Origin of the sequence: Streptomyces johnsoniae (assembly GCF_031845565.1) — a bacterium.
In the GTDB taxonomy this organism is placed as follows: domain Bacteria; phylum Actinomycetota; class Actinomycetes; order Streptomycetales; family Streptomycetaceae; genus Streptomyces; species Streptomyces johnsoniae.
The window spans coordinates 1-55,516 of sequence record NZ_JAVREV010000028.1; the positions used below are offsets into that span (position 1 = coordinate 1).

Sequence of the window (55,516 nt, forward strand, 5' to 3'; positions counted from 1 at the left end):
CCTCGGTCGGCGCCTTGAACGCGCGGATGCGGCAGCCGGCCGGGTTGAAGTGCCCGACGACGTGCTTGACCGTGCCGCCCTTGCCCGAGGTGTCCATGCCTTGGAGAACGAGCAGCAGGCGGCGCCGAGCCCGGCCGCGAACTCGTCCAGCGCCTTGACGGCCGCGCGCTGGCTCGGCTGCGCCGGGTCGGGCACGTAGGTGTCGAAGCGCACTCCGTCGAAGCGCGGCGGCGGCACCAGGTCGGTCACCAGGCGCTCGGCCGGCACGCGCGGATCGCGGGCGGTGAGGGCGGCGGGGGCCGGGGCCGGCCCGCCGGGCCGCGGGGTGCTGCTCGTGGACACAATCTCCCAGTCTACGCGGCGGCCGGTGCCCCGGCCGCCGGGCCGGAAGCGCGCCCGTATGCCACACTGCGCCCCATGCGACGCCTGTTCCCCCCGACCGCAGACGGCACCGATGGCGAGTGGGACCTGCTCGAACTGGCCGACGCCTACGCCTATCCCGCGGACGGTCCGTGGCTGCGGGCCAACATGGTCTCCTCGGCGGATGGTGCCGCGCACCACGGCGGGCGTTCCAAGCCGCTCTCGGGACCGGCCGACATGCGGGTGTTCGGGGTGCTGCGCGCCCTGGCCGACGTGGTGATCGTCGGTGCCGAGACCGTGCGCGAGGAGCGCTACCGGCCCGCGCGCCGGCGCGAGGAGTTCGCCGAGCGCCGGCGCGCGGGCGGGCAGACGACCGTTCCCGCCATCGCGGTCGTCAGCGCGAGTCTGCACCTCGACTTCTCGCTGCCGCTGTTCACCGAGCCCGTCGTGCCCACGCTCGTGCTCACCGGTGCCGCGGCTCCCCGCGCCGGTCTCGCCGCCGCGGCGGAGGCGGGGGTGCAGGTGGTCACGGCGGGGGAGGGGTCGGGCGTCGACCCGCGGCGCCTCAAGCCGGAGCTGGCGGCCCGCGGTTTCACGCGGCTGCTGACCGAGGGCGGCCCGCGCCTGCTGGGGCAGCTGGCGTCGGCGGGTGTGGTCGACGAACTGTGTCTGACCACCTCGCCGCGGATCACGGTGGGCACCGCGCCCCGGGTGATGAGCGGCCCGGAGTCCGGTGTTCCGCAGGAGTTCGAGCTGACCGGCGTGCTGGAGGACTCCGGCTTTCTCCTCAGCCGGTACCGCAGGGTCCGACAATCTGCGGAATGACATGTTCCGCTTATCCTGGTGTGGGCAGCCTTAAAGGCGCAACGTCCCGTGCGCCTACGGGGAAGGATGGTTTCTGCCGGGGTACGCGGGACCCGGCCCGACGAAGGGCGTTCCGATGATCACGACCGTTCTCATGATCGAGAAACCCCTGGTGCCCACGGACGTCGAGCTCGTCACCACCCTGCACGAGGGAGAGCGGCAGACCTTCGTGGTCCTGATGCAGCCGCGGGGCGATCAGGACCGGCTGCTGCGCGCGCTGGACGACGTCGCGCTGGGCGAGCTGGGGGACGCGGTGCGGGAGGGCGAGGAGCCGGAGGGCGAGGATGCGTTCCGGTCGGCGAAACTGGCGCTCGACCACTCCGTGCAGGCACTGCGCGAGGCGGGGGCCGAGGCCGTCGGCCGGCTCATCGAGGACCACCCGCTCGAACTGCTGTCCTCCGTGGTGCGGGAGACCGGCGCGGACGAGGTCGTCGTGCTGACCGCCCCGCACTTCGTGGAGGAGCTGTTCCACCGCGACTGGGCCTCCCGGGCCAGGCACAAGGTGGGGGTCCCGGTCCTCAAGCTGTTCGCCCACGCGGAATGAACGCGTCGCCGCCCGGCCGGGACCGGAACGGGCGGCGCCGGGTGCAACAATCGGGAGGCCACGCCTCGACCAGGGAGACTTCACCATGACACCGGCGATCCCGCCCGCGATGGACCGGCCGCACTTCATCGGCATCGGGGGAGCGGGCATGTCGGGGATCGCCAAGATTCTGGCCGGCCGCGGCGCCCGCGTCGCGGGCAGCGACGCCCGGGAGTCCGGCACGGCCGCCGCGCTGCGCGCCCTCGGCGCGGAGGTGCACATCGGGCACGCCACCGGTCACCTGGCGGCGGACGCGAGCTGCGTGGTGGTCTCGAGCGCCATCCGCGCGGACAATCCGGAGCTGGCCGAGGCCGCCAGGCGCGGTATCCCGGCCGTGCACCGCTCCGAGGCGCTGGCCGCGCTGATGACCGGCCTGCGGACGGTCGCGGTGGCCGGGACGCACGGCAAGACCACGACCACCTCGATGCTCGCCGTGGCACTGACCCACCTCGGCCTGTCCCCGACCTACGCCATCGGCGGCGACCTGGACGTGCCCGGGTCGAACGCGGAGTCCGGCACGGGGGACTTGTTCATCGCCGAGGCCGACGAGAGCGACCGCAGCTTCCACCGCTACCGGCCCGAGGTCGCGGTGATCCTCAACGTCGAGCTGGACCACCACGCCAACTACGCCTCGATGGACGAGATCTACGAGTCCTTCGAGATCTTCGCCGACCGCGTCGAGCCGGGCGGCACGCTGGTCATCAACGCGGACCAGGAGGGCGCGCGCAAGCTCACCGCCACCCTCGCCGGGCGCCGCGGGCTGCGGATCGTGACCTACGGCGATGCGTCTGACGCGGACTTCCGCGTGGTCCGCATCGTCCCCGACCGCCTGACCAGCGACGTCACCGTCGCGTTCGACGGCGGGGAGCTGACGTTCCGGGTCGCCGTGCCGGGCCGGCACTACGCGCACAACGCGGTCGCCGCACTGGCCGCCGGCGTGGCCGCGGGCGTGCCCGCGCCCGCACTGGCGCGCGCGCTCGGCGCGTACACCGGCGTGCGTCGCCGGCTCCAGCCCAAGGGCGAGGCGAACGGGGTGCTGGTGATCGACTCCTATGCGCACCACCCCACGGAGATGGCCGCCGACCTGGCGGCGATCCGCGGTGGTGCGGCCGGGGGGCGGGTGCTCGTCGTCTTCCAGCCGCACCTGTTCAGCCGCACGAAGGAGCTGGCGGACGAGATGGGCGCGGCACTCGCGCGGGCCGACGCCTGCCTGGTCCTCGACATCTATCCGGCGCGCGAGGACCCCATCCCCGGGGTGACGAGTGCGCTCATCGTGGCTGCGGCCCGCACGCGGGGGGCCGAGGTTCTCGCGGTGGCGGAGCAGGACGCCGTGCCCGGTGCCGTCGCGGGAATCGCGCGGCCGGGTGATCTCGTTCTCACCATGGGCGCGGGCGACGTCACCGAGCTCGGCCCGAAGATCCTCGCCCGGCTCGCCGGGTGAAGGAGGAGACAAGGAGCAAAGCCATGGCATACAAGGTCGAGAAGACGGACGAGCAGTGGCGCGACCAGCTGAGCGACGAGGAGTACCGCGTCCTGCGGCAGGCGGGCACCGAGCCGGCGTTCACGGGTGAGTACACCGACACCAAGACCGTCGGCGTGTACAACTGCCGGGCCTGCGGTACCGAGCTGTTCCGCTCCGACGAGAAGTTCGAGTCGCACTGCGGCTGGCCCTCGTTCTTCGACCCGGCCGGTACCGACGCCGTCGAGACCAGGACCGACAACTCCCTGCCGGGCCGCCCGCGGACCGAGGTGCTCTGCGCGACCTGCGGCTCGCACCTCGGCCACGTCTTCGCGGGCGAGGGCTACGACACCCCCACCGACCTGCGGTACTGCATCAACTCCATCGCCATCAGCCTGGCCCCCGCGGACCAGGGCTCCTGACCTGGCCGTGGCCGGCCCACCGGGCCGGCCACGCCCTCGCGCCGCCCGGCGCACAAAAGCAGTGGAGGACCGCGGGGGGCGCGCATCAGGATGGCGCGCATGTGGAGCACACTCCCGGCGTTCCTCGGCGCCTGCCTGCTGATCGCCATGTCTCCCGGCCCCAGCACGGTGCTGATCATCCGCAATGCGCTGCGCAGCCGCAGGGCGGGCATGCTCACCGTGCTGGGGAACGAGAGCGGCGTCTTCCTGTGGGGAATCTTCGCCGCGTTCGGCCTGACCGCCGTGCTCGACGCCTCGGAGATCGCCTACGACGTGCTGCGTGCGGTCGGCGCCGTCGTGCTCCTCGGCTTCGGCGTCCAGACCCTGCGCGCGGCCCGCCGTACGGGCCGCGCCGGGCTCGCGGACGCGATCCCCGACAAGGCCGCGGCGGGCGGGGTGCGCGACTACCGGGCCGGGCTGCTGCTGAACCTGGCCAACCCCAAGGCCAGCATCTTCGCCCTGGCCTTCCTGCCGCAGTTCGTGCCGCAGTCGGTGCCCGAGGGCGCCCCGCACCTGACGGCGATGGTGGCCCTGGCCGCGCTGTGGGCCGTGTTCGAGGTCGGCTACTACGCCCTCTACGTCTGGGGCGTGGACCGGATGCGCGCCCTGCTCTCCCGGCCGGGCGCGCGCCGGCGCCTGGAGCAGGTCTCCGGCGGCGTGCTGATCCTGCTCGGCATCAGGCTCGCCGTCGAGTCCTGACCGCCCCGCGCCCGGCGGCTCAGCCCTCGCCGAACAGACCGGTGTACTCGGCGTGCAGCGGCTCCCAGCCGTGCGCGCGGGCCTCCTCACCGACCGCGCGCGGCAGGTCGAGCCCGTCCAGCACGCCGGTGAGCGCGGCCAGGCAGAGGTGCCAGCCGGCCGCGTAGCTGGGGGCCTGGGGCCGGTCGGCGAAGGTGTGGACGAAGCGCAGCAGCGTGCCGCCGCCGGTCGGCGTCAGCTCGAAGCGCAGCTCGTCCTCGTCCCAGGTGAACACGAGCAGCCGCGGTGGCTGGACCGTGCGGACCTCGCCGCGCGGTGCCTGCTCCTCCCCGGGGCTCTCGGGCAGCTCGACCGGTCCCGGCGTGTCGAGGTCGCGGTCCGGCACGAAGGGCGCCCACCGGGGGATCTGGCCGGCCTCGGTGATCGCGGCCCACACCTCCTCGACGGGATGGGCGAATTCGCGGTCGAGGCTGAGGGACCAGCGGCCGTCGGCGGCCCGGCCGAGCGCGCCCTGAACCGGTTGCTGGGGGAGTGAGTCCGTCATGGTGCCTTCCTGGTGCCCTGGGCGCCGGGACGCGCCGCGCCCCGTACCGTTCCTTGCTGTTCCGTACCGTTCCGTGCCGTCAGCGGTCGGCCTCCGCGCCGCCCGCATCCGTCTCTGTCTCCGTCTCGGTCTCGGTCTCGGTCGCCGTCTCGCGGTGCGCCCTTCGGCGGTCGAGGTGCTCCTCCAGCGCGTCGAAGTGCAGGACCCACCGCTCCCGGTAGGGCCGCAGCCACTCCTCGACGTCGCGCAGCGGCATATCGGTCAGCCGGTAGACGCGCCGCCGGCCCTCCACACCGGCCTCGACCAGGCCCGCCTCGCGCAGCACCCGCAGGTGCTTCGAGACGTTCGGCTGGGAGAGGCCGAGGGCCCGGACGATCTCGCCCACGTCCCTGGGGGCCTGCCGCAGCAGGTCCAGGATGCGCCGGCGCGTGTCGTCCGCGAGTACCGCGAATCCGTCCACCACCCGAGTATCACTCTTCAGGCATATAACCGCAAGCGCATATGACCGGCTACTCCGCGCGCGCCAGGACGGCCGCGGACTCCGGCGGCAGGTCGAGACGGCCACCGGGACCCGGCGGCGCGCAGCGGTGCGTCGCGGCAAGCAGTTCGAAGCCGCCGGGACCGAGGTCCGCGGTGGCGGGGGCGTCCCGCGAGAAGTTCAGCGCCACCGTCAGCGGGCCGCTGTGCACCACCAGCCAGCCCGCGGCCTCGTCGAACGCCGCCGCCACGTCCGCGAGCCGCAGCCCGGCCGGCAGACGCTCGCGCCGGATGGCGATCAGGCTCCGGTGCCACTCCAGCCGCGCCGCCTCGCCGGGCCGCTCCGGGTGCACGGCCTGCCACGCGCGTTCCGGGTCCTCGGGCCACGGCAGGCAGGAACGTTCCCGCGTCGCCGGGTCCTGCGGATCGGGAATGTCGCCGGCCGCCCAGCCGTGCGCCTCGAACTCCCGGCGGCGGCCGGTCCGCACCGCCTCCGCGAGCGCCGGGTCCCGGTGGTCGGTGAAGTACTGCCAGGGGCTGGTCGCCCCCCACTCCTCGCCCATGAACAGCATCGGCGTGAACGGCCCGCACAGCACGAGCGCCGCGGCCAGCGCGGAACGGTCCTCGCCCGCCAGCGACGTCAACCGGTCACCCAGCGCCCGGTTCCCGATCTGATCGTGCGTCTGCGCGTAGCCCACCAGCCGGTGCGCCGGCGTCGCGGCCCGGTCCAGCGGCCGCCCGTGACTGCGGCCCCTGAACGCCGAATACCCGCCGGCGTGGAAGAAGCCGCCGGTCACGGTGGCCGCGAGCGCGGCCAGCGGGGCCCGCGCGAAGTCCGCGTAGTAGCCCTGCGCCTCCCCCGTCAGCGCGGTGTGCAGCGCGTGGTGGAAGTCGTCGTTCCACTGCCCGTGCAGTCCGAGGCCGCCCGCCTCGCGCGGCGCCGTGGTGCGCGGATCGTTCCGGTCGGACTCGGCGATCAGGAACAGCGGCCTGCCGCTCTCCGCGGCCAGCGCGTCGACCGCCGCGGACAGCTGGGCCAGCATGTGCTCGGCCCGGTCGTCGGCCAGCTCGTGAACCGCGTCGAGCCGCAGCCCGTCCAGCCGGTAGTCGCGCAGGAACGCCAGCGCGCTGCCGATGAAGTACGCGCGCACCTCGTCGGAGCCCGGCGCGTCCAGATTGACGGCGGAACCCCACGGCGTGTGGTGCCGGTCGGTGAAGTACGGGCCGAACTCGGGCAGCCGGTTGCCCGAGGGGCCCAGGTGGTTGTGCACCACGTCGAGGACGACCCCGAGGCCGTGCCCGTGTGCCGTGTCGACGAAGCGCTGGAGCCCCTCCGGGCCGCCGTACGGCTCGTGCACCCCCCAGGGCGCCACCCCGTCGTAACCCCAGCCGTGCAGCCCGGGGAACGGGTTCACCGGCATCAGTTCGACGTGGGTGATACCGAGCGCGGCGAGGTGGCCGAGCCGCGCCGCCGCCGCGTCGAACGTGCCCTCGCGCGTGAACGTCCCGACGTGCAGCTCGTACAGCACGGCGCCGTCGAGGCCGCGCCCGGGCCACGGCTGCCGCCACTCGAACGTGTCCTGGTCGGTCACCGCGCCCGGCCGCTCCGGCCCGTCCGGCAGCCGCCGGGCGCGGGGGTCGGGCAGCACCTCCCCGTCGTCGAGCGCGAAGCCGTAACGGTCGCCGGGCCGCGCCTCCGCCTCGACCCGCCACCAGCCCTCCCGTGCCTCGTGCGGCTCTGGGGCCATGGCGATGGGCCGGCCTGACAGCTGGAGCGTGACGCGCCGGGCCCGCGGGGCCCAAACCTCGAAGAGCATGGACACCATGCTCCGTGCCGGGGCGGCGGAATGGCCAGACCGCCGCCCCGGCGTGTGGTTACGGCGCGGACATGCAGAACCTGATCTGCGTCACCGGATAGCCCGCCCGGGTGAACGCCGCCGCCATCGGGGCGTTCCCCAGGTCCGTGGCCGCTTCGATTCTTTCGGCGCCCTCGGCCGCCAGCGCGTGCGTGCACTCCGCCAGCAGGTCGTAGCCGTAGCCGTGACCGCGCTGCTCAGGCACGACGCCGACGAAGCCGACCACAGGCGACACCTGGTTGCGCGCCGGGACCTCGATGCCGACGAGGTCACCGCCAGGCGTCCAGGCCAGCCGCCACCAGTCGCGCGGCGAGGGACACCAGTGGAAGAAGTCCAGCTCGTCCTGCGCCGCCAACGCGATGCCGCCCCGTTCCACCGCGCGCTGCGCGTGCGCGTCCAGGGTGCTGCTGTGCACACGCCGCAGCACCTCCAGGATCACCGCGTCGTCCGGCTCGGGCCGGAACTCAAGCCGCCCCGGGCGCTCCGGCAGTCCGCGGGCGGGCGTCCACGTATAGCGGTAACGCTCGACCAGCGGCCGGTAACCGGCCTCCCGGGCGGCGTCGATCCGTGCCTCCGCCGCCGCGCCCACGGCCGGGTCGGCCCGCCACTCCGGCGGCAGGATCAGCTCGAAGTCCGCACGCAGCGGCGTTTGCCGGAGCAGTTGCACGGCGGCGGCCCGGTCGGTGAAGTCGAACCAGTCCAGCGCGATCGGCGCCGCGTCCTCGGGCCCGCCCCAGAACGCGGCCCGCGCGACGACCTCGCCGCCGCGCAGCGCGACCCACGTCCACTCGGGCCGGTAGGCACCGCCCGACCGAAGCGTCCCGTACCCGTCGTGCGGGGGACCGAGCAGCGGACGGCCGACGAGCCCGGGGGTGGGCAGGGAGGTGAAAACCTCGCGCGCCTCGTCCTCGGCGAGCGCGCGAATGACCAGATCAGTGGTCATGAGAGTCCTTCCGGAAGCGTGGCACGCCTCCGGTCAGCCCGGAAAACGCCCGGCGGAGGGGCGGCGGAAGCGCGCACGGGTGAAAACACCTGTCGTGATGTCGGACATGACGCGCCTCCTTCCTCAACTCATGGGCGTGCGCACACAGTAGGTCGTCGGCGTCGCCCGTGTCCACCGCTGCGCGCCTGGACAGGCGCGCAGCGCGTCGCGAGAATTCCGGTATGACGTTCGTGGAGCACAGCGCCTTTCCGCCGCGTATATCGGACGCGGACCGGGAGCGCGCGCTCGACGTGCTCCGCGAAAGCATGGTCGAGGGGCGGGTGTCGCAGGACACCTTCCTGCGCCGCGTCGAGCTGATCATGGCGGCCCGGCTGCCGACCGACCTGTCCGCGGTGCTCCGCGATCTGCCGGACCGCGCGCCCGCCGCCGCGCCGCGGACCGGCTGGGTGGCCGACTCGTTCACCAGGCTCGTGACGTTCCCCGGGCGGATGCGGCTGGCCTGGGAGTCGCGCCGGCTGCCGGAGCTGGTGCTGCCCGCCCGCGGTCGCGGCCCGCTGCTGATCGGCCGCGTGCCCGGTTCCGGGCTCAGGCTCAACGACGCGAGCGTCTCGCGGCAGCACGCCGTGCTGACCGGCGCCGGTCAGGGCTGGCTGCTGCGCGATCTGGGCTCGGCCAACGGCACGTGGGTCAACGGGCGCCGGGTCGCGGACAGCGCGCCGGTCGGCCCGGGGGACCATGTGAGGTTCGGCGCCGTGGCGTTCCGCCTGGCGGCCCTCACCGAGGGCCCCTACGGCGCCTGAACGTTTCGCCGGGCGCGGGGCCCGCGGTGGGCGCGCGTCGCGCGGGAAGCCGGTCTGCCGCCCTGGCGGGGGCTGGGAGGTGGGGCGGCAGACCGGAGTTCCGGTGGGGCCGGGTGGGCTCAGCCCAGCAGCAGGCCGTTCACGGACCGCACGACCGAGGCGACGACGGGCGAGACCTCACCCGGGGCGCCGTGCCCGGCGTGGGCGTCGTGCCCGGTGTGCGTGCTCAACTCCTCGCTCACGTGCGGGGCGTTCTCGGACTCGAACGCCTCGGCCGCCGCCTCCGACTCCGCGATCCCGGCGTCGGTGACGCCCGGGACGGTGACTTCGCCGTTGCCGCCGTTGAAGTCGACGTCGGCGCAGCTGTAGAAGGTTTCCTGGCTGTCGGAGCGTTCCCAGACGGTGTAGATGATGTGGCGGCCGGTTTTGCCGGTGGGGAGTTGGGATTCCCAGTAGTACTCGGATTCCGCGTTGCCGACGTTGCCGCGGTAGGGCGGGTCGGTTTCGGAGTGGAAGGGTTCGTCTTCGATGTCGGCCCAGGTGAGTGGCTGGGTGGGGTCCCAGCTGTCCTCGGTGACGTATTGGTGGAAGGTGCCGGGGTGGTGGGCCCAGGGGTTGTAGGTGAACTCGTAGGTGTCGCCCGCGGTCACGTTGGTGTAGGGCCAGTCGGCGTGTGGCAGGTCGAAGCCGGAGAAGTCGTTCACCGTCGCGGCGCCGCTGCACAGCTGTCCGTCGGGGATGAAGCCTTCGGTCCGGCCGCCGCCGTTGGACTGGAGCACGGAGAACCAGTTGTAGAAGGCGTTGGCGCCGCCGGCCTCAAGTGCCGCCTGGCAGGCGGGGTTCGTGGGGTTCACCGCGCCGGTGCTGTCGAGGCTGTACTTCCAGCACAGGTAGGTGCGGCTCCCGGGGTCCATCGGTGCGCCGTGCGCGGATGCGGTGCCACCGGTGAACACCACCGTGGCCATGGCCGGCAGGGCGGCCAGCGCGGTCAGCAGTCCCGTCCTGCGCAGCCACGCGCGGCTCTCTGCTCGGTCTCTCATCGCGTTGCGTCCCTTCGCCGTGATGAGGTGGGGGAAACCAGGAGCATGGGAGCGCTCCCAATTTTGGACCGTAGCGCCGGGAAACTCCTCCTGTAAAGGGTCGTGACGTGACGGGCTGCCCGGGCCCGTCCGGTGTCACGCGTCCGGTCCCGGCCGCCGCGCGGGCGGCGGCCGGGACCGTTCCGGCGGGGTCGTGTCAGGACGCGCCGCAGCTGATCGCCGCACTCGCCGGCGGCGGGGTGCCGAGCGAGGTGTAGCCGAACGAGGTGGACGCGCCCGGCGCCAGGGAGCCGTTCCACGCGACGTTGTCGACCATGATGTGGTCACCGTGGGCCGTCCAGGCGCCGTTCCAGACGCTCTGGATCTCGTTCCCGCCCGGCTGGCTCCACGACGCGGTCCAGTTGCTGATCGGCGCGTCGCTGTTGTTGGTGACCGTGACCTCCGCCTGGAAGCCGCCGTTCCAACTGCTCACCGTGCCGAGGCTCGCCGCGCAGAAGCCGTCCCCGGGGCCCGGGTCCGGATCGGGGCCGGGGTCCGGGTCCGGGTTGCCGCTGTCGCCCGGGACGGTGACTTCGCCGTTGCCGCCGTTGAAGTCGACGTCGGCGCAGCTGTAGAAGGTTTCCTGGCTGTCGGAGCGTTCCCAGACGGTGTAGATGATGTGGCGGCCGGTTTTGCCGGTGGGGAGTTGGGATTCCCAGTAGTACTCGGATTCCGCGTTGCCGACGTTGCCGCGGTAGGGCGGGTCGGTTTCGGAGTGGAAGGGTTCGTCTTCGATGTCGGCCCAGGTGAGTGGCTGGGTGGGGTCCCAGCTGTCCTCGGTGACGTATTGGTGGAAGGTGCCGGGGTGGTGGGCCCAGGGGTTGTAGGTGAACTCGTAGGTGTCGCCCGCGGTCACGTTGGTGTAGGGCCAGTCGGCGTGTGGCAGGTCGAAGCCGGAGAAGTCGTAGACCGTGGCGCCGCCGCTGCACAGCTGTCCGTCGGGGATGAAGCCTTCGGTCCGGCCGCCGCCGTTGGACTGGAGCACGGCGAACCAGTTGTAGAAGCCGTTCGCCCCGCTCTCCTGGAGCGCGGCCCGGCAGGCGGGGTTGCTCGGGTCGATCGCACCGCTCTGGTTGACGCTGTACTTCCAGCACAGGTAGGTGCGGCTCCCGGGGTCCATCGGTGCGCCGTGCGCGGATGCGGTGCCACCGGTGAACATCACCAGGCAGAGCGCGGGCAGCGCGGCGAGGAGGGTCAGCAGGGCCGGTCTTCTCAAGTGCGGGCGGGGGGTTGGCCGTTCTCTCATCGTGTTGCGTCCCTTTCGCCGTGATCTGGGTGGGAGCGCTCCCAGGTGCCGTGACCGTAGCGGCGGGCGACGGTGCTGTAAAGAGAAGGCGCAGGAGATGTGCGCACATGCGGTGAACGGGTGAAGTCCGCCCGCCCCGCCCGCCCTTGCCATGACCGGGAAGCGGCGCGGCCGCCTCGGCCGGTGTCAGGATGCCGCGCGAGCGCGGAGGGCGGACCGCCGCCGCCCCGGCGCGTGCCCGAGTGTCAGATGGAGCTGCCGCTTTCCTGGGGAGAGAGGCGGGGGCCCGGGGCCGCATCGGTGGGCGGGGCCAGTCCGGCCTCCCGCAGCACCCGGTCCACGGTGTCCGCCAGGGCACTCGACTCGGCGACCACCGTTTCGACACCACCGGGCAACAGGTCGAGCGGCCGGTACCAGTCCCGCATCTCCGCCTCGCCGTACTCCGCTGCCTGCGGCTTCGTGGTGTGGCGGCGGAGTGTTTCGTCGAACGACACATCGAGGTAGAAGTGGTGCGTCCGCCCCCGGTGGTCCCGTCGCAGTGCTTCGAGCATCGACCCGTAGTGCGCCGCGTACAGGATGCCTTCGACCACGACGTGGTAGTGGTGATCAAGCGCGTAGCGGGCGACGGTGTCGATGAGACCGATGTTCGCGCCCTCGGGAGTGTCCCTCTCGCGGAGCACGACACGCCGGAGATTGTCCTGACCGACCAGGGCGATGCCTCGTCCGTACCGTGCGCGCACCTCGGCGGCGACCGCGGACTTCCCCGCGGCGGAGTTGCCGCGGAGCACGATCAGCCGAGTCGTCGCCGAACCCACCATCATTCGCGGGACCCTACCCGCATCGCCGTCCGCGGGCGCGTGCTCCGGAGTGCCGGGCTCAGTCCTCCCGCACCAGCAGCGCCACCGGTTCCGGGGCCAGGAGCTGGGACAGCCGCGCCCGCCCGTGCACCGTCCGGCCGCTGCGCAGCTCCCGCCACGTTCCCGGCGGCAGCGGCAGCCGGGTGTCCTCCCAGCCGCCCGTGTGGTCGAGGCGCCGGGAGAGCCGGGTGACCGCCGTGATCGCCCGGCCGCTGCGCACGAACGCCAGGCAGTGCCCGGCCGCCGCGCCCTCGGCGGCCAGCGGCTGGTAGTCGGCCAGTTCGCCGAACCACTCCGGGTTGTCGCGCCGCAGCCGCAGCGCCGTGGCGGTCAGCCGCAGCTTCTCCGTGGCCAGGTCGTAGCCGGTCGTCGACGCGTCGCCGAGCGCCGCCAGTTGCGCGATCGGCAGCTGGGGGAGCCGGCGGTTGTCCGGGTCGACCAGCGCCAGGTAGTGCCGTTCGCTGCCGCGGTAGACGTCGGGCACCCCCGGCATGGTCAGATGCAGCAGCGCGGAGCCCAGGATGTTGGCCCGGATCTGCGGTGCCAGCTCGCGCGCGAACTCGGTGAGCGGATACAGCGGGGGCCCGCACGGACCCGCGAGCACGAACCGTTCGACCGCCGCCTCGTACGCCGGCTCCTGCTCGGTCCAGCTCGTGTGCAGCCCGGTCTCCCTGACCGTCTTCAGCATCGCGGCGAGCAGCCGTTCCCGATCGGGGAAACCCAGGGCGAACGCGGTCTGCCACGTGGCCCACGCCACGTGCGGGTCCGGGGCCCGCACTCCGGCCCTCGCGGTCGACTCGGTCAGCCTGGTGACGAGTTCCGACCATCCGCGCGGATGTTCGCTCAACGCGCTGACGGTGGCTCTGACATCGCCGCTGCGCTTGGTGTCGTGCGTCGACAGAACGGTCCCGGTCAGCGGCCAGTCGCGTTGCAGCCGCGCGCAGAACGAGTGGAACGCGTCGGGCGGCAGCGCGGGCTGCCCCGGGTCGCCGCCGACCTCGGCGGCGGAGAGCAGCGGGGCGTACCGGTAGCAGGCGGTGTCCTCCACCGCCTTGGCCCGCAGCGCGGAGGAGACCTGCGCGAAGCGCACCCGGAAGTCCGTCAGGCCCTCGCCCTCCCCGAACCGCCCCAGCGCCAGCTCCCTGACCGTGTCCACCGCCGCCGCCTCGGCCGCGACGGGGAACATCGCCCGCGCCCCGTCCGCCGCCGTCACCAGCATCGCCTCGTCGACCGGCGAGGGCGGCGCGTCCGCCGTCACATACGGCCGGTACACCGGCAGCCGCACCAGCAGCTCCGTCAGCGCGGAGCGCAGCGCCCACGGCGCGTGGTCCCGCAGCCGCAGCTCGGGCACCCGCGCGCACAACGCCACCGCGGTGCGCGTCAGCCGTTCGCTCTCGGCCGCCAGCTCGTGACTGATCATCTTGTACGCGGCCCGCCGCGTCGTCGGCGTCCACTCGCCGCCCAGATCCGGCGGGGCGCCGGTGAACGCCCGGTAGTGCTCGGTGAGTTCGGCGCAGCCTTCCGGGTCGGTGAACATCGCGTCGATGTGCCGCAGCGCGTCGTACCCGGTGGTGCCCGCGATGGGCCAGCTCGCCGGCAGCTGCTCGCCGGGGCCGAGGATCTTCTCCGCCACGATCCAGGCGCCGCCGCTGCGCCGGTGCAGCCGCCCCAGGTAGCCGCCCGGATCGGCCAGGCCGTCCGGGTGGTCGACGCGCAGCCCGTCAAGGACTCCCTCGTCCAGCAGCCGCAGCACGACCGCGTGGGTCGCCTCGAACACCTCCGGGTCCTCCACGCGCACCCCGATCAGCTCGGAGATGGCGAAGAAGCGGCGGTAGTTCACCTCGGTCCTGCCAAGCCGCCACCACGCGAGGCGGTAGTGCTGGGAGTCGAGCAGCTCGGGCAGCGGCAGTTCCTCGGTGCCGGGCCGCAGCGGGAACGTGCGGTCGGCGTACCGCAGCACGCCGTCCGCCACGGAGAGCCGGTCCAGCTCCTCGCCGAGCGGCCCGCCGAGCACGGGCAGCAGCACCCGGCCGCCACCGGCCGCCCAGTCGATGTCGAACCAGCCCGCGCGCGCCGCCCCGGGACCGTCCCGCAGCACCTCCCACAGCGGCCCGTTCAGCTCCGCGCGCACCGGCACCGCCATGTGGTTGGGCACGATGTCGACGATCAGCCCCAGGCCCTCCGCGCGCGCCGCCGCCGACAGCCGCCGCAGACCCTCCTCGCCGCCCAGCTCCCCCCGCACCCGCGTGTGGTCGGTCACGTCGTAGCCGTGCCCCGAGCCGGGCACCGCCTCAAGCACGGGCGACAAGTGGAGGTGGGAAATGCCCAGATCGGCCACGTAGGGCACGATCTCGGTCGCCGCCGCGAACGGGAAATCCGGCTCCAGCTGGAGCCGGTAGGTAGACGTGGGCGTGTGGCGCGCTGGCGTCATGGAAACCCTCTGCCCCGACGGCCGTGCGGACAAGCGCAGTTGATTCCCGACTGTGCTGCACGTGCGGCGGGTGCCGCAGTAGGCTTCCTTGATCCATCAGTGGGGCGGAAGGCGGTGCAGGCGGTGAGCTCTTCGGGGCTGGAGCTGCCCTCGGGAAACGGGGGTGAGACCGCCGAGGCCCAGCCGGGGGCGGTGCCGGTGCCGCGCCCCGTGGAAATCGGGGCCGACCTGGAGTGGAGCGCCCAGGACTGGTCGGAGGTCCGCACCCGCGTGGAACGGGCGGGCCGTGCGTACGTCTGGCTGAACCTGGTGGAGCAGCGGCTGCGGTCCGTGGTGGCCGCGGTGCTGCGTCCGGTGTACGAGCCGGTGCACGGCGAGGAGTGGGAAGTCGCCGCCGCCGGGCCGACCGGGCAGGAGTGGGTGCAGCGGGCCGCGGCCCTCCGCGAGGTCAGCCGCCGCAAGGGGCATCTGATCGATCCTGCCGATGACACGGTGCTCGCCTTCCTCACCCTTCCGCAACTGCGTGAACTCATGGTGCAGCACTGGCCGTGCTTTGCGCCGTATTTGGACAACAGGCGCGAGGTCGAGCTGACTCTCGACGAGCTGGAGGTGGCGCGCAGCGCCGTCAACCGCAACCGCGGCATGAGCCGGGCCGTGCTGGAGCAGGCGGAACGGGGCTGCGCCCGGCTGCTGCGGCTGCTCGACTCCGGGGCGCCGCCGTCCGCGGGGCGGCTGCCCGCGGACGCCGTGGAGCACCTGGTGGGTGACCGGTTCACGGATGTGGCGGGCGTCCACCCCGACCGCGTCAGGCTCCAGCGGCAGCTGCCGGCCGAGGAACTGTTCGGCGGCGCACGGCGCCTGGACGCGGTCGGTATAGGGCTCGGGCTGCTGGTGCAGAACTATCCGGGGCGGCGCCTGGTGCGCCTGGCGGAGTCGGGCTGCCGGATGCGGCTGCTGTTCCTCAACCCGGCGAGCGGCGCCATGCGCCGCCGCGAACGCGAACTCGGCCTCAAACGCGGCGAGCTGGGCCGCTCGGTCGAGACGAACATTCTCCATATGCGCCGCGTCCGCGGGCGGGTCCGCGATCCGCAGGCGTTCGACATCCACGTCTTCGACGACACCCCCAGGTTCAGCGCCTACTTCGTGGACGCCGACGAGCCCGACGGGGTTGCGGTCGTGCAGTCATATCTTCGGCGCAGTCGTGGCATGGAGACCCCCGCCCTGGTGCTGCGCCGCGCCGGGCGGGAGATAGTGCAACGCGACGACCCCGCCGCCGACGGCGAGCTGAGTCTGTACGAGACCTACCGCGAGGAATTCGAGTACGCCTGGGAGAACTCCCGCCCGGTGTCCTGATGCCCGCCCGCTCACCGCACGGGCGGGGCGGCCGCCGTGTGGCGCAGCAGGTCGGGGCAGCACGCGGCCAGGGTGGCCATGGCCGCGACGGTCAGCAGCCCGCCGCCGCTGATCGCCCAGGCCGTGCCGAACGCCGCGCCCGCCGGGCCGTGCACGAGGTGGGCCACCCACGGCCCGCCCGCCGACACGACCGTCACCAGCCCCTGCAGACGGCCCCGCACCTCGTCCGTGACCGCGGCCTGGAGCACGGTCGTGCGGAAGACGCTCAGCAGCATGAGTGCCGCGCCGCCCACCACCAGGCAGCACAGCGCGAGCCACAGCCGGTGCGTGAGCCCGAACGCCGCGACCGCACCGCCCCAGACGCACACGGCCACGGTGATCACCAGACCGTGCCTGCGCAGGCCGGTGAACGCGCCGGAGCACGCCCCCGCGAGGACCGCGCCGAGCGGCACGGCGGCGCTGAGCAGCCCCAACGCCATCCCGCCGCCCGCCGGATCGCCGAACGTCTCCTGCGAGAGCTGCGGCAGCAGCGCGGCGGGATTGCCCAGCACCATGGCCACGAGATCGGCGAGCAGGACCACGAGCAGCAGCCGCTGCCCCGCCAGGTACCGCAGGCCGCCGGCGATCCCCCCGTCCGCCCGCGCGTCGGGCAGCGCCGCCGGCGGCAGTGGCGGCAGCAGCGCCACGGCCCTGAGCATCACGCACAGCGCCGCCGCGTCCAGCAGGTACAGCGGCGCCACGCCCGTCACCGGCAGCAGGGCGCCCGCGAGCAGCGGCCCCACCACAGGACCCGCCCACCGGACCATCGCGTCCAGCGCGTTGGCCGCGGGCAGCCGTTCGGCGGGCACCAGCCGCGGCACGACCGCGCCGCGCGCCGCCATGTTCGCGCCGAGGCAGCCCTGCAACAGCCCGAGCAGCACGAACAGCGCCGCCACCGAGCCGAGCCCGGCCGCGGCCTGGGCCCACAGCAGCACGCACACCAGCGCGATGCCGCCGTTCGTCACCAGCAGCAGGCGGCGCCGGTCCACCGCGTCGGCCAGCACACCGCCCCACAGCGCGGCGGCGGTCAGCGGGCCGAGGGCCGCCACCGCGGACAGGCCGACCCACGCGGACGAGCCGGTGAGGTCGTAGATCTGGAGGGGCACGGCGACGGCCGTGCAGCTCGCCCCGACCGCCGTCACGGCCCCCGAGGCCCACAGCCGGCGGAACGCGGCGATCCGCAGCGGCCTCAGATCCATCCCTCGCACGCCCATGGCAGCCTGGACGCACGGCCGGGCGCCGCCGGTTGCGGCGCGCCCCGGTGTTCCCGGGGCGGCTGCCGCGGCGATTCCGCTCTCGGCGAATCTGCTGACGGCAGGCCCGCCTTCCCCGCGCCGCGTCCCGCGGGCAGCATTCGCGGTATGAGCACTCGGACACTGCTGATCCTCGGGGGAACCGGATTCGTCGGCCGCGCCGCCGCCGAGGAGGCGCTGGCGCGCGGCTGGCACGTCACTGTGCTCAACCGGGGGCGCGCCGCCCCGCCGCCCGGCGTCCGCGCGCTGCGCGGGGACCGCACGGCGGACGGCGGGCTCGCGGCACTGGCCGAGGGGGAGTGGGACCACGTCCTCGACACCTGGAGCGACGCGCCCGTGGCCGTGCGGGACGCCGCCCGGCTGCTCGCCGGACGGGCCCGCCACTACACCTACATCTCCAGCCGTTCCGTGTACGCCTTCCCCATGGCCGCGGGCGCGGCCGAGGACGCGCCGGTCATCGACGCCTCGCCCGACGCGGAGGCGACCGAGTACGCGGCGGACAAGCGCGGCGGCGAGCTGGCCGCCACGGCGGAGTTCGGCGCCGACCGCACCCTGCTCGTCCGCTGCGGCATCATCCTCGGCCCGTACGAGGACGTCGGCCGCCTGCCGTGGTGGCTGACGCGCATCGCCCGCGGCGGCCGGGTGCTCGCCCCCGGCCCGCGCGACCTGCCGCTCCAGTACGTCGACGCGCGCGACCTCGCCGCCTGGGCCCTCGACGCGGCGGACGCCGGGCTGAGCGGCCCCTACGACCTGGTCAGCCCGCCGGGCCACACCACCATGGGCCGGCTCCTGGACACCTGCGTCCGCGTGACCGGCTCCACGGCGCGGCTCTGCTGGACCGATCCGGAAACGGTGCTCGCCGCCGGTGTCATCCCGTGGACGCAGCTGCCGGTGTGGCTGCCGCCTGGGGAGGTCCACGACGCGCTGCACGGCTCCGATGTCGGCAAGGCCCTGGCCGCGGGCCTGCGGTGCCGACCGGTCACCGAGACCGTCGAGGCCACCTGGGCCTGGCTCACCGGCCTCCCTGACGGCGTTCCCGGCCGCCCGGAACGCTCCCCGGTCGGCCTTGACCCGGAAACCGAGGCCAGGGTTCTGGGCCCGGCGTGACCGCGCGGGACGCGGTCACGGTGTGCCGGGCGGGGTGACCGGCAGGCCGGCGCGGCGCCAGCTCTGGAAGCCGCCGTCGAGGTCCGTCGCGCGGTGCAGCCCGATCGCCCGCAGCGAGGCCGCCGCGAGCGAGGACGCGTAGCCCTCGTCGCAGAAGACGATCCACCGCACGTCCCGGTCGGCCGCTTCGGGTACCGACGCGCCGCTGGCCGGGTCGCAGCGCCACTCCAGGTGGTTCCGTTCGATGATCAGCGCGCCCGGGATCGTGCCGGACGCGGCGCGCTGGAACTCCGGGCGGGTGTCGACCAGTACGGCGCCGGACCGCACGGCGTCGTGCGCCTGCCGCGGGCCGAGCCGGTCCAGCGCGCCGCGCACCGCGGCCAGGTGGCCGCCGATCGTCAAGGTCCCTGCTTCGCTTGCCGCTTCGTCCACTGCCTCGTCCACTGCCTCGCTCCGTTCCTGTTGCCGGCCGGTCAATCCGTGATGGTGTCGGTGCGGACCACGGCCAGCCGCCCGTCCGCCTCCCGCCGGTAGTAGGTCTGGGTGGTCAGCGCGGGCGCGTAGGCGTGGATGCTCACGGCGGGCCGCTCGTCCGCGTTCGTCACCTGGTGGACGTACCCGGGCCCGAAGGCACGCACGTCCCCGGTGCCGAGCCGCCGCCCGCCGTCGGCGGGCGCGGGGAAGGCGTGCTCGGTGAGCGTGCCCGCCACGACGCCGAACGAGCCGGCTGAGCCGCCGTGGTCGTGGATCTCGGTGCCCTGGCCGGGCAGCCAGGTCAGCAGCCACACCTCGTAGGCGTCCGTCCGCTCAAGCCGCCGGTAGCTGCGGTCCGGGGCGGTGAAGCGCACCAGTGGGCGCCACAGACCGGTCCTGGCGGCGAAACGGCGGACGGTGCGGGCGAGTTGTGCGGAGGGGATGGCGGCAGGGGCCGACGCGGACATGAGAGACCTCGCGGAAGGGTGTCGGGGCGAACGGGAACGGCGGAGAACGCCGCGCCCGCGGCAGACACCGGGCGAGCGCGGCCGTCAGGGACGACCGCGGCGACACAGCGCGCTGGCCACGCGGACGAGGTCCACGTGCTCTCGGGAGAAGAAGCGCTTGCTGGTCGGCACGGGGTCAGAGTGACAGCGTGTTCGTCCAACGGTCAAGCCGGCGGCGGAAATACCTTGACGGTCACGTGCACTACTGGCATGCTCACCTATCGTGAGCCAGGCTGACTTCCTTGTCGTGCGTCTGCACGTCGACCTCCGACGGCAGGCCAGCGCCATCTGTGCCGCCGGTCGCTGACCGCGCCAGCCGACTTCGCCGCTCCCGCATTTCCCTTTCGTCTCTCCCTTGCGCAGGGTCCGCACGCAGTGCTGCGTGGCGCCGTGCCGCGGGGTGAATTCGGCTGCCCACCCATGCATCTCCCAGCTCGGCGCTCAGGGCTCGGCTCAGGGCCCAGGGCTCAGAAAGGCAGCAGCATGACCACCACCGATTCCGACCTGCGCAGGATCGGCGGACGGATCGGCCCCGAATTCGTCGGCGTCGACCACAAGGCGGTCTTCTTCCGTGGCCAGGACCTCGACGACGCAGAGCATCACACCCCTGCCGCCGCGGCCCGAACCGCGACCACAGATAGGAGCCGATCCATGCGGCACCTCACCGCTCTCCCCGCTCTCCCCGACCTCCCCGACCTGTCCGACGTGACGGTGACCCTCGTCCCGCGGGGCGCCGACGGCACGGACGGCACGGACAGCACCGTTCCGCTCGTCGGCTACCTCGTACTGGCCCCGGCCGGCACCCAGTTGACGCAGCTCACCGAACTGCTGGCCGCCGCACCGGCACCCGCACCCCGCCCCGCGCCCGCGGAAGCCGGCATCACGGTGGACCCCGAGGAGCGCACCGCGGCGGTCGACGGCCGGCCGCTGGCCCTGACCTACCTCGAATTCGAGCTGCTGGCCCACCTGGTGGGCCATCCGCACCGGGTGTACACCCGCGAGCAGCTGGTGGCCACCATCTGGGGCTACGGCCCGGTGGGGGACCAGCGAACGGTCGACGTGCACGTGGCACGGCTGCGCCGCAAGCTGGGCGCGGCCCACCGCGAGCGGATCGTGACGGTGCGCCGGGTGGGCTACAAGTACGTGCCCGCCGCCTGATCAGCCGGCGAGCAGGCGGTCGGCGCGCGGCGCGCCGGCCGCCGCCGCCCAGCGGCGCAGCACGAGCGCGGCCAGCTCGGGCGCGTCCCCGAGCACCGGGGCGACGAGGTCGGCGCCGGCCGCGCGGGCTCCGGCCAGGATGCGGTCGGGCAGCCGTCCCGGCGCGATCACGAACGGCGCCACGGCCACCCGGCGGATGCCGTCCGCGCGCAGCGCGCGGACGGCATCCGCCGTCGTGGGCGGGGCCGCGGAGGCGAACGCGGTCCGCACCGCGCACCGGCCGGACGCCAGCCGCCAGTGCCGGGCGAGGCGGCCGACCGCGGCCAGGGCGCCCGGGTCGGAGGAGCCGGCCGAGGCGAGCACGACGCCGGTCTCCCGCCACTGGGCCGGCGAGAGACCGGCCGAGGACCCGGCCAGCCGCCGTTCCAGCGCGCCGAGCAACAGCGGGTCAGGACCGGGGACATCGGCCTGCCGGACGGCGAGTCCCGGCAGCCGCGCCTCCTGCGCGGCGAGGACGGCCGGGATATCGGTTCTGGCGTGGAACGCGTGGGAGAGCAGCAGCGGAACGGCGACCACGTCCCGTTCGCCCTCCGTGTGGAGCCGCGCGAGCACCTGGTCCACGCCCGGCACGGTGAAGTCGAGAAAACCCGTCTCCACCCGCAGTCCCGGCGCGCGGCGGCGGACCCGCGCGGTCAGCGCGGCGATGGTCGCCGCGTGCCGCGGGTCGCGGCTGCCGTGGGCGACCAGGAGCAGCACCGGGCGGCCGCGGCCCGCGGGCGCCCGGCACGCGGCCTCAGGCGACACGGGCCAGGAGCCCGCGGCTGCGCAACACCCGGCGCTCGAGCGGGGAGAAGAACAGCAGGTCGATCGCGACGCCGACCACCAGGATCAGGATGATCGTGGCGAGCACACCCGACATGTTCTGCATGGTCCTGAAGCCCTCCATCAGCTGGCCGAGACCGGTGCCCAGGCTCGGCGACTGCACGATCAGCTCGGCCGCCATCAGCGAACGCCAGGAGAACGCCCAGCCCTGCTTCAGCCCGGCCAGGTAGCCGGGCAGCGCGGCGGGGAGCAGCACGTGCCGGACGCTGGTCAGTCCGCGGGCGCCGAGCATCCGCCCGGCCCGCAGGTACAGCGGCGGGATCTGGTCGACGCCCGAGACGATGCCGTTGGCGATGGACGGCACGGCGCCGAGCAGGACCACCGCGTAGATGGTGCCGTTGGTGAGGCCGAACCAGATGATGGCCGCCGGCACCCACGCGATCGAGGGCAGCGACTGGAGGCCGGTCAGCACCGGGCCGATGGCCGCCCTGACCAGCTTCACGCGGGCCACGACCAGGCCGAGCGGCGTGCCGACGGTCACGGCGATGAGGAAGCCGAGGATGCCGCGCGAGACGCTGGTCCAGATGTACTCGAACAGCGTGCCCTGCCGCCACATCTCGGCGAACTCGTCGCCCACGTCGAGCGGGCTCGGCAGCAGGTAGTCCGGCTGGACGTCGGCGACGTACACCAGCTGCCAGATCGCGAGCACCAGGCCGATCGCGACGATCGGCGGCAGGACCTTCGTCACCAGAATCCGGCCGACCGGCAGGCGTTCGGCCGCCTCCTTGGTCTCCAGCGCGTCGAGTCCCGCTTCGAGACCGGCCAGGTCGGTGGTGCCGGTCCGCCCCGGCTGTGTCTCACTGCTGGCCATGGCGGCGGATCTCCTCCCGGAGTCGTTCGGTGATCTCCACGGACAGCGCGGAGACCTCGGCGTCCTCGATGCGGCGCGGCTGGTCGATGCCGACCCGCCACTCGTGGACGATGCGTCCTGGCCGGGAGGACAGCAGGATGACGCGCTGGGCCAGCCGCACCGCCTCCCGCACGTTGTGCGTGACGAACAGCACGGACACCCCGGTCTCGTTCCAGATGCGGGTCAGCTCCTCGTGCAGCACGTCCCGCGTGATCGCGTCCAGCGCGGCGAACGGCTCGTCCATCAGCAGCAGCCGGCTGTCCTGGGCGAGGGCCCTGGCCAGCGCGACGCGCTGCCGCATGCCGCCGGACAGCTCGTGCACGCGTTTGCCGTACGCGCCCGTCAGCCGCACCAGCGTGAGCAGCCGTTCGGCCTCGGGCCCGCGCTCGTTCTTCGGAACGCCGCGCAGCCGCAGCGCCAGCTCGATGTTTCGGCCCGCGGTCAGCCACGGGAAGAGCGCGTGCTCCTGGAACATCAGCGCCGGGCGCCCGCCGGGGACCGCGATGGTCCCGGCGGACGCCGCGTCGAGCCCGGCGGTCAGGTTGAGCAGGGTCGACTTGCCGCAGCCGGAGGCGCCGATGAGGGTGACGAACTCGCCGGGGGCGACGTCGAGACTGATGTCGTCCAGGACGAGCTGCTGCTTGCCGGGCCGGCCGAAGGACTTGGATACGTGGTCCAGGCGCACGGCGAACTCGGTCTCGGTGCCGCCGTCGCTGCCGGGCTTGTCGAGGGCGAGGGCCATCGGGTCACCTCCTGAGGTGGGTGGGGCGGGGCCGTCACTCGACGCCGAGACCGGCGTCGTCGGTGACCTCCGGCAGCCCTTCCTCGGCCAGCACGCGGTTGAGGAGGGACAGGTCGTAGATGCCCGTGAGGTCCGTGTCCTCCAGCAGCCCGGCGTCGGTCGCATGCTCCGCGCCCGCCTGGAGCGTGGCGGCCAGCGGGTCGTTCAGGAACTCGACGTGCGCGAACGCCGGGTCGAGCACCTCGGCGGGCAGCTCGCTGCCGCCTGGCAGCGCCGCCAGCTCCGCGTTGAACTGCGCCTTCGCGTCCTCGGGGTGCTCGTTGATCCAGGCGTTGGTGCGCACCACGCCCCGCACGATGGCCTCGACCACGTCCTCGTGCTCGGCCAGGAAGTCCTGCGAGGCGATGACGTGGGTGACGACGTACTGGCCGTTCTCCCACAGCTCGCCCTCGTCGATCAGCGTCTCGGCGCCGCGGCTGACGAGATTGGCCGCGGTGGGCTCGGGGACCCAGGCGCCGTCGATGTCGCCGCCGTCGAACGCCGCGGGGATCTCGGAGTTGGGGATGCGGTAGACCTCCACGTCGCCCGTGCCGTCCTGCGGGTTGACCTCGAAGCCCTCGTCGGCCAGGTAGTTGAGCAGGGCCACGTCCTGGGTGTTGCCGAGCTGCGGGGTCGCGATGCGGGCGCCCGCGAGGTCGTCGACGCGTCGGACGACGTCGGGGTCGACGACGAGGGAGGCGCCGCCCGAGGCCGCGCCGGACACGACGCGCAGGCTCTGGCCGCCGGACTGCGCCCAGCCGTTGATCGCCGGGTTCGGGCCGATGAACGTGACGTCCAGGTCGCCGGAGTTGAGCGCCTCGATCGCGGAGGGGCCGGCGTTGAACACCTGGGTGCTCGCCTCGGTGCCGCCCAGCTCCTGCCGGATCAGGCCGTCGTCCTGAAGGCCCACCACGGCGGTGGCGTGCGTGATGTTGGCGAAATAGCCGATGCTGACCTCGTCGGCCGACAGGGCTTCGCCCGCGCCCGCGCCGCCGGAGGGGGCGGGCTCGTCGTCCTCGGCCTCGGAGCCGTAGCCGCAGGCGGCGAGGCCACCGACGAGCAGGGGCAGGGCCGCGGCGGCGGACAGCAGTCGGCGGGGCCGTCTCGCGGGCAGGGAACGGACGCTGGTCATGGGGGGTGTTCCTTCCGGGAACCCGGGGGTTCGGGGATGAGGCGGGCGGGAGCGGGATTGGGGGAGCGCGTCAGTCCGCACATCGGCCCATACCGCCCTGTCCGCTGCCCAGCGCACCGCTGCCGACGCGCCCGCCCTCCTTGGCGAACGTGGCGAACACGTTGCCCGTCATGGTCAGAAGTCCCACTCGGCGGCGGGGTCCCCGGCCGCCGTGGCCGCCGCGCTCTCGGCGAAGGCTTCGCCCGCCATGCCCGCGGTGAGCGTCGCGCCGTCCGCCGGGTCGATCAGCAGGAACGAGCCGGTGGCGCGGGATGCCGCGTACGGGTCCAACGCCAGCGGCTCCGCGGTGCGGACGCGCACGCGGCCGATGTCGTTGGCCACCAGCTCGCCGGGATCGCGGTGCTGGGACAGGTCGGCCAGCGTCAGCCGGGACGGGATCTCCTTGACGATCGCCTTCACCGTGCGGGTGGCGTGCTTCAGCAGCACGCGGGCGCCCGGCCGGAGCGGCCGGTCGTGCAGGTGGCACACGGTCGCGGTGATGTCCTGCACGGGAACGGCCGCACCGTCGGCCGGGGCGATCAGGTCGCCGCGGGAGATGTCCAGGTCGTCGGTCAGCGTCACGGTCACCGACTGCGGCGCCCAGGCCGTCTCCACGGACTGCCCCAGCGCGTCGATCCGTTCGATGCGGCTGGTGCGGCCCGAGGGCTGCACGGTCACGCGCTCGCCGACGCGCAGCACACCCGAGGCGATCTGCCCCGCGTAGCCGCGGAAATCCGGGTGCTCGGGGGTCTGCGGCCGGATCACGTACTGCACGGGGAAGCGCGCCGGGTCCTCGGCCGGGTCGTGGCCGACCTGCACGGTCTCCAGATGTTCGAGCACGGTCGGGCCGCCGTACCAGTCCATGCGGGCCGAGGGGGTCACCACATTGTCCCCGGCCAGCGCGGAGATGGGGATGGCGGTGATCTCGGGGATGCCGAGCGAGGTGGCGTACGCGGTGAACTCCCCGGCGATCCGGGCGAACACCTGCTCGTCGTACCGGGCCAGGTCCATCTTGTTGACGGCGAGGACGACGTGCGGGACCCGCAGCAGCGCGGCGACCGCGGCGTGCCTGCGGGTCTGCTCGACCACGCCGTTGCGCGCGTCGACCAGGAGGATCGCCAGCTCCGCGGTGGAGGCGCCGGTCACCATGTTGCGCGTGTACTGCACGTGCCCCGGGGTGTCGGCGAGGATGAACCGGCGGCGCACGGTGGCGAAGTAGCGGTAGGCGACGTCGATCGTGATGCCCTGCTCGCGCTCGGCGCGCAGCCCGTCGGTGAGCAGCGCCAGGTCCACGGCCTCCTGGCCGCGGTTGCGCGAGGCCAGCTCGACGGCCTCCAACTGGTCGGTCAGCACGGACTTTGAGTCGTGCAGCAGCCGGCCTACCAGGGTGGACTTCCCGTCGTCCACGGAGCCGGCGGTGGCGAAGCGCAGCAGCGCGGTCGTGTACAGCGCCTCGACGGCGTGCGTGTCGGCGCTCATCAGAAGTACCCCTCGCGCTTGCGGTCCTCCATGGCGGCCTCGGACAGCTTGTCGTCGGCTCTGGTCGCGCCCCGCTCGGTGAGCCGGGAGGCCGCGATCTCGGCGATGATCTGCTCGGTGGTCTCGGCGTCGGAGTCCACCGCGCCGGTGCACGACATGTCGCCGACCGTGCGGTACCGCACCAGGCGGCGGGCCACCCGTTCGCCCTCGCGCGGTCCGCCCCACTCGCCTGCGGCCAGCCACATGCCGTCGCGGTGGAAGACCTCGCGCTCGTGGGCGTAGTAGATCTCCGGAATCTCGATCTTCTCCCGCGCGATGTACTGCCAGACGTCCAGCTCCGTCCAGTTGGACAGGGGGAAGACGCGGACGTGCTCGCCGGGCGCGTGCCGCCCGTTGTACAGCTGCCACAACTCGGGGCGCTGCCGCCGCGGGTCCCAGCCGCCGAACTCGTCGCGCAGCGAGAACACCCGCTCCTTGGCCCGCGCCTTCTCCTCGTCGCGCCGCCCGCCGCCGAAGACGGCGTCGAAGCGCCGGCTGTCGATGGCGTGGAGCAGCGGCACGGTCTGGAGCGGGTTGCGGGTGCCGTCCGGCCGTTCGCGGAGTCTGCCGTCGTCGATGAACCGCTGGACGGAGGCGACGTGCAGGCGCAGCGCGTGCTGCCGGACGACGCGGTCCCGGTAGGCGATGACCTCGGGGAAGTTGTGCCCGGTGTCCACGTGCAGCAGCGCGAAGGGCAGCGACGCGGGCGCGAACGCCTTCAGCGCCAGGTGCAGCATCACGATGGAGTCCTTGCCGCCGGAGAACAGGATCACCGGCCGCTCGAACTCGCCTGCGACCTCGCGGAAGATGTGCACTGCCTCGGACTCCAGCACGTCCAGGTGGGGAAGGGCGTACGGGCTTCCGGTGGCGGCACCGGGCCGCCGTGCCGTCACGGTCATCCTCTCTTCCTTTCGCTCGCTGCTGCCCCCCGCTGCCGGTGTGCCGGTCACGGTGTGCTCCCTTGAGCTCACAGCAGCCGCCGGTCGCGCAGCAGCGCGTACAGGGCGGCGGCAGAGTCCTCGACGGTCTGTTGGTGGGCGTCGATGCGCAGGTCGGGGTCGGCCGGGATCTCGTACGGGTCGTCCACGCCGGTCAGCCCGGACAGTTCGCCCGCGGCCTGCTTGGCGTACAGGCCCTTGACGTCGCGTACGGAGCAGACCTCGACGGGCGTTGCGACGTGCACCTCCACGTAGCCGGTGCCGGCCGCCTGATGGCGCTTGCGCACCGCCTCGCGGCTGTCCGCGTACGGGGCGATCACCGGCACGAGCGTCTTCACTCCGTGCGAGGCGAGCAACTGGGCGACGAATCCGATGCGCTGCACGTTGGTGTGCCGGTCCTCGCGGGAGAAGCCGAGGCCCGCGGAGAGGAAGGTGCGGATCTCGTCGCCGTCGAGCACCTCGACGCGGTGACCCTCGTCCGCCAGCCGGGCGGCCAGCGCCAGGGCGATGGTGGTCTTGCCCGCGCTGGGCAGGCCGGTGAGCCAGATGGTGGCGCCCTGCCCTGTCGCGTTCATCTCGTGGTTCCTCGTCGTCGGCGTCATCCCGGCCTCAGCCGTGCAGCCCGCACTCGGTCTTGCCCATCCCGGCCCACCGGCCGGCCCGTGCGTCCTCGCCCTCCGCCGTGCGGCGCGTGCAGGGGGCGCACCCTATGGAGGCGTAGCCGTCCTGGAGAAGCGGATTGGTGAGCACCCCGTGCTCTCTCACATAGGCTTCCACATCCGCCTGCGTCCAGAGAGCTATCGGGGCAATCTTCACCTTTTCGCGTGTGGCGTCCCACCCGACGACCGGGGTCCCGGCCCGCGTGGGCGACTCGTCGCGGCGCAGCCCCGTGGCCCACGCGTCGTAGGAGCCGAGGCCCGCCTCCAGAACCTCGACCTTGCGCATCGCGCAGCACAGGTCCGGGTTCCGCTCGTGCAGCCGCGGCCCGAACTCGGCGTCCTGCTCCGCGACGGTACGGCGGGGGGTGAGCGTGATGACGTTGACGTCGAGGACGGTTTCGACGGCGTCGCGGGTGCCGATGGTCTCGGGGAAGTGGTAGCCGGTATCGAGGAACAGCACGTCCACGCCCGGCAGGGCGCGCGCGGCCAGGTGCGCGACGACGGCGTCCGCCATCGACGAGGTGACGCACAGCCGCGGGCCGAACGTTTCGGCAGCCCAGCCGAGGATGTCGAGCGCGGGCGCGCCTTCGAGTTCGCGGCCGGCGCGTTCGGCGAGCGCGCGCAGTTCCTCGGCCCGGGGGCGCCCGGTGGTGATCGCGGTCATCTTGTCCCTTCCTCAGCTCGTCCGGCGGGTGGCCCTGCGGGCCCTTCCGGCTCCTGCCGCCCGGTCAGCCCGCGGGTCAGCAGGCCGAGGAAGGACAGCCGGAAGGCGCGGTTGCAGGCCGCGCACTCCCAGGTGCCGTGCCCTTGCTCGCTCGGGCGCAGGTCCTCGTCGCCGCAGTAGGGGCAGTAGAACGGGGCGGCCCTCTCGCTCACGACAGGGACTCCTCGTCGGCGCGCGCGGCCCACTGGGCGAAGCGCTCGCCGGGCTCCCGTTGTTCCTGGAAGGCGCGGAGCACGCGTTCGACGTAGTCGGCGAGCCCGGCAGCGGTGACCTTCAGCCCGCGGACCTTGCGGCCGAAGCCGGGTTCGAGGCCGAGGGCGCCGCCGAGGTGGACCTGGTAGCCCTCCACCTGGTTGCCGTCGGCGTCGGTGACCAGCTGTCCCTTGAGACCGATGTCCGCGGTCTGGATGCGGGCGCAGGAGTTGGGGCAGCCGTTGATGTTGATGGTGAGGGGTTCGTCGAAGCCGGGGAGGCGCCGCTCCAGTTCGTCGATCAGCCAGGCGCCGCGGCCCTTGGTCTCCACGATGGCGAGCTTGCAGAACTCGATGCCGGTGCACGCCATGGTGCCGCGCCGGAACGCGGAGGGGCTGGCGGTGAGGTCGAGCGCGGCGAGTCCCTCGGTGAGCGGGGCGACCTGCTCCTCGGCCACGTCGAGGATGAGCAACTTCTGCTGAACGGTGGTGTGGACGCGCCGCGAGCCGTGCGCCTCGGCCAGGTCCGCGATCTTGGCGAGCGTGGCGCCGTCGACGCGCCCCACCCGCGGGGCGAAGCCGACGTAGTACCGGCCGTCGCGCTGGCGGTGCACGCCCACGTGATCGCGCCAGTGGTGCACCGGCGCCTCGGGCGCGGGACCGTCGGCCATGCGGCGCAGCAGGTACTCGTCCTCCAGGACCCGGCGGAACTTCTCCGGTCCCCAGTCCGCGACGAGGTACTTGATGCGGGCGCGGTTGCGCAGCCGCCGGTAGCCGTGGTCCCGGAAGAGGCCGACGATGCCCTCGTGAACGTCGGCGACGTCCTCGATCGGCACCCACGCCCCCAGCCGCACGCCGATCTTGGGGTTGGTGGACAGGCCGCCGCCCACCCAGACGTCGAAGCCGGGCCCGTACTCGGGGTGGCGCACCCCGACGAACGCGACGTCGTTGATCTCGTGCGCCACGTCGAGCAGTGGCGAACCGGAGACGGCGGTCTTGAACTTGCGCGGCAGGTTGGAGTACGCCTTGTTGCCGATCACCCGGCGGTGGATCGCCTCGATGGCGGGCGTGCCGTCGATGATCTCGTCCTCCGCGATGCCGGCGACGGGGGAGCCCACGATGACGCGCGGGGTGTCGCCGCAGGCTTCGGTGGTCGACAGGCCGACGCCTTCGAGCCGCCGCCAGATCTCCGGCACGTCCTCGATGCGAATCCAGTGGTACTGAATGTTCTGCCGGTCGGTCACGTCGGCCGTGCCGCGTGCGAACTCCTGGGAGATCTCGCCGATGACGCGCAGCTGCTGTGTCGTCAGCCGCCCGCCGTCGATGCGGACGCGGAGCATGAAGTACTCGTCGTCCAGCTCCTCCGGTTCGAGGATGGCGGTCTTGCCGCCGTCGATGCCCGGCTTGCGCTGGGTGTACAGGCCCCACCAGCGCATCCGGCCGCGCAGGTCCTGGCCGTCGATGGAGTCGAAGCCTCGTTTGGAGTAGATCGTCTCGATGCGTGTCCGCACGTTGAGACCGTCGTCGTCCTTCTTGACCTGCTCGTTGGGGTTGAGCGGAGTGAAGTGGCCGGCCGCCCACTGGCCTTCACCGCGGTGGCGGCCGGCCTTGCGGCGGGTCGGGGCAGCGGGCTTCCTGGCAGGCTCGGACATCGTCACGCAATCCTTCTGCGGGCAGCAGGGCGACTCCGCCCGGCGGCCACCCGCGGCGCTGCGGGCGTCAGGGCAGAGTGGAACGGTGGGCGGCGGGGGAACTCCCGCACTCCGGGAGGGGGTTGCCAGGGGGATTACCGGCTCGGTGCTGCGGCTCTCAGCAGGCCGGACAGATGGCGCTGGACATCCGACCGAGGTCGACATGGCGCCGACTCACCAAGGTGACTCCAGCTCGTGACATGACCGCAGAGTGGCACGCGGTGACGCCCGAGTCCACTGATATCCGCTATGTGGACAATGCTGTCCCGTTATCCGAGACGCGTGAAGATTTCGTCACCCTCGGTCGCCCGCGCGCGACGGCGGCCGGACGGCGGCCGGACAGCGGCAGGGAACACGGCGGCGGCCCCGGGGCAGATGCCCCGGGGCCGCCTCGTGGGGGGACGGTGTGGTCAGACGCCGAGCAGACGTTCCACCAGCTCGCGGTAATCCAGGAGCAGCACCCGCTGCCGCTCCGTGTCCTTCCCCTCCTCCTGCCACCCGCCGCGCAGGTCCCTGCGCCGCGTGCTCAACGCCTCCGTGAGCTGGGCCACGGTCTCCTCCAGCAGGAAGTCCGCCTCCGTGAGGGAACGTTCCGGGCTGTCGACGAAGCCGACCACCGCGTGGTGCAGCCCCGCCGTGAGCCGGTCGGCCTCCGGCTGCGGGATCAGCGGCGCCGGGCTGTTCGCCGGCACCTCGGCCTGGAGTCCCGCGCCCGCGTCGGCCCCGGTGCGGTACGTGTCCGCGGCGCCGTACGCGTCCGTTCCCGCCTTGTGCAGATCCATCACGCACCACCCTTCGTCGCCGCGTCCTGCCGCTCCGGGTGACCGGAGCGCCGTATCCGCATCCGCCGCGGACCGGCCCGGTGCTCGGCGCTGTCCTGGGGCCCGGCCGCGACCAGTTCGCGGAACAGGTCCCGGCCGCGCAGGAGCGCCTCCCGCATCTCCTCGGTGCCCGTGCCCCCCGCATCGGCGCGTGCGGCCAGCGCGTGCAGCCGCCGGTACGACTCGACCTGCCGCGGATGGTGCACGGACAGCGCGGCCACCTGGTCGTCGTACGCGTCCGAGGGGAACCCGCGGTCGTGGACGAGCTGGGTCAGCAGGTGATCGGCCTCGGCCGCCGCCGACACCGGCGAGTCCACGAAACGCTCCTGGACGCGCGCCCACTTCAGCTCGTACTGCTCACGCTCCCCGGCGGACAGCGCCCGCACCCTGAGGCGGCCGTGCCGGCGCACCCGCTCGGACAGATCCTTCCGCGCCGCCTTCACGTCGCCGTCGTGCCGGGTGACCGCCCGCTCGTACTCGGGCCCGAAGCGGCGCTGAAGGCTGCCGTTGCCCGGACCGACGGTCGGCAGAGCCAGGAGCAGCACGACCACGGCGACCGCGACAGCGGCCAGGATAATAATCGTTGCAATCATGACTTCCCCTTCGTAGAGAACCTCTCCCGCGGGTTGTCATGACTGCGCCTTACCGGCCCTTGTCCCGGCAAACCTCTTGCGTTACGTGCCGTCAACGGGGCGGGCCCGCTCGACGACCGCGGCCAGGCTCGCCGCCCGCGGCAGCGTTCCGAACGCCGCGCCCCCCTCGCCGCCGAGACGCGCGGCGCAGAACGCGTCCGCGACCGCGGGCGGGGCGTGCTGGACCAGCAGCGCACCCTGGAGCACCAGGGCCAGCCGCTCCACCAGGCGCCGCGCTCGCCCCTCGACGCCGTCCAGGTCCGACAACTCCGTCAGCAGCGCCTTGATCGCCGCGTCCAGACGGTGGTCCGCACCGGCCGCCCGGCCCACCTCGGCGAGGAACGCGTTCAGCGCCCCGGGCTCCCGCTGGAGCGCCCGCAGCACGTCCAGCGCCTGCACGTTGCCCGAGCCCTCCCAGATCGAGTTCAGCGGCGACTCGCGCAGCAGCCGCGGCATGCCGGACTCCTCCACGTAACCGTTGCCGCCCAGGCATTCGAGCGCCTCCGCCACCAGGGGCGTGCAGCGCTTGGTCACCCAGTACTTGGCGGCCGGGACCGCGAGCCGCAGCAGGTGCCGGTCCTGCGCGCTGCCCGCGGCCGCGGCATCGCACGCCGCGGCGAGCCGCAGCGTGAGCGCGGTCGCCGCCTCCGACTCGATCGCCAGATCGGCGAGCACGTTCTCCATCAGGGGCTTGTCGATCAGCTTCCCGCCGAACGCCTCGCGGTGGGCGGCGTGGTGGACGGCCTGGGCCACCGCCTGCCGCATGATCGCCGCCGAGCCCGCGACGCAGTCCAGGCGGGTGGCGCCGACCATCTCGATGATCGTGGGCACCCCGCGCCCCTCCTCGCCCACCCGCCACGCCACGGTGCCGCCGTCGAACTCGACCTCGGCCGAGGCGTTGGAACGGTTCCCCAGCTTGTCCTTCAGCCGCTGGATACGGAAGGCGTTGCGCGTGCCGTCGGGCAGCACCCGCGGCAGCAGGAAGCACGTCAGCCCGCCCGGCGCCCGGGCGAGCACGAGGAACGCGTCCGACATCGGCGCGGAGCAGAACCACTTGTGGCCGGTGAGGGCGTAGGCGCCGGGCTCGGCGAGCGGCTCGGCGCGCGTGGTGTTGGCCCGCACGTCGGAGCCGCCCTGCTTCTCCGTCATCCCCATGCCCGCGAGCACGCCCGCCTTCCGGCCCGCGGGACGCAGCCCGGGCTCGTACGTCCGCGAGGTGAGCAGCGGCTCCCAGACCGCGGCGAGCTCGGGCTGGGCGCGCAGCGCGGGCACCGCCGAGTGCGTCATCGACACCGGGCAGCCGTGCCCGGCCTCCACCTGCGTCCACACCAGGAACCCGGCGGCGCGGCGCAGCTGGCCGTCCGGCCGCGACCACGCGTCCGTCAGCCCCGCCGTGACGGCCCGCTCGAGCAGCCGGTGCCACGCCGGGTGGAAGTCCACCTCGTCGATCCGGTGCCCGTAGCGGTCGTGCGTGCGCAGCGCCGGCGGATGTGCGTTCGCCTGCGCTCCCCACTCCTGCGCCTCGGCCGAGCCCGCCGCCTCGCCGAGCGCGCTCAGCTCCGCGGTCGCCTCCTCGGCGTGCGCGGGCCCCACGTGCCGGGCGAACGCCTCGGCCAGGGCCGCGTCCCCGCGGAAGACGTCGTACCCCACCAGGGGCGGAACCTGATTCGTCACCGAGTGAGTGCTGCGCGTCATGCCGTAACCGTAGGCCCGCGCCCGCCAGGAGTCATCACCCGTTCCTTCGACCGATGTGGTGCGCAGGCACCAGGACACGTGCGTGCCTGGTCCTGCCGCACCAGGCGAAGACGGCGACGGGGAACGATGCCGGGCCGGGCGCCGGCGGGGAGTGTGGGAGGCGTGCGAATCCCGCACGTTCCCCTTGCCTCGCGGTGTCTGGAGTGATCAGCAGATGGCGACATTTCTTTACCGGATCGGACGGTGGTCCTTCCGGCGGCGGCGGCTCGTGCTTCGTCTGTGGCTGGGCGGTCTGCTGCTGGCCATCGTCGCCGCCGCCGTGGCGCCGGCCGGGGAGGAAGAGGACCTCTCCATGCCAGGCACCGAGTCGCAGCAGGCGTTCGACCTGCTGGACCAGCGCTTCCCCGAGAGCAACTCCCAAGGTGCCGAGGCCCGTTTGGTGTTCCAGGCGCCGGACGGGCAGCAGGTGACGGCCGGGGAGAACAGGGCGGCCGTCGAGGACGCGCTCGGCTCGCTGGGCGGGGGCGATCAGGTCGCGTCGACCACCGACCCCTATGAGACCGGCGCGGTCAGCGAGGACGGCACCATCGCCTACTCCACGATCACCTACACCGCGGACACCGTCGACCTGACCGAGTCGACGAAGAGCGCCCTGGAGGACGCCGCCGGCCAGGCCCGGGACACGGGGCTGACCGTGGAGATCGGCGGCTCGGCCCTGGACGCCGAAGAGGAACCGGGCGGTACGACGGAGATCATCGGCGTGGCGGTGGCCGCGGTCGTGCTGGTCGTCGCCCTCGGGTCGCTGGTCGCGGCCGGTCTGTCCCTGCTGACCGCGTTCGTGGGCGTGGCCATCGCCTTCGGCCTGGTCTCCGCGCTGGCCGTGCCGCTGGGCCTGACGTCCACCGTCGCCATCCTGGCGCTGATGCTGGGGCTCGCGGTCGGCATCGACTACGCACTCTTCATCACCTCCCGCTTCCGCGACGAGCGGGCCCGGGGCAGCGAGCCGGAGGAGGCCGCAGGCCGGGCGGTGGGCACGGCCGGCTCCGCCGTCGTCTTCGCCGGCGCGACCGTCTTCATCGCCCTGGTCGGTCTCGGGGTCGTCGGAATCCCCGAACTCACCAAGATCGGCATGGGCGGCGCGGGCGCCGTGGCCCTTGCGGTACTCGTCGCACTGACCCTGGTCCCCGCGCTGTTCGGCTACTTCGGCCGGCGGGTCCTGTCCCGCCGTGTCCGCAAGGCCACCCGGCCGGGAGGCGAACGTCCGCACGCGGTGCCCACCGCGGCCGGCCGGCCGGGGCTCGGCACCCGCTGGGCGCGGTTCGTGCTGCGCCGGCCGGTGGCCGTGCTGCTGGTCGCCGGACTCGGTCTCGGCGCCGTCGCCCTACCGGCGCTCAGCCTCGAACTCGGGCTGCCAGGAGACGAGGCCAAGTCGGTGGAGACCACCCAGCGCCGCGCCTACGACCTGCTGTCGGAAGGCTTCGGCCCCGGCTTCAACGGCCCCCTGACCGTGGTCGTGGACACGTCGGAGTCCGCGGACACCCGGGCCACCACGGACCTGGTCATCGAGACCGTACGGGGCGTGGACGGGGTCGCGTCGGTCGGCGATCCGGTTCTCAGCCAGGCGGAGGACACGGCCGTTCTCACCGCCGTTCCGCAGACCGCGCCGAACAGCGCCGAGACCAAGGACCTGGTGCACGCGATCCGGGACGCGGTCTCCGGCGTCGAGACCGGCACGGGCGCCGACGTCCTGGTGACCGGCACCACCGCGATGAACATCGACATCTCCGAAGCCATGTCCGACGCCCTCATCCCCTATCTGACCGTGGTCATCGGCCTGGCGGTGCTCCTGCTGACGGTGGTCTTCCGCTCGGTCCTGGTGCCGGTCAAGGCCGCGCTCGGCTTCCTGCTGTCGGTGGGTGCCGCCTTCGGCGTCCTCGTCGCCGTCTTCCAATGGGGCTGGGCGGCAGACCTGCTCGGCATCGAGCAGACCGGACCTGTCATGTCGCTGATGCCGATCCTCATCATCGGGATCGTGTTCGGCCTCGCCATGGACTACGAGGTCTTCCTCCTCACCCGGATGCGGGAGACCTACGTCCATGGCGCGTCCCCCGGCGAGGCCATCGTGAACGGGTTCCGGCACAGCGGACGTGTGGTGGCCGCGGCGGCGATCATCATGGTCAGCGTGTTCGCCGGATTCATCGGGATGAGCAGCCCGACCATCCAGACGATGGGCGTCGGCCTGGCCGCCGCCGTCGCCTTCGACGCCTTCGTGGTCCGGATGGCGGTCGTGCCCGCGGTCCTGGCACTGCTCGGCGACCGGGCCTGGTGGCTCCCCCGTATCCTGAACCGTGTGCTGCCGAATGTGGACATCGAGGGTGCGGACCTGAGCAGGCACGTCCCGGCCTCCGCGGCCGAGCAGGACACGGCGCCGCCGCAGCTCCCCGCCGGCCGGCACTGAGCCCGCCATGACGAACACGGGTGGCCGTGGTCCGCGATCACGCCGCACATGGTGGCGGGAGGGGGCGATCACGGCCACGGCGTTCGTGCTCTGTCTGCTCGGCGGCGTGGTGAAGGACGACGGCAGCACGCTGTCACCGCCGTCGGCCGCCGCCTACTTCATCGCCGTGGTGTCCTGCGCCGTGCTGCCGGTGCGGCACCGGGCGCCCCTGGCGGCCATGGCGGCCACGACCGCGAGCGGCATGCTGGTGCCGCTCCTGGGCCTCCTGCTGAGCCCGCTCATCGTGGCCCCCGCCGTGATCACCGCCTACTCGCTCACCGTGCGCACCGAACGGCACGCGGTGAGCGCGGTGGCGCTCACCTCCGCGGCGCTGCTGGTCGCCTTCACCCCCTTGTTCGGGGCCCTCTCCTGGAAGGACGCGAGCAGGATGGGAGCGGTGGCGGCGTTCCCGCTGGTGGCCGGCGTGCTCGGGCACTCGGTGCAGAACCGGCGGGCCTACCTGGCGGCCGTGGAGGAGCGGGCCCGGCGGGCCGAGAAGAGCCGGGAGAGCGAGGCACGCCGGAGAGTGGCAGAGGAACGGGTGCGCATCGCCCGGGAGCTGCACGATCTCGTGGCCCATCAGATCACCCTGGCCAACGCGCAGGCCACGGTCGCCGCCCACCTCTTCGACGCCCGCCCCGAGCAGACCCGCAAGAGCCTGAAGCAGCTTGTCGAGACCACCGGCGACGCGCTCGACGATCTGCGGGCCACAGTCGGTCTGCTGCGTCAGTCCGGGGACGCGGCCACGCCCGCGGAACCGGCGCCCGGGCTGTCCCAGCTCCCCACGCTCCTCGCGTCCTTCCGCCGCGCGGGTCTTGAGGTGTCGGTGCACCAGGAGGGCACGGCCAGGCCGCTGCCGCCGGGAGTGGACCTCACCGCCTACCGCATCGTCCAGGAGGCTCTGACCAACGTGACCAAACACGCCGGTACCGGCAGCGCCCGGGTGGGCCTCGCCTGGCACCGCGACCGCGTCACCATCACGGTCGCCGACGACGGAGGGGGCGCCCGTACGGCGCCGACGGCGGGCACGGGACCGAGCGCGTCCACGGTGCAGGATCGTCCGCCCGGTTACGGTCTGATCGGGATGCGTGAACGTGCCACCGCGGTCGGGGGGCACCTCTCCGCTGGCAGGCGCCCGGAGGGCGGCTTTCTCGTCTCCACCGAGCTGCCCCTGCCGCCCGCCAAGGACACGGCGCGGAGGACCGACGGGGCAACGGCCGTCGAGGGGCGAGTGGCCGACACAGAGGCCGGGGACGCGCCGTGACGCTCCGGGTGCTGCTCGCCGACGATCAGGCCCTGCTGCGCGATGCCTTCCGGATGCTTCTCGACACCGCCGACGACATCACCGTGGTCGGCGAGGCCGCCGACGGCAGGGAGGCGGTGAGACTCACCCGGGAGCTGCGCCCGGACGTGGTGATCATGGACATCCGGATGCCGGAGGTGGACGGTCTCACCGCCACGTCGGAGATCTGCGCGGACCCGGAACTGCGGGCCAGCCGCATCCTGATCCTCACCACGTACGAGACCGACGAGTACGTCGCCCAGGCGTTGCGCGCGGGGGCCGGCGGCTTCATCGGCAAGGGCATCGGGGCCGAGGACCTGCTGAACGCCGTGCGTACCATCGCGGGCGGCGACACTCTGCTGTCCCCCGCCGCGACCCGCTCCCTGGTCGCCCGTTTCCTGGCCACCCCGGACGACGCCCCGTCGCACCGGCCCGAACAGCTCGCCGTGCTCACCCCGCGCGAACGGGAGATGGTGGCTCTGGTCGCGACCGGCCTGTCCAACCAGGAGATCGCCGAGCGGATGTTCCTCAGCCCCTTCACCGTCCGCGCCCACGTGCAGCGCGCCATGACGAAGCTGGAGGCCCGCGACCGGGCGCAACTCGTCGTCATCGCCTACCGGACGGGCCTGGCCCCCGCCGGCCCCGACGGCGGTACCGACCGCCCTTGAGCCGGGGACGCCGGTCCGAACGGCCCGGACAGCGGCTGGTGGTAGCTTCCTCGACGACAGGCCGTGTCCGCCGCAGTGGACAAAAGCCCGCGACCGCCCTATCTGATCGAGCGGGGAACCTTAGTACAGTTGGGCGTTCGCGGCCTCTGCGATGGGAGCGGGCATGGGCGTGTTGAAGCACGAGGGGTCCGTCGGCGAGCGCAGTACCGCTCGTACCGTTGACTACCAGCAGACGGGTCCGACCGTGCCCCGCATGGTCCTGGGGGCGCGCCTGCGGCAGCTGCGGGAGGCGCGCGGGATCACCGGCGCGGACGCCGGCACGCGGATCAGGGCCTCGCACTCCAAGATCAGCCGCCTGGAGATGGGCAGGACCGGCTTCAAGGCGCGCGACGTGGCGGATCTGCTCGCCCTGTACGGCGTCACGGACGAGGCCGAGACCGACACCCTGCTCGCGCTGGCCCGGCAGTCGAACACGCCGGGCTGGTGGCACATCTACTACGACGTGGTGCCCTCCTGGCTGAACGTCTACCTCGGCCTCGAACAGACGGCCGTGGTCATCCGCGCCTACGAACTCCAATTCGTCCCGGGGCTGTTGCAGACCGAGGAGTACGCCCGCGCCGTGGTGCTGCTCGGTCCCGAGGACACCGAGGAGCGGATCGAGCGCCGCGTCGAGCTGCGCATGGCGCGCCAGCAGATCCTGCACCGGGCCAGCCCGCCGCACCTGTGGGTCGTCATCGACGAGGCCGCGCTGCGGCGTTCGATGGGCGACTCGGCGCTGATGCGACGCCAGCTCGACCACCTGATCGAAATCTCGGTGCTGCCGCACGTCACCATCCAGGTGGTGCCGTTCACCGCCGGCGGGCACGCCGCCATAGCGGGCCCGGTGACCGTGCTGCGCCCGCCGGGCGGCGAGCTGCCCGACGTGGTCTACCTGGAGCAGCTCACCGGCGGCGTCTACCCGGACAAGCCGTGCGAGATCGAGCAGTACCGGCACATGATGAACCGCCTGGTCGTCGAGGCCCACCCACCGGCCGAGACCCGCGACTTCCTGAACCGCATCAGGCGCGAGACCTGACGCGTGCTTCGGGCCCGAGCACGGGCACGGGCATATCGCCCACAGCGAACATCGTGGGCCGCGGGGAACATCCGGTCCGCCCTTGGCATTGAGCCGACATAGCTCAATTTGCTTGCCGAGGGAGAGGTCATGACTTCGACGCTCGATGTACTCACCCTGCCGGTGCTGCCGCTCGATGACGAGGTGGTACTGCCAGGGATGGTGGTGCCCCTGGAGCTGTCCGACGCCGAGGTGCGCGCCGCGGTCGAGGCCGCGCAGGTCGCCGCGCCCGACGGGGAGAAGCCGCGGCTGCTGCTCGTGCCGCGGGTGGACGGCCGTTACGCCGACATCGGTGTGCTCGGCCGGGTCGAGCAGGTCGGCCGGCTGGCCGACGGCGACCCGGGCGCGCTGGTCCGCGGCGTGCGCCGCGTCCGCATCGGTTCGGGGACCACGGGTCCCGGCGCCGCGCTGTGGGTCGAGGGCACGGCGGTCGAGGAGACCGCGCCGAGCCCGCTGCCCGGGGCCGTCGCCGAGCTGGCCAAGGAATACAAGGCACTCACCACCAACTGGCTCCGCAAGCGCGGCGCCTGGCAGGTCGTGGACCGGGTGCAGCAGATCGAGGACATCGGGCTGCTCGCGGACAATGCGGGCTACCTGCCGTTCCTCGGCACCGAGCAGCGGGTCACGCTGCTGCGCACCACCGACCCGGTGGAGCGCCTGAAGCTGGCCGTCAGCCTGCTGAGCGAGCACCTGGCCGAGCAGGACGTGGCCGAGTCGATCGCCAAGGACGTGCAGGACGGCGTCGACAAGCAGCAGCGCGAGTTCCTGCTGCGCCGCCAGCTGGAGGCCGTGCGCAAGGAGCTGGCCGAGCTCAACGGCGACGCGGCCGACGAGGGCGAGGACTACCGGGCCCGCGTCGAGGCCGCCGACCTGCCGCAGAAGGTGCGCGAGGCCGCGCTCAAGGAGGTCGACAAGCTGGAACGGTCCTCGGACGCGAGCCCCGAGGGCAGCTGGATTCGTACCTGGCTCGACACCGTGCTCGACCTGCCCTGGCAGACACGTACCGAGGACGCCTACGACATCCCGGGCGCCAAGGCGGTCCTCGACGCCGACCACGCGGGCCTGGACGACGTCAAGGAACGGATCACCGAGTACCTGGCCGTGCGCAAGCGCCGCGGCGACCGCGGCCTCGGCGTCATCGGCGGGCGCCGCGGCGGGGCCGTGCTGGCCCTCGTCGGCCCGCCCGGCGTCGGCAAGACGAGCCTCGGCGAAAGCGTGGCCCGCGCGATGGGCCGCAACTTCGTGCGGGTGGCGCTCGGCGGCGTCCGCGACGAGGCGGAGATCCGCGGCCACCGGCGCACCTACGTCGGCGCGCTGCCAGGACGCATCGTCCGGGCGATCAAGGAGGCCGGTTCGATGAACCCGGTCGTTCTGCTCGACGAGATCGACAAGGTCGGCAGCGACTACCGGGGCGACCCGTCCGCCGCCCTCCTCGAAGTGCTCGACCCCGCGCAGAACCACACGTTCCGCGACCACTACCTGGAGGTCGAGCTCGACCTGTCGGACGTGGTGTTCCTGGCCACGGCCAACGTCCTGGAGGCCATCCCGCAGCCGCTGCTCGACCGGATGGACCTGGTGCGCCTCGACGGCTACACCGAGGACGAGAAGGTCACCATCGCGCGCGACCACCTGCTGCCGCGGCAGATCGAGCGCACGGGCCTGCGCCCCGACGAGGTGACGGTTCAGGACGCCGTCCTGCGCAAGCTGGCCGGCGAGTACACCAGGGAAGCCGGCGTCCGCAGCCTGGAACGCACCGTCGCCCGGCTGCTGCGCAAGGTCGCGGCCCGCGCCGAGCTGGGCGAGCTGACCCTGCCGTGCACCGTCACCGAGGCGGACCTGCGCGGTCTGATCGGCCGGCCGCACCACACCCCGGAGGCGGCACAGGAGCCGGCCGAACGGCGCACCGCGGTGCCCGGCGTGGCCACCGGCCTCGCGGTCACCGGCACCGGCGGCGACGTGCTGTACATCGAGGCGTCCCTGGCCGACCCGGAGACCGGCGGCGCGGGGCTGACCCTGACCGGGCAGCTCGGCGACGTGATGAAGGAGTCCGGCCAGATCGCGCTGTCCTACCTGCGCTCGCGCGGCGCGGAGCTGGAGCTGCCGGTCGGCGACCTCAAGGAGCGCGGCGTCCACCTGCACGTTCCGGCGGGCGCGGTGCCCAAGGACGGGCCGAGCGCGGGCATCACCATGACGACCGCACTGGCCTCGCTGCTCAGCGGGCGGCAGGTGCGGACCGATGTGGCGATGACGGGCGAGGTCTCCCTGACCGGGCGGGTGCTGCCCATCGGCGGCGTGAAGCAGAAGCTGCTCGCCGCCCACCGCGCGGGCCTGACCACCGTCATCATCCCCAAGCGGAACGAGCCGGACCTGGACGACGTGCCGGAGGAAGTGCTGGCCACGCTGGACGTGCACCCCGTCGCCGATGTGCGGCAGGTGCTCGATCTGGCCCTCACGCCCGCCGGGACCCCGGTGGCCGTGGCGGCCTGACGTTCGCGGGCACGCCCCGTGGCCTTCGGCGGAAGGCGCCTATTATGAAGCGCTCCCGCCGACGGCCGCGGGGCGAGTCGTCGTGAGGGAGGCGGGGTGAAGGACCGGCACGCGCGCCCCCGGCGCCGCGGCCAGGGCGAGCTGGAGGCACAGGTGCTCGCCGCACTCGGCGCCGCGCCCGGGCCGGTGAGCGCGGCCTGGGTGCGCGAACGGATCGGCGGCGACCTGGCGTACACCACCGTCGTCACGACGCTGACCAGGCTGCTGGCGAAGGGCGCGGTACGGCGCGAGAAGTCGGGCAGGTCGTTCGCCTGGACCCCGGCCGCCGGCGAGGCGGGGCTCGCGGCGCTGCGGATGCGGCGGGTCCTGGACGGCGAGACGGACCGCAAGGCCGTCCTGGCCAGCTTCGTGACGGTGCTCTCGGCGGACGACGAGCGGCTGCTGCGCGGCCTGCTCAACGAGCTGGACGACGCCGGCCCGCCCGGGACGGGCGGGCACGGCGAGGCGGAGCAACCGGAGGGCTGAGCCGTCATGGGGGTCTTCGTCTTCCTGCCGCTGGTGCTGCCGCTGAGCGCCTGGCCGGTCGCGCGGCTGGCCGAGCAGCGGCTGCACCCGCGGGCCGCCACCCGGCTGCTGACGACGGTGGCGGGCGTTCTCGCGGTGTGCAGCACCCTGTGCCTGGCCCTGGTGATGGTGGTGGGCACCGCCCAGCTGCCGGGCAACCCCCTGCCCGACGGCTGGTCCGACCCCGAGGTGCGCCGGGCCGTTCCGTTCGAGGAGATCGCGGGCCGGGCCGCCATTCCGGCGCTGATGCTGGTGGTCCTCGTCTGCGGGCGCACCCTGGTGCGGCACGTGCGGGTGCGCCGTGCCGCACAGCGGGCGCTCGCCGGTCTCCCGGGCGGCCCCGTCGCGGTGCTTCCCGACTCCGAGCCCTACGCCTGGGCCCTGCCCGGCCGCCGGGGCCGCATCGTGGTCTCCCGCGGCCTGCTGGCGCGGCTCGCCCCGGCGGAGCGGCGGGCGCTCTTCGCGCACGAACGGGCCCACCTGGCGGCCCGGCACCACCGCTGCCTGCTGGTGGTGCAGCTCGCGGCGCGGGCCAACCCGTTCCTGCTGCCGCTGGCCACGGCCGTGGCCTACGCCGCGGAGCGGTGGGCGGACGAGGAGGCGGCCCGCGCGGTCGGCGACCGGCGCGCGGTGGCGCGCGCGATCGCGCACGCGGCGCTCGCCTCCCGCGGCGCGCCGGCCGCGACGCTGGCGGGCGCGGCCGCGCCGGGGCCCGTGCCGCGCCGCGTCGCCGCGCTCCTCGGCCCGGCCCCGGCGCCTCGGCACTGGCCCCCGGCGTTCACGGCCGTCGGCCTCGCCGCGTGGACCGCGGCGGCGGGCGCGACGGTCTCCGCCCTGTCCTCCGCGAACGCGGCGGTCACCCTCTTCTTCGTCCTGAAGGCGGCCACACCGCTGTGATCCCGCCGCCGGGGCCTCACGGGGCGAAGGCGTGCCGGACGGCGGTGGCGAGGCTCGTGCGGCGGCGCTGGTGGTCGGCGTCTGGGTCGGCTGCCGTCGCGGTGCAGGTGATGCTGGCCGGTGACCAGGTCATGGCCAGGGCGATGACCATGGAGTGGACGTCGGCAGGGGACAGGGCGGGGTTGATGTGCCCGGCTTCCTGGGCTTCGGAGATGGCCCGGATCTTGGGCAGCTCGCCGGCCTCGCCGAAGAGGTGGCCGGCGGGGGTGCGTTCCAGACGTGCCCAGGTGGCCAGGCGGACGAGGCGGGGGCGGGCGAGGTAGGCGTCGTAGAGGCGGACGGCGTAGCCGGGCAGGTCCTCGGCGGTGAGCGGGGCGGCGTCGAGGACGGCCGCGACCTGGTCGGCCAGGACGGCGTCGAACAGGCTCTCCTTGCTGCCGTAGTAGGCGTACATCTGCGCCTTGCTGACCTTCGCGTCGGCGGAGATGCGGTCGACGCGCGCGCCGGCGATGCCGTGGGCGGCGAATTCGGCAGCGGCGGCGTCCAGGAGCCGACGCCTGCTGGCCTGTGCCCTGTCCATGCCGCCCAACCTATACGAACCGGTTCGTTCGGCCCGGGCGCCCGGCGGGAGCCGCTCCCGTCGGGCGCCCGGGCGCCGGGCCACGGGCTCAGAGGTCGAACTCCTGCGGCGGCAGCCCCAGGGCGAAGCACGCCTCCCGCACGACCGACTGTTCCGCATCGTCGAAATCGCCGTCCGCGCCGCCGATCACCACGCCGATCTGGATGACGGCCCGCGCCTCCGCCGGCTTCTTCTTGGCCTTCGCGACCTCCTGGAGCACCCCGACCTTGCCGAAGTCGAAGTCGGCCGCGAGCTTGTCCAGATACTCGTTGAACCGGCGCTGGAGGTCCTCGGCCGGGAAATTGCTCAGCACCTCGTTCCCGGCGATCAGCTGCGCGACGCGGCGCCGTTCGGCCGCGTCCACCTCGCCGTCCGCGGCCGCGACCAGCGCGCACATCGCCATGCTCGCGTCGCGGAACGCGCCGCTCTTCAGGTCGTTCTTCTTCGCCGTCAGCTGCGACTGCATCGACTGGGCGGATTCCTTCACACGGTCCCACAGGGCCATGAGTACTCCAGGTGTCCTCGTAGCGGTATCGCACTTTCTACAGTCGTGTAGAAGCATAGGGTGCACCGGTGAAGGGGCTTGATATGCCCTTTACGCTGGAGGGCGGGCCCACCGCCCGCCGACGCCAGACGAGCCCATCAGTCGAGAAGGAGCAGCGAACCCGCCATGGGTGAACCTCCCAGTACCAGCCGTGCCGTTCCCCGCCGCACACGAGTGAGCCAGGGCTGGGGGGTGGCACGGTGACCGAACCCCTGCTGCTCCTGCTCGCCCTGGCTCTCACCCTCGCCTGCGCAATCTTCGTCGCGGCCGAGTTCTCCCTGACCACCGTCGAGCGCGGCGAGCTGGAACGCGCGGCCGAGTCCGGCGAACGCGGGGCCGACGGCGCGCTGCGGGCCGTACGGCGGCTCACGCTCCAACTCTCCGGCGCCCAGCTCGGCATCACGGTGACGTCCCTGGTCATCGGCATGCTCGCCGAGCCCTCGCTCGCCGCCCTGCTCCGCGGGCCGCTGCGGGACGCGGGTCTCGGCGGCGCGGCCTCCTCCGTCGCCACCCTGCTGGGGGTGGCGATCTCGACCGTCGTGCTCATGGTGATCGGCGAACTGGTCCCGAAGAACTGGGCGATCTCCCGCCCGCTGGCCGTCGCCAAGGTCGTGGCCGGCCCGCAGCGCGGCTTCACGGCCGTCTTCGGGCCGCTGATCCGGCACCTGAACAACACGGCGAACCGCCTGGTGCGCGGCGTCGGCCTCGAACCCACCGAGGAGCTGGCCTCGGCCCGTTCCCCCGAGGAACTGGTGGCCCTCGCACGGCACTCGGCCGCCGAGGGCGCCCTGGAAGCCGACTCGGCCGAGCTGTTCGTGCGCACGCTGCACCTCGGCGACCTGACCGCGGAGAACGTGATGACCCCGCGCGTGGACGTGCTCGCCCTGGAGGCGCACGCCACCGCCGCGGACGCGGCGAACCTCACCCACGCCACGGGCCTTTCCCGCTTCCCCGTCTACCGCGACACCCTCGACGAGGTCATCGGAACGGTCCACATCCGCGATGTGCTGGCCCTCGAACCGGCCGCCCGGCTCGGCACCCCGGTCACCGACCTGCTGTCCACGCCGCTGCTCGTACCCGACAGCCTCCCCGTGGACCGGCTGCTCGACCGGCTGCGCGCCACCAGGACGATGGCGGTGATCATCGACGAGTACGGCGGCACCGCGGGCGTCGCCACGGTGGAGGACATCGTCGAGGAGGTCGTCGGCGAGGTCCGCGACGAGCACGACCCGCTTGAGGTCCCCGACCTGCTGCCCGCGCCGCCGACCGCCGACGGCCGGCCCGGCTGGGAGGCCGACGGCGGCATGCGCCTCGACCAGCTCGCCGACATCGGCCTGAGCGCCCCGGACGGGCCCTACGAAACGCTCGCCGGGCTGCTCGCCACCCACCTCGCCCGCATCCCCGCCCGCGGCGACACCCTCAGGATCGACGGCTGGGAGCTGACCGTTCTGGACATCGATCACCACCGCGCCGACCGCGTGGCGATCACCGCGCCCGCGGCGGCCAAGGAGAAAGAGGACGCCCGATGACCACGCTGCAACTGGTCATCGGCGCCCTCACCCTGGTGACCAACGCCTTCTTCGTCGGCGCCGAGTTCGCGCTCATCTCGGTGCGGCGCAGCCAGATCGAGCCGCGCGCCCAGGCGGGCGACAAGCGTGCCCGTACCACGCTGTGGGGCCTGGAGCACCTGTCCGCGATGATGGCGACCGCGCAACTGGGCATCACCGTCTCCTCGCTGGTCCTCGGCGCGGTGGCGGAGCCGGCCATCGCGCACCTGCTGGAGCCCGTCTTCGAGGCGGTGCACGTCCCGCACGGCCTCGTGCACCCGATCGCGTTCCTGATCGCCCTGTCCGCCGCCACCTATCTGCACATGCTCGTCGGCGAAATGGTCCCCAAGAACATCGCCCTCGCCGCGCCCGCCCGCAGCGCCCTGCTGCTCGGGCCGCCGCTCGTCGCCCTGACCCGCGCGCTGCGGCCGGTCATCTTCGGCATCAACGCGTTCGCGAACATGCTGCTGCGGCTGCTGAAGGTCGAACCGAAGGACGAGGTGGCGGCCGTCTTCACCGACGACGAACTCGCCCGGCTCGTCACCGATTCGAGCCAGGCGGGCCTGCTGGAGCCCGCGGACGGCGAGCGGCTGCGGGACGCCCTGGAGCTGGGCACCCGGCCGGTGGGCGAGATCCTCGTCCCGCTCGGCCAGATGACGACCGTGGACCACCGCATCACCCCGGCGGGCCTGGAGCGCATCGCGACCTCGGCCGGCTACTCGCGGCTCCCGGTCATAGGCCCGGGGGACACGGTGCTCGGCTACCTGCACATCAAGGACGGCCTCGGACTCACCGAGCGCACCAAGCCGTTCCCCCGCTCCGCACTGCACGCGGTCACCCGCGTGGAGATCGACACCCCGCTCGACGACACCCTCACCGCCATGCGCGCGGACGGCACGCACCTGGCCGCCGTCACCGGCGGAAAGGGCACGGTCCTCGGCTTTGTCACGATGGAGGACGTGCTGACCTCGCTGGTCGGACCGGCACCGGCTGCATGATCCGGTTCCGCCATCTTCTACAGTGTTGTAAATTCACGCCGCGCCACAGAAGGAGGAGATCATGGGCGTAAGCCTGTCCAAGGGCGGCAACGTCTCGCTCACCAAGGAAGCCCCCGGGCTCACCGCCGTTCTGGTGGGCCTCGGCTGGGACGTGCGGACGACGACCGGCGCCGACTACGACCTGGACGCCAGCGCCCTGCTGTGCACCGGCGCCGGCAAGGTCGTCTCCGACCAGCACTTCGTCTTCTACAACAACCTCACCAGCCCGGACGGTTCCGTGGAGCACACCGGGGACAATCTCACCGGTGAGGGCGAGGGCGACGACGAGGTGATCAAGGTGAACCTGGCGGCGGTGCCCGCCGAGATCCAGACCATCGTGTTCCCCGTGTCGATCCACGACGCGGCCAACCGCGGCCAGAGCTTCGGCCAGGTCAGCAACGCGTTCATCCGCGTCGTCAACCAGGACGGCGGCGCCGAGCTGGCCCGCTACGACCTCAGCGAGGACGCCGCGACCGAGACCGCGATGATCTTCGGCGAGCTGTACCGGCACGGCGGCGACTGGAAGTTCCGCGCCGTCGGCCAGGGCTACGCCTCGGGTCTCGCCGGCATCGCCACCGACTACGGCGTCAACGTCTAAGCCTGGAGCGGAGGGGCCATCCTCCTGCCCGTCGGCGGCCGTGACCAGGACCGCGCCGGGCAGGAGGGCACAGGTCAGGCGCTGCCGGAGGTGTCCTCCGGGGGCAGGGTGCCGGTGCGGGCGATGCGGGCGTACCACTGGGCGCTGGATTTGGGCGTGCGGCGTCCGGTCGGGTAGTCGACGTGGACGGCGCCGAAGCGCTTGCTGTAGCCGTAGCCCCATTCGAAGTTGTCCAGCAGCGACCACAGGAAGTAACCGCGGATGTCCGCGCCGGCCTCGACCGCCGCGTGTACGGCGGCGAGGTGGCCGTGCAGGTAGGCGATGCGGTCCGGGTCGTGGACCGCGCCGTCCGGGCCCGCGTAGTCGTCGAAGGCCGCGCCGTTCTCCGTGATCATCAGAGGCAGGCCGGGCAGCTCCTGCCGCAGCCGCAGCAGGAGGTCGTACAGTCCGCTCGGGTCGACCGCCCAGCCCATCGCGGTGGTCGGTCCCGGCGCCCGGTGGAAGGCGACGTCCTCGGCGCCCGGCCAGGCACTGTGCGTGCTCGGCCGGTGCCCGTCGGCGCCCTGCGGGGCGGCGGTGCGGGAGGCGGAGACCAGGGTCGGCGTGTAGTAATTGACGCCGAGGAAGTCCAGCGGCTGGTGGATGGCGGCGGTGTCGCCGTCGCGCACGAACGACCAGTCGGTGAGCGATGCCGTGTCGGCGAGCGTGTCCGCCGGGTAGGAGCCGTGCAGCAGCGGCCCGGTGAACAGCCGGTTGGCCAGGCCGTCGATGCGCCGGGCGGCGTCATGGTCGGCCGGGCTTTCGGTCAGCGGCCGCGTGTGGTGGAAGTTGAGCGTCACCGACACCTGTGATCCGGCGGGGAGTTCGGCGCGTAGCGCCTGGGTCGCGAGGCCGTGGCCCAGATTGAGGTGGTGCGCGGCACGCAGCGCGTCGACCGGGTCGGTGCGGCCGGGCGCGTGCACGCCGGAGCCGTAGCCGAGGAAGGCGCTGCACCAGGGCTCGTTGAGGGTGATCCAGGTGCCGACGCGGTCGCCCAGGGCGCGGGCGGCCAGCGTCGCGTAGTCGGCGAACCGTGCCGCGGTCTCCCGCTCCGGCCAGCCGCCGGCGTCCTCCAGTTCCTGCGGCAGGTCCCAGTGGTAGAGGGTCGCCACCGGCGTGATGCCCTTCTCCAGCAGCGCGTCGGCGAGCCGGCGGTAGAAATCCAGGCCGGCGCCGGTGGCGGAGCCCCGGCCGCCGGCCTGGAGCCGGGGCCAGGACAGCGAGAAGCGGTACGCGCCGACCCCGAGGTCGGCCATGATCGCGATGTCCTCCCGCCAGCGGTGGTAGTGATCGGTGGCAACGTCGCCGGTGTCCCCGTTGTGCACCTTGCCCGGGGTGCGGGAGTAGGTGTCCCAGATGGACGGCGTCCGCCCGTCCTCCGCCGCGGCGCCCTCGATCTGATAGGCCGCGGTCGCGGTTCCCCACAGGAAGCCGGGAGGGAAGACGCGCCCGCCCGGCGTCGCGGGGGCGGCGGATTCGAATGCGGTGGCCACGGGGGTCCTTTCGGGCGGGGACGGTGGAGGGGAGAAGGAAGGAGGGGAGGTCAGCCTTTGACCGCGCCCTGCATGATGCCGCCGACGATCTGGCGGCCGAAGACGACGAACATGACGAGCAGCGGGAGGGTGCCGAGCAGGGCGCCGGCCATGATGAGCGACTGGTCGCGGACGTAGCCCGCGCTGAGCTGGGTGAGGGCCACGGGGACGGTGGGATTGCTCATGTCCAGGGCGATGAAGGGCCAGAAGAAGTCGTTCCACGCGTGGACGAACGTGATCATGAAGAGCACGGCCATGGCGGGCCGGGCGACGGGCAGCACGATGCTCCAGAAGATCCGCAGCGAGTGCGCCCCGTCCATGCGTCCGGCCTCGACCAGCTCGTCCGGCAGGGCCTCGGCGAGGTACTGCCGCATGAAGAACACGCCGACCGCGCTGACCAGCGTGGGGAAGATGACGGACTCAAGACGGAGCCCCCACCCGAGGTCGCTCATCATCATGAACAGCGGTACGACCCCGAGCTGCGGCGGCACCATCATGGTGCCGATCACGAGCATCAACAGAATGTTGCGGCCCCGGAAGCGCAGCTTGGCGAAGGCGAAACCGGCCAGGGTGGCGAACAGCACGGTGGCCACGGCGATGCTGCCGGCCACGATCAGGCTGTTGGTCATGGCCTGTCCGAGAGCCGCGTCCTCCCAGGCGGCCCGGAGATTGCGGAACAGGTTCGGACCGGGGAGGAACGGCGGCGGGCTCTGCGTGACGCGGGTGTTGTCGGTCGAGGCCGCCACCATCGTCCAGTAGAGCGGGAAGAGGGAGATCAGCGCGACGATGCCGAGCAGCACGTAGGCGACAGGACCGCCGTGGTGCTGGCGGCCGGCGCCCATACGCAGCGACCGCCGGGACCTGCGGGCGGGGGGCGGGGGAGCGGCGGAGTGCGTGAACGGCGTGTGCCCGCGCCGCCGTTCCTGCCGGACGGGCTCGACGGATTCGGTGGTCATCGCGACTGCCTCCCGGCGCTCGCCGCGCCCGCCGCCGCGCGCCGCCGCCCCGGCTCCCGCCGGGACCGCGCGCCGGCCAGGACGCGTTGCAGGACGAAGACGAGGATGAGGATGAGGAACATCGCCCAGGCGACGGTGGCGGCACGTCCCATCTGCCCGTTGCGCCAGCCCTCCTCGTACAGCAGCAGGCCGAGGGTCTGGTACTGATTGTCGGCGCCGCCGGTGACGCCGTTCGGGCCCTGCCCGAAGATCAGCGGCTCGCCGAAGATCTGGGTGGCCCCGATGGTGGACAGCACGATGGTGAAGACGATGGTGGCGCGGATTCCGGGCACCGTGACCCGGGTGAACTGCTGCCAGCGGGAGGCGCCGTCGATCGCGGCGGCCTCGTACCGGTCCCTGGGGATGGCCTGCATCGCGGCGAGGTACAACAGCGCGTTGTAGCCGGTCCAGCGCCAGATCACGATGGTGGAGATGGCCAGCTGGGCGGGCCACTTCTCGTTCTCCCAGTCGACGTTCTCGATGCCGACCAGGCCGAGGGCCCAGTTGATCATGCCGAAGTCGCGTTCGAAGAGCATCGTGAAGACCAGGGCGGCGGCGCCGACCGAGGTGGCGTAGGGGGCGAGCGCGGCGACGCGGAAGAAAGCCGAGCCGCGCAGCCGGTAGTTCAGCAGGTGCGCCAGTCCCAGGGCCATCAGCAGCTGCGGGACGGTGGAGATGACGCCGATGGTGAACGTGTTGGTCAGGGCGTTCCAGAAGCGGTCGTCCTGCCAGAGGTTGACGTAGTTCTCGAAGCCCTGCCACTCCATCATGTCCATCGCGGACAGCTCGACGCGGTGGAGCGAGATCCACGAGGTGTAGATCAGCGGGTAGAGGCTGAAAGCGCCGAAGATGATGAAGAACGGGGCGATGAACGTATAGGGCGCGGCCCGCAGGTCGAGGCGGTGGAACAGATTGCGCAGCGGCTGCCGGCGGCGCGGCCCGTCCCGGGCGGGGGTGGGTGGGGGCGCGGGCGCGCTGGAGGTGGCCACGGTGGGCTCCCTTCCGTGAGGAACGCTCGGTGGAGGCGGAGTTACGGGAAGGCCAGGCCGGGGAGTCGACGGGGCGGGAGTCGACGGGACGGGGGTCGGGGGCGCGGAGGCCGGGGGCGCGGGGCCCCGTTGACGGGTGGTGCCGGGGGATTCCCGACGACCGCGACCCGGTGGGAAGCGGCCGTCGGGACGACGTGCCGGGCGCGGGGCGCGCGGGTCAGCCGGCGACCCGCTGGATGTTCTCGTCGACGGAGTCCCACGCCGCGTCCGGGTCCTCGCCCTGCGACTCGACCTGCTGAAGCCCTTGGGAGAAGGCGTCCTTGATGGTGCCGTCCCGGCGGCCGAGCACCTGCTCCGCGGGGATCTCCTGAGCCGCCGCGCCGAAGATCTCGCCCACCGGCGCGCCGTCGAAGTACTCCGAGGTACCGCTCCGCACCGCCTCGGATTCGATGGCCTCCTGGGAGGACGGGAAGATGCCCAGCTCCTCGAAGAGGTAGATCTGCTGTTCCGGCGCGGTCAGCCAGGCGACGAGGTCCATGGCCTCGTCCCGGACCGGGCTGTCCTCCATGACACCGAGGAACGAGCCGCCCCAGTTCGCCCCCTGCGGAGCCGGCGTGACGTCCCACAGCCCGGCGTTGTCCGGGCCGGCCTTCTCCTGGATGTGGGCCAGCATCCAGGCCGGGCAGACGGTGGTGGCGAACGTGCTGTTGGCCAGGCCCGGGTCCCAGCCGGGCTGGAACTGCCGCAGTGCCGCGGTCATTCCCGATTCGGCCGCCTCGGTGGCCAGGTCCCAGGCGTCGGCGACGGCCGGGTTCTCGTCGTAGATCAGGTCGCCGTCCGCGTTGTAGAACTGCTCGGAGTGGCCGTAGACCATGCCGTTGAACAGGCCCGTGGAGCTGTCCATGTACGACAGCTCGCCGTCCGCCGAGTCGGCCATGAACTGCTCGCCGACCTCGACGTACTGCGACCAGTCATCGGCCCACAGCGCCGCGACGTCCTCGCGTTCGGTCGGCAGCCCGGCCTGCTCGAACATGTCCTTGCGGTAGCAGATCGCCATGGGGCCGGTATCCGTGCCGAGGCCGATGATCCGGCCGTCGTCCGTGGTCACCTGGGGCTGCTTCCAGGGCAGGAAGTGATCGGTGCCCGCCATGCCCGCGAAGTCGGCGAACTTGGCCGCCTGGGTCTCCACCATCTCCTGGGCCCGGCCGATCTCGATGCCCTGAATGTCCTTCAGGCCGCTGCCGCCCGCCAGGTGGGTCTGCAGCGCCGTGTAGTAGGTCTGCTCGTCACCGGCGACCTCCGCCTCGATGGTGACCTTCGGGTTCTCCGCCATGTAGCGGTCCAGGAGGTCGGTCTCCGCGTAGCCCATGACCCCGAACAGGCCCATGGTGATCGTGACGGACCCGTCCTCGCCGCGTGCGTCGCTCTCGCCGCCCCCGCATCCCGCGACCAGCGCGAGTGCGGTCACGGCCGAGGCGACGGCCAGTCGTCGGGAGCGGGATATGCGAGGGAAACGGGATGGAGCAGGCGGATGCGTTGAGCCATGCGGACGGAGGCGACGGGGGGTGTCATCAGGCATGAAAACATCTCCTTGCGGCAGCTTTGTCGCATGAGAGCGGAAAGCCCGTTGGGATCGATCCCAAACGAAGTGGGAACGATCCCACCGGGCTGTGGAAGACTGTCGCCCGAAGGATGACGGTGTCAAGGACACAGACTGAAACGCTATGTGTGAGAGGAGAGTTGACCTCGTGGTGACACCGCGTCAGAAGCGGGAACAGCCAGCCGCCGGCGGCGGTCGGCGCCCCACCATCAAGACGGTGGCCGCGCGCGCCGGCGTGGGACGGACCACGGTCTCGCGCGTGCTGAACGGGTCTCCGCTGGTCAGCGACGAGGCGAGGACCGCGGTGCTGACGGCCATCGCCGAGCTGAACTTCGTGCCGAGTTCGGTGGCCCGCAGCCTCGTCACCAGCAGAACGGACTCGATCGCCCTGGTGATCCCCGAGTCCGAGAGCCGACTCGGCTCCGAGCCGTACTTCTCCGCCGTGATCCGGGGCGTCAGCGAGGCGTTGGCGGGAACCCAGCTGCAACTGCTGTTGATACTGGTGCGCGACCAGCGTGAGCTGGACCGCCTCCAGGAATTCCTGACGGCCGGCCGGGTGGATGGCGTTCTGCTGGTCTCGGTGCATCGCGACGACCCGCTGCCCGGCCTGCTGGAGGAGCTGGGCCTGCCCACGGTGCTGGCCGGACGGCGTTCTGCCGAGGAGCCGCTGCCCCACGTCCACTCGGACAACGTGGGCGGCTCCGCCGAGGCCGTGCGCCATCTCCTGGCCCGCGGGCGCTCGGAAATCGCCACGATCACCGGCCCGTTGGACATGGACGTCGGCAGCAGCCGGCTGCGGGGCTGGCGGGAGGCGCTGGTCGAGGCGGGGGCCCCGGCAGGCGAATCCCTCGTGGCACCGGCGGACTTCACCGAGGAGGGCGGCCGGTTGGCCATGCGCGCCCTGCTGGAGCGCCATCCCCGTCTGGACGCGGTCTTCGCCGCTTCTGACGTGATGGCGGCGGGCGCGCTGGCCGAGCTGCGCCGCGCCGGACGGCAAGTGCCGGACGACGTGGCGCTGGTGGGCTTCGACGATTCGATCGTCGCCCGGCACACCGAGCCGTCCCTGACCAGCGTGCGCCAGCAGGTCGAGGAGGTCGGCCGCACCATCACCAAGATGCTGTTCCAGGAGATCGCCCGTGGCGGCAGCGCCCGCTTCCCCGTGGTGCTGCCCACCTCGCTGATCGTCCGGGCCTCCAGCTGAGATCGCGGGGCGCGCCCGCCGGCTTCCCGGGTCCGGGCGTAGGGTGCTGCGCCATGAGCCCTTCCATTGCGACGAACACCAGCGTGACCCTCGCGCAGCTGCTCGACTTCGTGCGCCCCCGCCACCGGGCGATCCTGCTCACCCGGCGCGCGGACGGCTCCCCACAGGGGTCGCCGCTCACGTGCGGGGTGGACGATGCCGGGCGCATCGTCGTCTCGACCTACCCCGAGCGCGCCAAGACGCGCAACGCCAGGCGCGACCCCGAGGTCAGCCTGCTCGTCCTGTCCGACGACTGGGACGGCCCCTGGGTGCAGATCGACGGCACCGCCGAGGTGCTGGACGTGCCCCAGGCCGTGGAGCCGCTGGTCGAGTACTACCGCAACATCGCGGGTGAGCACCCGGACTGGGACGAGTACCGGGCCGCGATGACGCGGCAGGGCAAGTCGCTGATCCGGGTCACGCCGCTGCGCTGGGGCCCCGTCGCCACCGGCGGCTTCCCGGCGCGCCTCGCCGCGCGGTAGCCCGGGTCCCGCGCCCACCCTCATCGCCCCCCACGTTGATGTCCGATTCCCGCGAGTGGACGTCGTCGCGGCCCGGCACACTGGGGGACGTGATGGACGACGACAGCAGGTACGAGGCGGTGCGCGGCCGTGACGAGCGCTTCGACGGGGTGTTCTTCACGGCCGTACTGACCACCGGCATCTACTGCCGGCCGAGCTGCCCGGCGACGACGCCCAGGCGGGAGAACGTCCGCTTCCACCCCTCGGCCGCCGCCGCCCAGGCGGCGGGCTTCCGGGCCTGCCGCAGGTGCCGCCCCGACGCGGTGCCCGGCTCCACGGAGTGGAACGTCAGGGCGGACGCGACCGGCCGCGCGATGCGCATGATCGCGGACGGCGTCGTGGACCGGGAGGGCGTCGACGGGCTCGCCCGGCGGCTCGGGTACAGCGCGAGGCAGGTGCAGCGGCTGCTCACGGCCGAACTGGGCGCGGGCCCGATCGCGCTGGCCAGGGCGCAGCGCGCGCACACCGCGCGGCTGCTGCTCCAGACGACCGGCCTTTCCGTCACCGCCGTCGCGTTCGCGGCCGGGTTCTCCAGCGTGCGCCAGTTCAACGACACGGTCCGCGCCGTTTACGACCGCACGCCGAGCGAGCTGCGCGCGGGGGCCCGCGGCGCGGCGCGCCGCGCCGGACCGCCCGCACCCGGCAGCGGCGTCCCGCTGCGGCTCGCCCACCGCGGGCCCTACGACGCGCCGCACGTCTTCGACTTCCTCCAGCGCCGCGCGATCGCCGGCATCGAGGAGATGACCGGCGCCCCCGGCACCAGGGTCTACCGCCGGTCACTCGCCCTGCCGCACGGCACCGGTGTGGCCGAGGTGGCCGAGCCGCCCTGCACGCCCGGCGGCCGGTGGATCGAGGCGCGGCTGCACCTGACCGACACCCGGGACCTGACGACCGCGGTGCAGCGGCTCCGGCGGCTGTTCGACCTGGACGCCGACCCGTTCGCCGTCGCGGAACGGCTCGGCGCCGATCCGGTCCTCGGCCCGCTGGTCGCCGCCCGGCCGGGGCTGCGCGCGCCGGGGGCGGCCGACCCCCAGGAGCTGGCCGTGCGCGCGGTCCTCGGCCAGCAGGTCAGCGTCGGCGCCGCCCGCACGCTGGCCGGCACGCTCGTCGAGGCGTACGGCAAGCCGTTGTCCTCGCCGGACGGCGGGCTCACGCACGTCTTCCCCGAGCCGGGCGTGCTCGCCGGTGCGCCGCTCGGCGAGCTGGGCATGCCCGAGGCGCGGCGCGCGGCGATCCGCACGCTGTGCGCGGCGCTGGCCGACGGCACCGTTTCCCTCGACGCGGGCGCGGACCGCGACGAGGCCGAACGGGCGCTCCTCGCGCTGCGCGGCATCGGGCCGTGGACCGCGGGCTATGTGCGGATGCGTGCCCTGGGTGATCCGGACGTCTTCCTGCCGGGGGACGCGGGGGTCCGCCACGGGCTGCGGATCGTCGGCGCGGACGCGGGCGCGGCGCGGGCGTGGCGGCCGTGGCGTTCGTACGCCCTGCACCACCTGTGGACCGCGACGGGTCCCGGTGCCTAGGTGTATTGCTCACAAGCGTTGTTGACACTCGTTGGGGCTTGATCATGGCGAAGACCTCCGATGTGGTGGAGCTGTCTAGGACTGCACCGCATGGAGGTCTTCATGTCCCACCGTAATGCCC

Annotated in this window: 54 protein-coding genes and 1 pseudogene; 23 read left to right on the top strand and 32 right to left on the bottom strand. The window is 73.0% G+C overall.

Features of this window, described 5'->3' with window-relative positions:
• Window positions 1–130 (bottom strand): annotated as a pseudogene (locus RM779_RS32010) (polyphosphate kinase 2 family protein); the annotation flags it as partial.
• Between the two features lie 287 nt (window positions 131–417).
• Here RM779_RS32010 and RM779_RS32020 point away from each other — a divergent pair.
• The 5 genes from RM779_RS32020 to RM779_RS32040 all read left to right on the top strand — a co-directional run bounded on the left by RM779_RS32020 (window position 418) and on the right by RM779_RS32040 (window position 4,426).
• Window positions 418–1,185: a pyrimidine reductase family protein gene (locus RM779_RS32020; RefSeq protein WP_311621307.1), complete on the top strand. Its 768-nt coding sequence runs from the start codon at window positions 418–420 to the stop codon at window positions 1,183–1,185.
• A gap of 115 nt (window positions 1,186–1,300) precedes the next feature.
• A complete protein-coding gene (locus tag RM779_RS32025) occupies window positions 1,301–1,768 on the top strand; it encodes an indole-3-glycerol phosphate synthase (protein WP_311621308.1) in 468 nt (155 codons plus the stop codon).
• 85 nt (window positions 1,769–1,853) lie between these two features.
• Window positions 1,854–3,248: a UDP-N-acetylmuramate--L-alanine ligase gene (gene murC / locus RM779_RS32030; protein ID WP_311621309.1), complete on the top strand. Its 1,395-nt coding sequence runs from the start codon at window positions 1,854–1,856 to the stop codon at window positions 3,246–3,248.
• 23 nt (window positions 3,249–3,271) lie between these two features.
• Complete coding sequence (msrB, locus tag RM779_RS32035) at window positions 3,272–3,688, top strand: peptide-methionine (R)-S-oxide reductase MsrB (protein WP_311621310.1); 417 nt, start codon at window positions 3,272–3,274, stop codon at window positions 3,686–3,688.
• A 99-nt stretch (window positions 3,689–3,787) separates the two neighbouring features.
• Entirely contained in the window at window positions 3,788–4,426 is a 639-nt protein-coding gene (locus tag RM779_RS32040) for a LysE family translocator (protein ID WP_311621311.1), read from the top strand.
• Window positions 4,427–4,445: 19 nt separating this feature from the next.
• On the opposite strand, the gene RM779_RS32045 is transcribed toward RM779_RS32040, so the two are convergent.
• From RM779_RS32045 to RM779_RS32060, 4 genes are all read right to left on the bottom strand, one after another.
• On the bottom strand, window positions 4,446–4,970 hold the full coding sequence (locus RM779_RS32045; RefSeq protein ID WP_311621312.1) for an SRPBCC family protein: 525 nt from the start codon (window positions 4,968–4,970) through the stop codon (window positions 4,446–4,448).
• Between the two features lie 79 nt (window positions 4,971–5,049).
• Complete coding sequence (locus RM779_RS32050) at window positions 5,050–5,430, bottom strand: ArsR/SmtB family transcription factor (RefSeq protein WP_311621313.1); 381 nt, start codon at window positions 5,428–5,430, stop codon at window positions 5,050–5,052.
• 49 nt (window positions 5,431–5,479) lie between these two features.
• On the bottom strand, window positions 5,480–7,264 hold the full coding sequence (gene treZ / locus RM779_RS32055) for a malto-oligosyltrehalose trehalohydrolase (protein WP_311621314.1): 1,785 nt from the start codon (window positions 7,262–7,264) through the stop codon (window positions 5,480–5,482).
• 58 nt (window positions 7,265–7,322) lie between these two features.
• Entirely contained in the window at window positions 7,323–8,246 is a 924-nt protein-coding gene (locus RM779_RS32060) for a GNAT family N-acetyltransferase (RefSeq protein ID WP_311621315.1), read from the bottom strand.
• 221 nt (window positions 8,247–8,467) lie between these two features.
• On the opposite strand from RM779_RS32060, the gene RM779_RS32065 reads away from it, so the two are divergent.
• Window positions 8,468–9,046, top strand: a complete 579-nt coding sequence (locus RM779_RS32065; protein ID WP_077058364.1) for a DUF1707 and FHA domain-containing protein — start codon at window positions 8,468–8,470, stop codon at window positions 9,044–9,046.
• Window positions 9,047–9,165: 119 nt separating this feature from the next.
• On the opposite strand, the gene RM779_RS32070 is transcribed toward RM779_RS32065, so the two are convergent.
• The 4 genes from RM779_RS32070 to treY all read right to left on the bottom strand — a co-directional run bounded on the left by RM779_RS32070 (window position 9,166) and on the right by treY (window position 14,659).
• Window positions 9,166–10,086: a lytic polysaccharide monooxygenase auxiliary activity family 9 protein gene (locus tag RM779_RS32070; protein ID WP_311621316.1), complete on the bottom strand. Its 921-nt coding sequence runs from the start codon at window positions 10,084–10,086 to the stop codon at window positions 9,166–9,168.
• Window positions 10,087–10,282: 196 nt separating this feature from the next.
• Window positions 10,283–11,371, bottom strand: coding sequence for a lytic polysaccharide monooxygenase (locus tag RM779_RS32075; protein ID WP_311621317.1), 1,089 nt, complete (start codon window positions 11,369–11,371; stop codon window positions 10,283–10,285).
• A 245-nt stretch (window positions 11,372–11,616) separates the two neighbouring features.
• A complete protein-coding gene (locus RM779_RS32080; RefSeq protein ID WP_311621353.1) occupies window positions 11,617–12,189 on the bottom strand; it encodes a P-loop NTPase family protein in 573 nt (190 codons plus the stop codon).
• Between the two features lie 58 nt (window positions 12,190–12,247).
• Entirely contained in the window at window positions 12,248–14,659 is a 2,412-nt protein-coding gene (treY, locus tag RM779_RS32085) for a malto-oligosyltrehalose synthase (protein ID WP_311621318.1), read from the bottom strand.
• Between the two features lie 123 nt (window positions 14,660–14,782).
• Here treY and RM779_RS32090 point away from each other — a divergent pair, with 123 nt between their 5' ends.
• Entirely contained in the window at window positions 14,783–16,012 is a 1,230-nt protein-coding gene (locus RM779_RS32090; protein WP_311621319.1) for an SAV2148 family HEPN domain-containing protein, read from the top strand.
• An 11-nt stretch (window positions 16,013–16,023) separates the two neighbouring features.
• Here RM779_RS32090 and RM779_RS32095 read toward each other — a convergent pair whose 3' ends face one another.
• On the bottom strand, window positions 16,024–17,250 hold the full coding sequence (locus RM779_RS32095; protein WP_311621320.1) for an MFS transporter: 1,227 nt from the start codon (window positions 17,248–17,250) through the stop codon (window positions 16,024–16,026).
• 162 nt (window positions 17,251–17,412) lie between these two features.
• On the opposite strand from RM779_RS32095, the gene RM779_RS32100 reads away from it, so the two are divergent.
• On the top strand, window positions 17,413–18,411 hold the full coding sequence (locus RM779_RS32100; RefSeq protein WP_311621321.1) for an NAD-dependent epimerase/dehydratase family protein: 999 nt from the start codon (window positions 17,413–17,415) through the stop codon (window positions 18,409–18,411).
• A gap of 15 nt (window positions 18,412–18,426) precedes the next feature.
• On the opposite strand, the gene RM779_RS32105 is transcribed toward RM779_RS32100, so the two are convergent.
• Window positions 18,427–18,813 carry a rhodanese-like domain-containing protein gene (locus RM779_RS32105; protein ID WP_311621322.1) on the bottom strand — a complete coding sequence of 129 codons (387 nt, stop codon included), beginning with the start codon at window positions 18,811–18,813 and terminating at the stop codon, window positions 18,427–18,429.
• A 71-nt stretch (window positions 18,814–18,884) separates the two neighbouring features.
• A complete protein-coding gene (locus tag RM779_RS32110) occupies window positions 18,885–19,352 on the bottom strand; it encodes a cysteine dioxygenase (protein ID WP_311621323.1) in 468 nt (155 codons plus the stop codon).
• Window positions 19,353–19,614: 262 nt separating this feature from the next.
• Here RM779_RS32110 and RM779_RS33830 point away from each other — a divergent pair, with 262 nt between their 5' ends.
• Both RM779_RS33830 and RM779_RS32115 read left to right on the top strand, forming a co-directional pair.
• Entirely contained in the window at window positions 19,615–19,698 is an 84-nt protein-coding gene (locus RM779_RS33830; RefSeq protein WP_107484989.1) for a putative leader peptide, read from the top strand.
• Window positions 19,699–20,042: 344 nt separating this feature from the next.
• Entirely contained in the window at window positions 20,043–20,549 is a 507-nt protein-coding gene (locus tag RM779_RS32115) for a winged helix-turn-helix domain-containing protein (protein WP_394813442.1), read from the top strand.
• Here the strand turns inward: RM779_RS32115 and RM779_RS32120 are convergent, their stop codons facing one another.
• From RM779_RS32120 to RM779_RS32180, 14 genes are all read right to left on the bottom strand, one after another.
• The gene (locus RM779_RS32120; protein ID WP_311621325.1) at window positions 20,550–21,353 is read right to left on the bottom strand and encodes a sirohydrochlorin chelatase; all 804 of its coding nucleotides are present in this window, start codon (window positions 21,351–21,353) and stop codon (window positions 20,550–20,552) included.
• Window positions 21,343–22,242 carry an ABC transporter permease gene (locus RM779_RS32125; RefSeq protein WP_311621326.1) on the bottom strand — a complete coding sequence of 300 codons (900 nt, stop codon included), beginning with the start codon at window positions 22,240–22,242 and terminating at the stop codon, window positions 21,343–21,345. Before RM779_RS32125 ends, RM779_RS32120 begins: the two co-directional genes overlap by 11 nt.
• Entirely contained in the window at window positions 22,229–23,023 is a 795-nt protein-coding gene (locus tag RM779_RS32130; protein WP_077058355.1) for an ABC transporter ATP-binding protein, read from the bottom strand. Before RM779_RS32130 ends, RM779_RS32125 begins: the two co-directional genes overlap by 14 nt.
• A gap of 34 nt (window positions 23,024–23,057) precedes the next feature.
• On the bottom strand, window positions 23,058–24,194 hold the full coding sequence (locus RM779_RS32135) for an aliphatic sulfonate ABC transporter substrate-binding protein (protein WP_311621327.1): 1,137 nt from the start codon (window positions 24,192–24,194) through the stop codon (window positions 23,058–23,060).
• A gap of 174 nt (window positions 24,195–24,368) precedes the next feature.
• Window positions 24,369–25,712, bottom strand: a complete 1,344-nt coding sequence (locus tag RM779_RS32140) for a sulfate adenylyltransferase subunit 1 (RefSeq protein WP_311621328.1) — start codon at window positions 25,710–25,712, stop codon at window positions 24,369–24,371.
• Window positions 25,712–26,650: a sulfate adenylyltransferase subunit CysD gene (cysD, locus tag RM779_RS32145; protein WP_311621329.1), complete on the bottom strand. Its 939-nt coding sequence runs from the start codon at window positions 26,648–26,650 to the stop codon at window positions 25,712–25,714. The genes RM779_RS32140 and cysD overlap by 1 nt, the downstream gene beginning before the upstream one ends.
• Before the next feature lie 68 nt (window positions 26,651–26,718).
• Window positions 26,719–27,264 carry an adenylyl-sulfate kinase gene (gene cysC, locus RM779_RS32150; protein ID WP_311621330.1) on the bottom strand — a complete coding sequence of 182 codons (546 nt, stop codon included), beginning with the start codon at window positions 27,262–27,264 and terminating at the stop codon, window positions 26,719–26,721.
• Between the two features lie 34 nt (window positions 27,265–27,298).
• Complete coding sequence (locus RM779_RS32155) at window positions 27,299–28,012, bottom strand: phosphoadenylyl-sulfate reductase (protein WP_311621331.1); 714 nt, start codon at window positions 28,010–28,012, stop codon at window positions 27,299–27,301.
• The gene (locus RM779_RS32160; protein WP_311621332.1) at window positions 28,009–28,224 is read right to left on the bottom strand and encodes a hypothetical protein; all 216 of its coding nucleotides are present in this window, start codon (window positions 28,222–28,224) and stop codon (window positions 28,009–28,011) included. The genes RM779_RS32155 and RM779_RS32160 overlap by 4 nt, the downstream gene beginning before the upstream one ends.
• On the bottom strand, window positions 28,221–29,915 hold the full coding sequence (locus tag RM779_RS32165) for a nitrite/sulfite reductase (protein WP_311621333.1): 1,695 nt from the start codon (window positions 29,913–29,915) through the stop codon (window positions 28,221–28,223). The genes RM779_RS32160 and RM779_RS32165 overlap by 4 nt, the downstream gene beginning before the upstream one ends.
• A gap of 157 nt (window positions 29,916–30,072) precedes the next feature.
• Window positions 30,073–30,156, bottom strand: coding sequence for a putative leader peptide (locus tag RM779_RS33835; protein WP_366510921.1), 84 nt, complete (start codon window positions 30,154–30,156; stop codon window positions 30,073–30,075).
• A 208-nt stretch (window positions 30,157–30,364) separates the two neighbouring features.
• Window positions 30,365–30,736, bottom strand: coding sequence for a hypothetical protein (locus tag RM779_RS32170; RefSeq protein WP_311621334.1), 372 nt, complete (start codon window positions 30,734–30,736; stop codon window positions 30,365–30,367).
• Window positions 30,736–31,368, bottom strand: coding sequence for a hypothetical protein (locus tag RM779_RS32175; RefSeq protein WP_311621335.1), 633 nt, complete (start codon window positions 31,366–31,368; stop codon window positions 30,736–30,738). The genes RM779_RS32170 and RM779_RS32175 overlap by 1 nt, the downstream gene beginning before the upstream one ends.
• Window positions 31,369–31,449: 81 nt before the next feature.
• The gene (locus RM779_RS32180; protein WP_311621336.1) at window positions 31,450–33,102 is read right to left on the bottom strand and encodes an acyl-CoA dehydrogenase family protein; all 1,653 of its coding nucleotides are present in this window, start codon (window positions 33,100–33,102) and stop codon (window positions 31,450–31,452) included.
• A 214-nt stretch (window positions 33,103–33,316) separates the two neighbouring features.
• On the opposite strand from RM779_RS32180, the gene RM779_RS32185 reads away from it, so the two are divergent.
• The 7 genes from RM779_RS32185 (at window position 33,317) to RM779_RS32215 (ending at window position 42,611) form a co-directional block, all read left to right on the top strand.
• Window positions 33,317–35,560, top strand: coding sequence for an MMPL family transporter (locus tag RM779_RS32185; protein ID WP_311621337.1), 2,244 nt, complete (start codon window positions 33,317–33,319; stop codon window positions 35,558–35,560).
• A 7-nt stretch (window positions 35,561–35,567) separates the two neighbouring features.
• Window positions 35,568–36,863: a sensor histidine kinase gene (locus RM779_RS32190; protein WP_311621338.1), complete on the top strand. Its 1,296-nt coding sequence runs from the start codon at window positions 35,568–35,570 to the stop codon at window positions 36,861–36,863.
• Window positions 36,860–37,549, top strand: coding sequence for a response regulator transcription factor (locus RM779_RS32195; protein WP_311621339.1), 690 nt, complete (start codon window positions 36,860–36,862; stop codon window positions 37,547–37,549). The genes RM779_RS32190 and RM779_RS32195 overlap by 4 nt, the downstream gene beginning before the upstream one ends.
• A 163-nt stretch (window positions 37,550–37,712) precedes the next feature.
• On the top strand, window positions 37,713–38,624 hold the full coding sequence (locus RM779_RS32200) for a helix-turn-helix domain-containing protein (RefSeq protein ID WP_311621340.1): 912 nt from the start codon (window positions 37,713–37,715) through the stop codon (window positions 38,622–38,624).
• 129 nt (window positions 38,625–38,753) lie between these two features.
• The gene (gene lon / locus RM779_RS32205; protein WP_311621341.1) at window positions 38,754–41,150 is read left to right on the top strand and encodes an endopeptidase La; all 2,397 of its coding nucleotides are present in this window, start codon (window positions 38,754–38,756) and stop codon (window positions 41,148–41,150) included.
• 96 nt (window positions 41,151–41,246) lie between these two features.
• Window positions 41,247–41,675, top strand: a complete 429-nt coding sequence (locus RM779_RS32210) for a BlaI/MecI/CopY family transcriptional regulator (RefSeq protein ID WP_311621342.1) — start codon at window positions 41,247–41,249, stop codon at window positions 41,673–41,675.
• Between the two features lie 6 nt (window positions 41,676–41,681).
• Window positions 41,682–42,611, top strand: a complete 930-nt coding sequence (locus RM779_RS32215) for a M56 family metallopeptidase (protein ID WP_311621343.1) — start codon at window positions 41,682–41,684, stop codon at window positions 42,609–42,611.
• 16 nt (window positions 42,612–42,627) lie between these two features.
• Here the strand turns inward: RM779_RS32215 and RM779_RS32220 are convergent, their stop codons facing one another.
• Window positions 42,628–43,191: a TetR family transcriptional regulator gene (locus RM779_RS32220; protein WP_077058341.1), complete on the bottom strand. Its 564-nt coding sequence runs from the start codon at window positions 43,189–43,191 to the stop codon at window positions 42,628–42,630.
• Between the two features lie 88 nt (window positions 43,192–43,279).
• Window positions 43,280–43,735 carry a tellurite resistance TerB family protein gene (locus RM779_RS32225; RefSeq protein WP_311621344.1) on the bottom strand — a complete coding sequence of 152 codons (456 nt, stop codon included), beginning with the start codon at window positions 43,733–43,735 and terminating at the stop codon, window positions 43,280–43,282.
• Window positions 43,736–43,974: 239 nt separating this feature from the next.
• Between RM779_RS32225 and RM779_RS32230 the strand changes: the two genes are divergently transcribed.
• From RM779_RS32230 to RM779_RS32240, 3 genes are all read left to right on the top strand, one after another.
• Window positions 43,975–45,303: a hemolysin family protein gene (locus tag RM779_RS32230; protein WP_311621345.1), complete on the top strand. Its 1,329-nt coding sequence runs from the start codon at window positions 43,975–43,977 to the stop codon at window positions 45,301–45,303.
• On the top strand, window positions 45,300–46,319 hold the full coding sequence (locus tag RM779_RS32235; protein WP_311621346.1) for a hemolysin family protein: 1,020 nt from the start codon (window positions 45,300–45,302) through the stop codon (window positions 46,317–46,319). Before RM779_RS32230 ends, RM779_RS32235 begins: the two co-directional genes overlap by 4 nt.
• A gap of 61 nt (window positions 46,320–46,380) precedes the next feature.
• Window positions 46,381–46,956: a TerD family protein gene (locus tag RM779_RS32240; protein WP_077058337.1), complete on the top strand. Its 576-nt coding sequence runs from the start codon at window positions 46,381–46,383 to the stop codon at window positions 46,954–46,956.
• Between the two features lie 74 nt (window positions 46,957–47,030).
• Here the strand turns inward: RM779_RS32240 and RM779_RS32245 are convergent, their stop codons facing one another.
• The 4 genes from RM779_RS32245 to RM779_RS32260 form a co-directional block, all read right to left on the bottom strand.
• Window positions 47,031–48,488: a GH1 family beta-glucosidase gene (locus RM779_RS32245; RefSeq protein ID WP_311621347.1), complete on the bottom strand. Its 1,458-nt coding sequence runs from the start codon at window positions 48,486–48,488 to the stop codon at window positions 47,031–47,033.
• A gap of 50 nt (window positions 48,489–48,538) precedes the next feature.
• Window positions 48,539–49,483, bottom strand: a complete 945-nt coding sequence (locus tag RM779_RS32250; RefSeq protein ID WP_311621348.1) for a carbohydrate ABC transporter permease — start codon at window positions 49,481–49,483, stop codon at window positions 48,539–48,541.
• Entirely contained in the window at window positions 49,480–50,511 is a 1,032-nt protein-coding gene (locus RM779_RS32255) for a carbohydrate ABC transporter permease (protein ID WP_311621349.1), read from the bottom strand. The genes RM779_RS32250 and RM779_RS32255 overlap by 4 nt, the downstream gene beginning before the upstream one ends.
• Window positions 50,512–50,728: 217 nt before the next feature.
• Window positions 50,729–51,979, bottom strand: a complete 1,251-nt coding sequence (locus RM779_RS32260) for an ABC transporter substrate-binding protein (protein ID WP_311621350.1) — start codon at window positions 51,977–51,979, stop codon at window positions 50,729–50,731.
• 280 nt (window positions 51,980–52,259) lie between these two features.
• Here RM779_RS32260 and RM779_RS32265 point away from each other — a divergent pair, with 280 nt between their 5' ends.
• The 3 genes from RM779_RS32265 (at window position 52,260) to RM779_RS32275 (ending at window position 55,395) form a co-directional block, all read left to right on the top strand.
• Window positions 52,260–53,312, top strand: a complete 1,053-nt coding sequence (locus RM779_RS32265) for a LacI family DNA-binding transcriptional regulator (protein WP_311621351.1) — start codon at window positions 52,260–52,262, stop codon at window positions 53,310–53,312.
• Between the two features lie 53 nt (window positions 53,313–53,365).
• Window positions 53,366–53,833, top strand: coding sequence for a PPOX class F420-dependent oxidoreductase (locus RM779_RS32270; RefSeq protein WP_077058331.1), 468 nt, complete (start codon window positions 53,366–53,368; stop codon window positions 53,831–53,833).
• Between the two features lie 92 nt (window positions 53,834–53,925).
• Window positions 53,926–55,395: an AlkA N-terminal domain-containing protein gene (locus RM779_RS32275; protein ID WP_311621354.1), complete on the top strand. Its 1,470-nt coding sequence runs from the start codon at window positions 53,926–53,928 to the stop codon at window positions 55,393–55,395.
• Window positions 55,396–55,516 lie beyond the last annotated feature (121 nt).

Excerpts from the sequence above, each read along its gene's own strand:
- RM779_RS32040 (WP_311621311.1), top strand. The coding sequence starts at position 3,788 with ATGTGGAGCACACTCCCGGCGTTCCTCGGCGCCTGCCTGCTGATCGCC.
- RM779_RS32070 (WP_311621316.1), bottom strand. The coding sequence starts at position 10,086 with ATGAGAGACCGAGCAGAGAGCCGCGCGTGGCTGCGCAGGACGGGACTG.
- RM779_RS32185 (WP_311621337.1), top strand. The coding sequence starts at position 33,317 with ATGGCGACATTTCTTTACCGGATCGGACGGTGGTCCTTCCGGCGGCGG.
- RM779_RS32215 (WP_311621343.1), top strand. The coding sequence starts at position 41,682 with ATGGGGGTCTTCGTCTTCCTGCCGCTGGTGCTGCCGCTGAGCGCCTGG.
- RM779_RS32220 (WP_077058341.1), bottom strand. The coding sequence starts at position 43,191 with ATGGACAGGGCACAGGCCAGCAGGCGTCGGCTCCTGGACGCCGCCGCT.
- RM779_RS32200 (WP_311621340.1), top strand. The coding sequence starts at position 37,713 with ATGGGCGTGTTGAAGCACGAGGGGTCCGTCGGCGAGCGCAGTACCGCT.
- RM779_RS32170 (WP_311621334.1), bottom strand. The coding sequence starts at position 30,736 with ATGGATCTGCACAAGGCGGGAACGGACGCGTACGGCGCCGCGGACACG.
- cysC (WP_311621330.1), bottom strand. The coding sequence starts at position 27,264 with ATGAACGCGACAGGGCAGGGCGCCACCATCTGGCTCACCGGCCTGCCC.
- RM779_RS32095 (WP_311621320.1), bottom strand. The coding sequence starts at position 17,250 with ATGGATCTGAGGCCGCTGCGGATCGCCGCGTTCCGCCGGCTGTGGGCC.
- lon (WP_311621341.1), top strand. The coding sequence starts at position 38,754 with ATGACTTCGACGCTCGATGTACTCACCCTGCCGGTGCTGCCGCTCGAT.
- RM779_RS32190 (WP_311621338.1), top strand. The coding sequence starts at position 35,568 with ATGACGAACACGGGTGGCCGTGGTCCGCGATCACGCCGCACATGGTGG.
- RM779_RS33835 (WP_366510921.1), bottom strand. The coding sequence starts at position 30,156 with ATGTCACGAGCTGGAGTCACCTTGGTGAGTCGGCGCCATGTCGACCTC.
- RM779_RS32115 (WP_394813442.1), top strand. The coding sequence starts at position 20,043 with ATGCGGCACCTCACCGCTCTCCCCGCTCTCCCCGACCTCCCCGACCTG.
- cysD (WP_311621329.1), bottom strand. The coding sequence starts at position 26,650 with ATGACCGTGACGGCACGGCGGCCCGGTGCCGCCACCGGAAGCCCGTAC.
- RM779_RS32130 (WP_077058355.1), bottom strand. The coding sequence starts at position 23,023 with ATGGCCCTCGCCCTCGACAAGCCCGGCAGCGACGGCGGCACCGAGACC.
- RM779_RS32155 (WP_311621331.1), bottom strand. The coding sequence starts at position 28,012 with ATGACCGCGATCACCACCGGGCGCCCCCGGGCCGAGGAACTGCGCGCG.
- RM779_RS32225 (WP_311621344.1), bottom strand. The coding sequence starts at position 43,735 with ATGGCCCTGTGGGACCGTGTGAAGGAATCCGCCCAGTCGATGCAGTCG.
- RM779_RS32270 (WP_077058331.1), top strand. The coding sequence starts at position 53,366 with ATGAGCCCTTCCATTGCGACGAACACCAGCGTGACCCTCGCGCAGCTG.
- RM779_RS32060 (WP_311621315.1), bottom strand. The coding sequence starts at position 8,246 with ATGACCACTGATCTGGTCATTCGCGCGCTCGCCGAGGACGAGGCGCGC.
- RM779_RS32135 (WP_311621327.1), bottom strand. The coding sequence starts at position 24,194 with ATGACCAGCGTCCGTTCCCTGCCCGCGAGACGGCCCCGCCGACTGCTG.
- RM779_RS32045 (WP_311621312.1), bottom strand. The coding sequence starts at position 4,970 with ATGACGGACTCACTCCCCCAGCAACCGGTTCAGGGCGCGCTCGGCCGG.
- treZ (WP_311621314.1), bottom strand. The coding sequence starts at position 7,264 with ATGCTCTTCGAGGTTTGGGCCCCGCGGGCCCGGCGCGTCACGCTCCAG.
- murC (WP_311621309.1), top strand. The coding sequence starts at position 1,854 with ATGACACCGGCGATCCCGCCCGCGATGGACCGGCCGCACTTCATCGGC.
- RM779_RS32125 (WP_311621326.1), bottom strand. The coding sequence starts at position 22,242 with ATGGCCAGCAGTGAGACACAGCCGGGGCGGACCGGCACCACCGACCTG.
- RM779_RS32065 (WP_077058364.1), top strand. The coding sequence starts at position 8,468 with ATGACGTTCGTGGAGCACAGCGCCTTTCCGCCGCGTATATCGGACGCG.
- RM779_RS32240 (WP_077058337.1), top strand. The coding sequence starts at position 46,381 with ATGGGCGTAAGCCTGTCCAAGGGCGGCAACGTCTCGCTCACCAAGGAA.
- RM779_RS32235 (WP_311621346.1), top strand. The coding sequence starts at position 45,300 with ATGACCACGCTGCAACTGGTCATCGGCGCCCTCACCCTGGTGACCAAC.
- RM779_RS32020 (WP_311621307.1), top strand. The coding sequence starts at position 418 with ATGCGACGCCTGTTCCCCCCGACCGCAGACGGCACCGATGGCGAGTGG.
- msrB (WP_311621310.1), top strand. The coding sequence starts at position 3,272 with ATGGCATACAAGGTCGAGAAGACGGACGAGCAGTGGCGCGACCAGCTG.
- RM779_RS32275 (WP_311621354.1), top strand. The coding sequence starts at position 53,926 with ATGGACGACGACAGCAGGTACGAGGCGGTGCGCGGCCGTGACGAGCGC.
- RM779_RS32025 (WP_311621308.1), top strand. The coding sequence starts at position 1,301 with ATGATCACGACCGTTCTCATGATCGAGAAACCCCTGGTGCCCACGGAC.
- RM779_RS32250 (WP_311621348.1), bottom strand. The coding sequence starts at position 49,483 with ATGACCACCGAATCCGTCGAGCCCGTCCGGCAGGAACGGCGGCGCGGG.
- RM779_RS32110 (WP_311621323.1), bottom strand. The coding sequence starts at position 19,352 with ATGTCCGCGTCGGCCCCTGCCGCCATCCCCTCCGCACAACTCGCCCGC.
- RM779_RS32100 (WP_311621321.1), top strand. The coding sequence starts at position 17,413 with ATGAGCACTCGGACACTGCTGATCCTCGGGGGAACCGGATTCGTCGGC.
- RM779_RS32140 (WP_311621328.1), bottom strand. The coding sequence starts at position 25,712 with ATGAGCGCCGACACGCACGCCGTCGAGGCGCTGTACACGACCGCGCTG.
- treY (WP_311621318.1), bottom strand. The coding sequence starts at position 14,659 with ATGACGCCAGCGCGCCACACGCCCACGTCTACCTACCGGCTCCAGCTG.
- RM779_RS32180 (WP_311621336.1), bottom strand. The coding sequence starts at position 33,102 with ATGACGCGCAGCACTCACTCGGTGACGAATCAGGTTCCGCCCCTGGTG.
- RM779_RS32175 (WP_311621335.1), bottom strand. The coding sequence starts at position 31,368 with ATGATTGCAACGATTATTATCCTGGCCGCTGTCGCGGTCGCCGTGGTC.
- RM779_RS32165 (WP_311621333.1), bottom strand. The coding sequence starts at position 29,915 with ATGTCCGAGCCTGCCAGGAAGCCCGCTGCCCCGACCCGCCGCAAGGCC.
- RM779_RS32075 (WP_311621317.1), bottom strand. The coding sequence starts at position 11,371 with ATGAGAGAACGGCCAACCCCCCGCCCGCACTTGAGAAGACCGGCCCTG.
- RM779_RS32080 (WP_311621353.1), bottom strand. The coding sequence starts at position 12,189 with ATGGTGGGTTCGGCGACGACTCGGCTGATCGTGCTCCGCGGCAACTCC.